The 57,671-nt window shown below is 45.3% G+C and carries 52 protein-coding genes (2 of these 52 only partly in view); 21 read left to right on the forward strand and 31 right to left on the reverse strand.

Translation table 11 applies throughout. The features are described 5' to 3' along the window. The 3 genes in view from VER99_RS16305 to VER99_RS16315 are tightly spaced (at most 11 nt apart) and all read right to left on the reverse strand, a layout consistent with a single transcriptional unit that may run on beyond the window. A protein-coding gene (locus VER99_RS16305; RefSeq protein ID WP_020334242.1) for a 4-oxalomesaconate tautomerase crosses the window boundary here: on the reverse strand, positions 1-530 show its 5' portion. Its footprint begins 529 nt before the window's first position; 530 of the gene's 1,059 nt are visible here — the first part of the coding sequence; the start codon lies at positions 528-530; the stop codon falls past the left edge of the window. Then, positions 523-1,200 (reverse strand): 4-carboxy-4-hydroxy-2-oxoadipate aldolase/oxaloacetate decarboxylase, encoded by a 678-nt coding sequence (locus VER99_RS16310; protein WP_014233884.1) that lies wholly within the window; start codon positions 1,198-1,200, stop codon positions 523-525. Before VER99_RS16310 ends, VER99_RS16305 begins: the two co-directional genes overlap by 8 nt. An 11-nt stretch (positions 1,201-1,211) precedes the next feature. Then, positions 1,212-2,222 carry an amidohydrolase family protein gene (locus VER99_RS16315; protein WP_024372799.1) on the reverse strand — a complete coding sequence of 337 codons (1,011 nt, stop codon included), beginning with the start codon at positions 2,220-2,222 and terminating at the stop codon, positions 1,212-1,214. A 349-nt stretch (positions 2,223-2,571) separates the two neighbouring features. Here VER99_RS16315 and VER99_RS16320 point away from each other — a divergent pair, with 349 nt between their 5' ends. Together VER99_RS16320 and aroQ are read left to right on the forward strand one after the other, a co-directional pair. Continuing rightward, a complete protein-coding gene (locus VER99_RS16320) occupies positions 2,572-3,408 on the forward strand; it encodes a shikimate dehydrogenase family protein (protein WP_020334240.1) in 837 nt (278 codons plus the stop codon). A 15-nt stretch (positions 3,409-3,423) separates the two neighbouring features. Then, complete coding sequence (gene aroQ, locus VER99_RS16325) at positions 3,424-3,867, forward strand: type II 3-dehydroquinate dehydratase (protein ID WP_020334239.1); 444 nt, start codon at positions 3,424-3,426, stop codon at positions 3,865-3,867. A 106-nt stretch (positions 3,868-3,973) separates the two neighbouring features. Here the strand turns inward: aroQ and VER99_RS16330 are convergent, their stop codons facing one another. The 5 genes from VER99_RS16330 to VER99_RS16350 form a co-directional block, all read right to left on the reverse strand. Further along, positions 3,974-5,797, reverse strand: coding sequence for a bifunctional sugar phosphate isomerase/epimerase/4-hydroxyphenylpyruvate dioxygenase family protein (locus VER99_RS16330; RefSeq protein WP_020334238.1), 1,824 nt, complete (start codon positions 5,795-5,797; stop codon positions 3,974-3,976). An 86-nt stretch (positions 5,798-5,883) separates the two neighbouring features. Beyond that, positions 5,884-6,810, reverse strand: a complete 927-nt coding sequence (locus VER99_RS16335; RefSeq protein ID WP_020334237.1) for an AEC family transporter — start codon at positions 6,808-6,810, stop codon at positions 5,884-5,886. Between the two features lie 12 nt (positions 6,811-6,822). Continuing rightward, a complete protein-coding gene (locus tag VER99_RS16340; RefSeq protein ID WP_014233878.1) occupies positions 6,823-8,088 on the reverse strand; it encodes a TRAP transporter large permease in 1,266 nt (421 codons plus the stop codon). A 9-nt stretch (positions 8,089-8,097) separates the two neighbouring features. Continuing rightward, a complete protein-coding gene (locus VER99_RS16345; protein ID WP_014233877.1) occupies positions 8,098-8,589 on the reverse strand; it encodes a TRAP transporter small permease in 492 nt (163 codons plus the stop codon). Between the two features lie 57 nt (positions 8,590-8,646). Next, the gene (locus VER99_RS16350) at positions 8,647-9,648 is read right to left on the reverse strand and encodes a DctP family TRAP transporter solute-binding subunit (protein WP_024372797.1); all 1,002 of its coding nucleotides are present in this window, start codon (positions 9,646-9,648) and stop codon (positions 8,647-8,649) included. Positions 9,649-10,059: 411 nt separating this feature from the next. On the opposite strand from VER99_RS16350, the gene VER99_RS16355 reads away from it, so the two are divergent. The 7 genes from VER99_RS16355 to VER99_RS16385 all read left to right on the forward strand — a co-directional run bounded on the left by VER99_RS16355 (position 10,060) and on the right by VER99_RS16385 (position 18,532). Next, complete coding sequence (locus VER99_RS16355) at positions 10,060-11,277, forward strand: LysR family transcriptional regulator (RefSeq protein WP_020334233.1); 1,218 nt, start codon at positions 10,060-10,062, stop codon at positions 11,275-11,277. Between the two features lie 112 nt (positions 11,278-11,389). Beyond that, a complete protein-coding gene (locus tag VER99_RS16360) occupies positions 11,390-12,307 on the forward strand; it encodes a DUF1932 domain-containing protein (protein WP_020334232.1) in 918 nt (305 codons plus the stop codon). A gap of 23 nt (positions 12,308-12,330) precedes the next feature. Further along, entirely contained in the window at positions 12,331-13,278 is a 948-nt protein-coding gene (locus VER99_RS16365) for a Gfo/Idh/MocA family oxidoreductase (protein ID WP_020334231.1), read from the forward strand. Positions 13,279-13,304: 26 nt separating this feature from the next. Next, complete coding sequence (locus VER99_RS16370; protein ID WP_020334230.1) at positions 13,305-14,336, forward strand: aldo/keto reductase; 1,032 nt, start codon at positions 13,305-13,307, stop codon at positions 14,334-14,336. A gap of 186 nt (positions 14,337-14,522) precedes the next feature. Beyond that, complete coding sequence (mrcB, locus tag VER99_RS16375) at positions 14,523-16,865, forward strand: penicillin-binding protein 1B (RefSeq protein ID WP_020334229.1); 2,343 nt, start codon at positions 14,523-14,525, stop codon at positions 16,863-16,865. A gap of 282 nt (positions 16,866-17,147) precedes the next feature. Continuing rightward, positions 17,148-17,468 (forward strand): DUF1840 domain-containing protein, encoded by a 321-nt coding sequence (locus tag VER99_RS16380; protein ID WP_020334228.1) that lies wholly within the window; start codon positions 17,148-17,150, stop codon positions 17,466-17,468. A 176-nt stretch (positions 17,469-17,644) separates the two neighbouring features. Next, positions 17,645-18,532: a LysR family transcriptional regulator gene (locus VER99_RS16385; RefSeq protein ID WP_020334227.1), complete on the forward strand. Its 888-nt coding sequence runs from the start codon at positions 17,645-17,647 to the stop codon at positions 18,530-18,532. Positions 18,533-18,596: 64 nt separating this feature from the next. On the opposite strand, the gene VER99_RS16390 is transcribed toward VER99_RS16385, so the two are convergent. Together VER99_RS16390 and VER99_RS16395 are read right to left on the reverse strand one after the other, a co-directional pair. Beyond that, entirely contained in the window at positions 18,597-20,501 is a 1,905-nt protein-coding gene (locus tag VER99_RS16390; RefSeq protein WP_020334226.1) for a TRAP transporter permease, read from the reverse strand. 13 nt (positions 20,502-20,514) lie between these two features. Beyond that, complete coding sequence (locus VER99_RS16395) at positions 20,515-21,456, reverse strand: TAXI family TRAP transporter solute-binding subunit (RefSeq protein WP_020334225.1); 942 nt, start codon at positions 21,454-21,456, stop codon at positions 20,515-20,517. A gap of 430 nt (positions 21,457-21,886) precedes the next feature. Here VER99_RS16395 and glaH point away from each other — a divergent pair, with 430 nt between their 5' ends. Both glaH and lhgO read left to right on the forward strand, forming a co-directional pair. Then, the gene (glaH, locus tag VER99_RS16400) at positions 21,887-22,843 is read left to right on the forward strand and encodes a glutarate dioxygenase GlaH (protein ID WP_014233866.1); all 957 of its coding nucleotides are present in this window, start codon (positions 21,887-21,889) and stop codon (positions 22,841-22,843) included. Positions 22,844-22,940: 97 nt separating this feature from the next. Further along, positions 22,941-24,176, forward strand: coding sequence for an L-2-hydroxyglutarate oxidase (gene lhgO / locus VER99_RS16405; protein WP_014233865.1), 1,236 nt, complete (start codon positions 22,941-22,943; stop codon positions 24,174-24,176). 105 nt (positions 24,177-24,281) lie between these two features. On the opposite strand, the gene VER99_RS16410 is transcribed toward lhgO, so the two are convergent. Then, entirely contained in the window at positions 24,282-25,211 is a 930-nt protein-coding gene (locus VER99_RS16410) for a LysR family transcriptional regulator (RefSeq protein WP_024372793.1), read from the reverse strand. Between the two features lie 96 nt (positions 25,212-25,307). Between VER99_RS16410 and VER99_RS16415 the strand changes: the two genes are divergently transcribed. Both VER99_RS16415 and VER99_RS16420 read left to right on the forward strand, forming a co-directional pair. After that, entirely contained in the window at positions 25,308-26,222 is a 915-nt protein-coding gene (locus tag VER99_RS16415) for a DMT family transporter (RefSeq protein ID WP_020334223.1), read from the forward strand. A 514-nt stretch (positions 26,223-26,736) separates the two neighbouring features. After that, a complete protein-coding gene (locus VER99_RS16420; RefSeq protein ID WP_020334222.1) occupies positions 26,737-27,615 on the forward strand; it encodes a helix-turn-helix transcriptional regulator in 879 nt (292 codons plus the stop codon). A 37-nt stretch (positions 27,616-27,652) separates the two neighbouring features. Here VER99_RS16420 and VER99_RS16425 read toward each other — a convergent pair whose 3' ends face one another. The 4 genes from VER99_RS16425 to VER99_RS16440 form a co-directional block, all read right to left on the reverse strand. Continuing rightward, positions 27,653-28,318, reverse strand: coding sequence for a gamma-glutamyl-gamma-aminobutyrate hydrolase family protein (locus VER99_RS16425; RefSeq protein ID WP_020334221.1), 666 nt, complete (start codon positions 28,316-28,318; stop codon positions 27,653-27,655). Beyond that, positions 28,291-29,265, reverse strand: a complete 975-nt coding sequence (locus tag VER99_RS16430) for an amidoligase family protein (RefSeq protein WP_020334219.1) — start codon at positions 29,263-29,265, stop codon at positions 28,291-28,293. The genes VER99_RS16425 and VER99_RS16430 overlap by 28 nt, the downstream gene beginning before the upstream one ends. 534 nt (positions 29,266-29,799) lie before the next feature. Then, on the reverse strand, positions 29,800-31,254 hold the full coding sequence (gene nhaC / locus VER99_RS16435; protein ID WP_020334217.1) for a Na+/H+ antiporter NhaC: 1,455 nt from the start codon (positions 31,252-31,254) through the stop codon (positions 29,800-29,802). A gap of 329 nt (positions 31,255-31,583) precedes the next feature. Next, positions 31,584-32,630, reverse strand: a complete 1,047-nt coding sequence (locus VER99_RS16440; protein WP_024372791.1) for an ornithine cyclodeaminase — start codon at positions 32,628-32,630, stop codon at positions 31,584-31,586. 155 nt (positions 32,631-32,785) lie between these two features. On the opposite strand from VER99_RS16440, the gene VER99_RS16445 reads away from it, so the two are divergent. Continuing rightward, positions 32,786-33,238 carry an Lrp/AsnC family transcriptional regulator gene (locus VER99_RS16445; protein WP_020334215.1) on the forward strand — a complete coding sequence of 151 codons (453 nt, stop codon included), beginning with the start codon at positions 32,786-32,788 and terminating at the stop codon, positions 33,236-33,238. A gap of 774 nt (positions 33,239-34,012) precedes the next feature. Here VER99_RS16445 and VER99_RS16450 read toward each other — a convergent pair. Together VER99_RS16450 and VER99_RS16455 are read right to left on the reverse strand one after the other, a co-directional pair. Next, positions 34,013-35,425 (reverse strand): YfcC family protein, encoded by a 1,413-nt coding sequence (locus VER99_RS16450; RefSeq protein WP_020334214.1) that lies wholly within the window; start codon positions 35,423-35,425, stop codon positions 34,013-34,015. A 42-nt stretch (positions 35,426-35,467) separates the two neighbouring features. Next, a complete protein-coding gene (locus VER99_RS16455) occupies positions 35,468-36,697 on the reverse strand; it encodes a M20 aminoacylase family protein (RefSeq protein WP_020334213.1) in 1,230 nt (409 codons plus the stop codon). A 114-nt stretch (positions 36,698-36,811) separates the two neighbouring features. Here VER99_RS16455 and VER99_RS16460 point away from each other — a divergent pair, with 114 nt between their 5' ends. Then, a complete protein-coding gene (locus tag VER99_RS16460) occupies positions 36,812-37,702 on the forward strand; it encodes a LysR substrate-binding domain-containing protein (RefSeq protein ID WP_020334212.1) in 891 nt (296 codons plus the stop codon). Between the two features lie 210 nt (positions 37,703-37,912). Here the strand turns inward: VER99_RS16460 and VER99_RS16465 are convergent, their stop codons facing one another. From VER99_RS16465 to VER99_RS16500, 8 genes are all read right to left on the reverse strand, one after another. After that, complete coding sequence (locus VER99_RS16465) at positions 37,913-39,235, reverse strand: MFS transporter (protein ID WP_020334211.1); 1,323 nt, start codon at positions 39,233-39,235, stop codon at positions 37,913-37,915. Positions 39,236-39,349: 114 nt separating this feature from the next. Further along, the gene (gene benD / locus VER99_RS16470; RefSeq protein ID WP_020334210.1) at positions 39,350-40,129 is read right to left on the reverse strand and encodes a benzoate diol dehydrogenase BenD; all 780 of its coding nucleotides are present in this window, start codon (positions 40,127-40,129) and stop codon (positions 39,350-39,352) included. Beyond that, complete coding sequence (gene benC, locus VER99_RS16475) at positions 40,126-41,157, reverse strand: benzoate 1,2-dioxygenase electron transfer component BenC (protein ID WP_020334209.1); 1,032 nt, start codon at positions 41,155-41,157, stop codon at positions 40,126-40,128. Before benC ends, benD begins: the two co-directional genes overlap by 4 nt. Positions 41,158-41,177: 20 nt before the next feature. Then, on the reverse strand, positions 41,178-41,669 hold the full coding sequence (benB, locus tag VER99_RS16480; RefSeq protein ID WP_020334208.1) for a benzoate 1,2-dioxygenase small subunit: 492 nt from the start codon (positions 41,667-41,669) through the stop codon (positions 41,178-41,180). Beyond that, complete coding sequence (locus VER99_RS16485) at positions 41,666-43,042, reverse strand: Rieske 2Fe-2S domain-containing protein (protein WP_020334207.1); 1,377 nt, start codon at positions 43,040-43,042, stop codon at positions 41,666-41,668. Before VER99_RS16485 ends, benB begins: the two co-directional genes overlap by 4 nt. A gap of 100 nt (positions 43,043-43,142) precedes the next feature. Beyond that, positions 43,143-44,084, reverse strand: coding sequence for a catechol 1,2-dioxygenase (gene catA / locus VER99_RS16490; RefSeq protein WP_020334206.1), 942 nt, complete (start codon positions 44,082-44,084; stop codon positions 43,143-43,145). A gap of 60 nt (positions 44,085-44,144) precedes the next feature. After that, complete coding sequence (gene catC, locus VER99_RS16495) at positions 44,145-44,435, reverse strand: muconolactone Delta-isomerase (protein WP_014233845.1); 291 nt, start codon at positions 44,433-44,435, stop codon at positions 44,145-44,147. An 18-nt stretch (positions 44,436-44,453) separates the two neighbouring features. Next, the gene (locus tag VER99_RS16500) at positions 44,454-45,572 is read right to left on the reverse strand and encodes a muconate/chloromuconate family cycloisomerase (protein WP_020334205.1); all 1,119 of its coding nucleotides are present in this window, start codon (positions 45,570-45,572) and stop codon (positions 44,454-44,456) included. A 125-nt stretch (positions 45,573-45,697) separates the two neighbouring features. Between VER99_RS16500 and VER99_RS16505 the strand changes: the two genes are divergently transcribed. From VER99_RS16505 to VER99_RS16530, 6 genes are all read left to right on the forward strand, one after another. Continuing rightward, complete coding sequence (locus tag VER99_RS16505) at positions 45,698-46,603, forward strand: LysR family transcriptional regulator (protein WP_236699358.1); 906 nt, start codon at positions 45,698-45,700, stop codon at positions 46,601-46,603. Between the two features lie 303 nt (positions 46,604-46,906). Next, a complete protein-coding gene (locus tag VER99_RS16510) occupies positions 46,907-47,722 on the forward strand; it encodes a CoA transferase subunit A (protein WP_020334204.1) in 816 nt (271 codons plus the stop codon). Further along, complete coding sequence (locus VER99_RS16515) at positions 47,722-48,498, forward strand: CoA-transferase subunit beta (RefSeq protein ID WP_020334203.1); 777 nt, start codon at positions 47,722-47,724, stop codon at positions 48,496-48,498. The genes VER99_RS16510 and VER99_RS16515 overlap by 1 nt, the downstream gene beginning before the upstream one ends. Before the next feature lie 8 nt (positions 48,499-48,506). Next, positions 48,507-49,709 carry a 3-oxoadipyl-CoA thiolase gene (gene pcaF / locus VER99_RS16520; RefSeq protein WP_020334202.1) on the forward strand — a complete coding sequence of 401 codons (1,203 nt, stop codon included), beginning with the start codon at positions 48,507-48,509 and terminating at the stop codon, positions 49,707-49,709. Between the two features lie 13 nt (positions 49,710-49,722). Then, on the forward strand, positions 49,723-50,511 hold the full coding sequence (locus VER99_RS16525) for an alpha/beta fold hydrolase (RefSeq protein WP_020334201.1): 789 nt from the start codon (positions 49,723-49,725) through the stop codon (positions 50,509-50,511). 144 nt (positions 50,512-50,655) lie between these two features. Continuing rightward, on the forward strand, positions 50,656-51,423 hold the full coding sequence (locus VER99_RS16530) for an IclR family transcriptional regulator domain-containing protein (RefSeq protein ID WP_024372789.1): 768 nt from the start codon (positions 50,656-50,658) through the stop codon (positions 51,421-51,423). Between the two features lie 58 nt (positions 51,424-51,481). Here VER99_RS16530 and VER99_RS16535 read toward each other — a convergent pair whose 3' ends face one another. The 6 genes from VER99_RS16535 to VER99_RS16560 form a co-directional block, all read right to left on the reverse strand. Continuing rightward, positions 51,482-52,381, reverse strand: coding sequence for an AraC family transcriptional regulator (locus VER99_RS16535; RefSeq protein ID WP_020334198.1), 900 nt, complete (start codon positions 52,379-52,381; stop codon positions 51,482-51,484). Positions 52,382-52,398: 17 nt separating this feature from the next. Further along, positions 52,399-53,016 carry a flavodoxin family protein gene (locus VER99_RS16540; RefSeq protein WP_020334196.1) on the reverse strand — a complete coding sequence of 206 codons (618 nt, stop codon included), beginning with the start codon at positions 53,014-53,016 and terminating at the stop codon, positions 52,399-52,401. Positions 53,017-53,122: 106 nt separating this feature from the next. After that, positions 53,123-54,061: an alpha/beta hydrolase gene (locus VER99_RS16545; protein ID WP_024372788.1), complete on the reverse strand. Its 939-nt coding sequence runs from the start codon at positions 54,059-54,061 to the stop codon at positions 53,123-53,125. Positions 54,062-54,137: 76 nt separating this feature from the next. Further along, positions 54,138-55,052: an alpha/beta hydrolase gene (locus VER99_RS16550; protein ID WP_014233834.1), complete on the reverse strand. Its 915-nt coding sequence runs from the start codon at positions 55,050-55,052 to the stop codon at positions 54,138-54,140. 265 nt (positions 55,053-55,317) lie between these two features. Next, the gene (locus VER99_RS16555; protein ID WP_020334194.1) at positions 55,318-56,445 is read right to left on the reverse strand and encodes a low temperature requirement protein A; all 1,128 of its coding nucleotides are present in this window, start codon (positions 56,443-56,445) and stop codon (positions 55,318-55,320) included. Between the two features lie 312 nt (positions 56,446-56,757). Beyond that, positions 56,758-57,671 carry the 3' portion of an NADH-dependent flavin oxidoreductase gene (locus VER99_RS16560; protein WP_020334193.1) on the reverse strand. The gene runs 220 nt beyond the window's last position, so the window shows 914 of its 1,134 coding nt (coding positions 221-1,134); its start codon lies beyond the right edge, outside the window — the gene reads right to left on this strand; it ends in the stop codon at positions 56,758-56,760.

Consider the following 57,671-nt stretch of genomic DNA (forward strand, 5'->3'; position numbering starts at 1 on the left):
GGCAGCAGTGCGCCACAAGTTGAACCGGCGGTATCTTCGAACGTAACCGCAATCGGCGCAGCGCTACCAGGAACGCCATCGATTTCACAGTCACCTTCGTAGGTCACTTGTCGATTGGGCGTATTCACGGTGACCGTCACGATTTGATCGGTGTTCTCCATGTAGATTCTTACTGTCGTTTGCTTTTCTTGGGCTTCCACGATGCCTCGCTCTATCGCAAATGGAGCTACACCCGCTAAGATATTGCCACAATTTTGCTTAGTGCTGATCAATGGTTGATCCACAAACACTTGTAAGAAAAGATAATCTACATCCACACCATCTCGTTCAGATGGCGCGACGATCGCAACTTTAGAAGTCAGGGGATCGGCACCGCCAATCCCATCAATTTGACGCTCGTCAGGTGAGCCCATTGCCGCGAGAAGAAAGCTTTCCAGACAAGACTGGTCTGAAGGCAGGTCACTTTTAACAAAGTATGCGCCTTTTGAAGTACCCGCTCTCATCCACATACAAGGGGCTTGGTTAGACATATTTGAGCCCTTTTTCTGCTAAACGCTCACGCATATTATAGATGTCCAGGCCAAGTTCGCCGTTTGCTAAGCGAACACGTTTCGCCTCTTCTCTCTCGATGCGGTCGAGTGCAGCAACAAGTACTTGTTTTGCTTCGTCGCGACGAACAACCACAACACCGTCTTCATCAGCGACCATCACATCACCCGGGTAGACGATTTCTTCTGCGCAGGTCATTGGAACGTTCACAGAACCCAATGTTTCTTTAATAGTACCTTCGCTGAAGATGGCTTTTGACCAAACCGGGAAGTTCATTTCACGCAAATCTCGCGTATCGCGAACGCCGCCTTCGATGATTAGGCCAACCACACCACGCGCTTGGGCTGAAGTAGCCAGTAAATCACCAAAGAAGCCGTGGTTTGATGGCGAAGTTGGCGCGAAGACTAAAAAGTCCCCATCCTGAGCTTGTTCGATAGCTACGTGCATCATCCAGTTGTCACCCGCTGCGCCAGAAATCGTAAGCGCAGAACCAGCAACCGCATCACATTGGAAGATAGGACGCATGTAGTGAGCAAGCAGGCCGCGACGACCTTGAGCTTCATGGATAGTAGCAACGCCACATTTACGCAGACCTTCAATCACGTCTTTGTCTGCACGTTGAATATTCTGAACTACAACATTGTTTTGCATAATATTAATCCTTATGCCTTCAGACGGCTGAATACACGACGAGCGTTGCCTTCAAAAATGAGTGCTTTCTCTTCGTCGTTGACCTTATCGCTTGCGTCGATGTAACGCTTGGTATCATCAAAGTAGTGACCAGTTTCTGGGTCGACACCACGTACTGCACCAATCATCTCAGACGCAAACAGAATGTTTTCCGCAGGAAGAATGTCTAGTAGCAGGTCAATGCCTTTCTGGTGGTATACACAAGTATCGAAGTAGATATTCTTCAAAACTGACTCTTCTAATGGTGGAAGACCCATGTCTTGTGCAATACCGCGGAAACGTCCCCAGTGATAAGGCACTGCGCCACCACCATGAGGAATAATGATTTTCAGCTCAGGGAAATCTTTAAATACATCCGACATCAGAAGCTGTTGGAATGCCGTGGTATCCGCACCCAGGTAATGTGAAGAGGTGGTGTGGAAGCAAGAGTTACACGCCGCAGATACGTGAATCATCGCCGGAACGTCTAGCTCAACCATTTTTTCGTAAAGTGGGTAGAACGCTCGATCACCCAAAGACGCATCTTTCCAGAAGCCGCCCGTAGTATCCGGGTTTAGGTTACAGCCGATGAAGTCCATTTCTTCGACACAACGAACCAATTCAGGTACCGATTTAGAAGGCGTCACACCCGGCGACTGAGGAAGTTGAGCAACAGGTGCGAAGTTGTTAGGAAATAGGTCACACACACGGCGAATCAGGTCATTCTGATGCTCGGTCCAGAAGCGGCTAGTATGCTCATTTCCAATGTGGTGTCCCATCCAACTTGCGCGAGGAGAGAAGATAGTCAAATCGGTTCCGCGCTCTTTTTGCAGACGAAGCTGGTTGTTTTCAATACTTTCGCGAATCTCATCGTCAGAAATACTGATAGTACCTTTGTCTCCAACGTATTTTGGATCTTTTGCTACCGCTGCTTTTTGGCTTTCTCGGTAATCACCGACTTGCGGTGGTGTAGTGGTATAGTGGCCGTGGCAATCGATTATCATCTCATCAATTCCTTCTGTTGTTTTGTTTTTATACTCAAATAACCTCGAGATGCTTAGTTCTGTAAAAATGTCTTGACCGATAAATTCAACCACGACTTGAATCCTGCATCTGGAATTCACTTGTGTATAACTACTATAACGACGGAGATAACAACTCGACTATTTCAATTTATTTTTACGGTATAAGTTTTTGAGATAGATACCTTACTTCTATTGTTAACAAATCGACTTAAAAGCCAATAAATACAAGCATTCAACAAAAATGAATAGGTGTTAGAAAAATATAATTATCAATGGAAAAATGACGTGTGGTAGCCTTATCCTGTCATTAATAGATGGAGTACTTACTATGCAATGCCGTTTATTTGGAAAAAATATAACTCGGTCGAAATCCCCATATTTTCACAACGAGCTTGCCAAGCATTTAAATATTAACTTTAGCTATCAATTAAATAGTATTGATAGCGGGGATATTGAAGAGTTCAAATCTCAAGCAACGGCGTTGTTCGCTTCTGAAATTCAGTCGGCAAATGTCACTTACCCATTTAAAGAAATCGCCATTGAAATAGCGAATAAACTCGACAAATCAGCGCAACGCGTTCAGGCAGCAAACACATTAGTGAAAAAAGGCGATGAAATTATCGCTTACAACACCGACTACTCAGGCTTCATTCAGGCTTACCGAAATTCACGTGAGCAGACACCTGGTCGAGTTGTGCTAGTTGGATGTGGAGGCGTTGGTAAAGCCGTTGCGATGTCACTGGTTGATCTAGGTGCATCAGAGCTGATTTTGTTTGATATGGATGAGAAAAAAGCCCAGGCACTTGCTAATCAACTGTCTGACGAAGACTTACAGGTGACAACGGCAAATAGCGAATCACTTGAGTCTTACGTCAAGCTGGCCAATGGTCTGGTAAACTGCACTCCAGTCGGTCACTACTCGATGCCAGGCACCCCTATTCCAGAAAGCTGGATTGGCTCTCAAGAGTGGGTTTTCGATGCCGTTTATACGCCTGTCGACACTCAATTCCTTCTAGCAGCAAAAGAGAAAAACGTCTCTATTATCAGCGGCTTTGAACTATTTTTCCATCAAGCAACTGACGCATTTTCTCTATTTACTAATACCAAACCAAGCCCTGCCGAGTTAGCAGAGTTCCGTGAATCGCATTTCACTCAGCTATGCTAAGCAAAGGTTCTCATTATGCCTAAGTTACTGTTATTAAACGGCCCAAACCTTAATCTGTTGGGCTCTCGTGAACCTGAGAAGTACGGTCATGAAACGCTAGCGGATGTAGAAGTCCGCTGTCAAAAACTCGCATCAGAATTCGGCTATGACGTCGAATGTCTGCAAAGCAATATTGAAGGTGAGTTAATTAATGCCATCCACAAAGCTGGGGCTGAATACAAAACTGGTGAACTCGCTGGCGTTGTTTTCAACCCAGGCGCTTACACGCATACCTCAATCGCCCTTCACGATGCGATCGCAGGTGTTGGCGTTCCTGTGGTTGAAGTACACATTACCAACGTACACGCGCGCGAATCGTTCCGTCATCACTCTTACATTTCTCCGGTGGCTGCTGGTACCATTATTGGTATGGGCACAAAGGGCTACCAATTGGCGATTAACTATTTGCTAGAAAAATAACATGATAGAAATAACTTCCCGACGTTATTTCAAAGATTAGACAAATAAAAAAAATAGGTGCTTCGATGAAGCACCTATTTTTTATTCTGATTTTTATTTCTAATGTTTAATCATGGTAAGACTGGGATGCCAAGCGAATAAACGCATTGGTTTCGCCATATTTTTTATAGTTTCCAACTCGCTGTAACACTTCAAAGAACAGTCCATTGACTTCTTTTGTGTAGAAATGCAAGAAGCTGCCTGTGTCATCTTCTGTGTATAGGATGTTGTTTTCTTTAAGTTTTGCAATAAACTCGTCACTTAAATCAAACTGAGCTTGAATGTCTAAATAGTAGTTGTTTGGTATCTTCAACTGATAAATTGGCGAAAGGTCTTTTACTGCTGCGAAAATATCATGACATTGAATAGCAATCTGGTTAATGCTCGCCCCATTTGACGCATTTAAAAAACGCTGAGCAGAGGTCTGCTTCGCACTCGTGCTGTTTAACGCAAACTTAATCTTGCCGTTTGGACTGGTAATCGTACGGCTGGTGATCAGACCGTTGATATCTGGCAAGTCGTAGCTCTCTTCCGGAACAAAACCAAAAATTGATTTGTAGAAGAACAAGTTAGACAACAAGGTTTCAGGTGACACCACCTGCCCCATATGGTCGATACGGATTAGGTTGTCATTATAGGCAGCACCATCCGTCAGCGGTTCAAAATCGACGTCATAGAACTTCTCTGCGTGGTTTTGATCAAGCAGATGGATAAGCAGATTACTTGAGCTTTTCAGCGTCGGGATATCCAGTTCATTCTCTTGGCGCGCCTGATAAATCGTCGGGCTATTGTAACGCTTTGCCAGTTCAACTAAGCGGTTTGCGTCCTTCGCTAATACACCCAACGCACAAACAGATTCACCATGCCCTTCTAAGTAACTACTCGCATTACTATTTTTCTCATAGTTGAATACGAAGTTGATATCACCAAGTTGGTAAAGGTCAACATTTTTGCTTTTATGACAATGGGTTTTCTTAAAGCCAAGTGATTCGATGATATCGGTAAACGGGTTGTTTTCACGTTCTTTTACCGCAAATTCCACAAAACTTATATCACTCACTTCAGGCGCTTCGAACGTGTCACTGCTCTGATCTTCAAGCCATTTCAAAGAGCGCACACCATCAATCGCTTTTTCAATTGGAGACGAAGAGCGGAACTCATCATTAAACACTTCATGCGACAAGTAATCGTCGTAACCTTTGTCTTTAAGTGCCTGAACAAACTCAATAATAGGGAAATCACCCTGACCAGGGAAGCAGCGATAATGGCGGCTGTACTGCAGAATGTCCATTTGCATCTTAGGCGCATCAGCCAATTGAACCAGGCCAATTTTTTCAACTGGAATGTCGTTCTTTAACGTGTCCAGCGTGTTACCACGGGCGAACATATGGAATGTATCAAGTACGATACCCAAGTTTGGGTGATCCACTCGCTTAACGATATCCCAGGCGTCATCGTAGTCTGCGATATGACGACCCCAGGCAAGCGCTTCATAGCTTAATTTCATGTCTTCACGTTTAGCCAGTTCTGCCAACGCATGCAGATCTGCAGCGCACTGATTTCTGTCTGGGGAAGCCAGCGGGTGAACGCTACTGCACATCATTAAACGATCAGTACCGAGCTGATGGGCGAGGTCGATCTTACGCTCCATCATCTTGTATTTTTTATCGCGTAACTCAGGTGGTAGCCCTTCCATATCGCGAAACGGTTGCAGCACTAAAATCTCTAACCCCAGACTATCAGCGATACGTTTTACATCGCGAGCGGTGCCTCGGTATTGGGTCAAATCATTCTCGAAAATTTCGATTGCGTGGAAACCCGCCTTAGCCGCTGCATGCATTTTTTGCTCAAGCGTACCGGATAAACAAACGGTGGCAATTGAATACTTCATAAATTAACTCCTAGCCAATCAAAGGCTGATATCTCGTATAGGGAGGCGTTAAGCATGGCGTTGACAGGTGCCAGACACTCACCTCACTATGAATTAAACATTGCAACAACAATGGACAGAGAAATTCCGGAAGCCAGCGTTGTTGTGACAAGCGTGTTTACACAAAATTTTTGTTGATGATAAATAGCACCCAATATTGGGTAGATGGTTAACATCGGCGCTGCAGCAAATATAATCAGTACTGGTTTAAGCGCTTCATCGACTGGAAATATGGTCAACAATCCAATCGCAACCATCGGAAAAATAATGAGTTTATTAACGGCAACCAAAGCGGTGCGTCTTTTTTCTTCAAGCTTGAATGACTGGCCTAATGCACCACCGATAGCAAACAATGCCAATGCGACAGCTGTATTAGAAAACCAATCGGCACTTTTCATAACAAACTCAGGCAAAGTTATATTTAATAAATTTATACCTAATGCAATAGCGATAGAAATTATTATTGGATTACTGCTAATACGTTTCGCGATTAATTTCATTTGATCGAACGTATTAGTTTTAACGCTATGGCTAATTTCCAGAAATAACAAACAAAGTGGAATAAATAAAAGATTCTCCACCAAAACGCACATTAAAAAGGCTTCAATAAATTGGCCATCAAATAGTGACAAAACAATTGGAAAGGCAACAAATGCACTATTTGGCATACCGCTACCTAATGCATTAATACATGCATCTTTCCAATCAGATTTTAATACTTGTTTACTTATGACCAACGCAAAGCCCATTGAGGCAATACCTGAAATTGCGTATACCAATAAAAAGTTAAGTTCTAATGCATTTTTAATATCCAGTTGCGACAAATTAATCAATATGACAGCAGGCAACGAGAAATATAAAACTAACTTACCTATATCCGCATGAAAACCTTGAGAGAAAAAGCGAATTTTTGTCGTATAAAAACCTGCCGCCACTATCATCGCGAGCGGCAGGAGAACGTCCATCACAGCCATATTGAGTACTTGTTAGTAGCCAAACATTTTTGGTAAGAACAGCACGCTTTGAGGCACGAAGGTAATAAAAAACAGCACGACAACTTCGAGCAAAAACAGCGGTGCTATTTGTTTTGATATAGCCGCAACACCCACTTTAGAAATGGTATTGGCAACGAACAGACAAATACCAAGTGGTGGCGTAATCAAGCCGATCATCAGGTTAAAAATAACCACAATCCCGAAGTGAACAGGGTCGATTCCGAAACTCATCGCGATTGGATGGAAGATTGGAATCAAGATAAGCATTGCCGCAATCCCTTCAAGGAATAGACCAACCACCAGCAATATCAGGTTAACCATAATCAGGAACATAACCGGGTCACTGATCGTGCTGATGATTTGCGCACTGATGTACTGAGGTACACGTGAGAAAGTCAGCAGCCAGTTAGCAACGGAAATGACCGCAATCAAAATCAAGACGATAGATGAGTCACGCATTGAACGAATAAACACTTCCGGTAAGTCACTAATTTTAAGTGTTTTATAGAAAAACATCCCAACGGTCAGTGCGTAAAATGCAGCAAAAGCAGCGGCTTCTGTCGGTGTGACAACACCTAATAGAATTGAACCCAGAATGAATACCGGCATGGTCAATGGAACAAACGCTTTTACCAATGCTTTACGGCGACTTTGACGGACAACGTTACTGCGAATCTTATGGCGCGTTGCGTAGAAATAAACAAATATCGACAGTGCAATCGCAGATAGAATACCCGGTACAATCCCTGCTAAGAATAGCGCAGGAACCGACACTCCACTTGCGATTAACGCGTAGATAATCACCGGGATACTTGGCGGAATCATTGGGCCGATAACAGATGACGCAGCAGTTAATGCGGACGAAAACTCTTTGCTGTATCCCTCTTTTTCCATTTGAGGAATAAACACACGACCAAGAGCAGAAGTGTCTGCAACCGCGGAGCCAGAAATACCCGCAAACATCACTGACGACCAGATGTTTACCTGAGCAAGTCCGCCTCGGAAGTGCCCGACTAACGCATTAGCAAAATCGATAATTCGCGTAGTGATACCACTTTTGTTCATCAGCTCACCAGCCAGAACAAACAGAGGCACTGCAAGAATTGAATAGGAATCCAATCCGCTAAAAATACGTTGAGCAACTAAGCTAATTGAAATTGGCGTACTGGTGACATAAAACGACATCGCCAGAATGATTGTGAATACGAGCGGAACACCGAATATCAGTAAGGTGCCCATCAAAGCTATAGATGGCATAGTAAATCCTTATACATCTCTACGTTTTAGACAGGGTGCGCGCCCGGTTAGAGCTGATAGATGAGCGGCTAATCGAAGTGATGCTGCGATAAGTAAGCACACACCACCAACCACTAGTGCTGATTGGAAGTAATACATACTGATCCCAATACCCGGTGATTCAATGGCACCGCGCTTCGCAACAAACAAATAACCTGACCAAATCAATATCAATGCACTCGCAAACACTGCTATGTCGGTAATGACTTCTAATCCTTTTTGGAACTTAGCTGACTTCACTGAGCTAAGAACTGAGAATTTAATGTGTAATTCATCGAGGTAACAGATTGCTGTAGCAAACATAACGCCGTAAATCATGGCGTATTTACACAGCTCTTCACCCCATAAAATCGAGGTATTGAAAAAATAACGACTGATGCTGCTAAACAACATCACTACAAAGACTGTTAGCAATGAAGTGCCAGCAAGGATAGCCAGCAGCTTTTTGTATCGCTCTATCATAGCCTTTCTCCACAAAATTCCGTAAAGCCCGTAATGGGCTTTACGGCTTACCTAAAATTATTTAGCAGCGTCTACTGCTTGAAGTGCCTCATCGATCCATTTTGAATCAATCGTCGTTTCTAGCCATTTGATCACAGCAGGCTGAGTTTTCTCGCTGAACTTCTGCTTCTGTTCCGCCGTAAGTGACGTGACTGTCATGCCTTTTTTCGCCAGTAATTCAAGGCCAGCAGCTGAGTTCACTTGTTGGATAGCGCGACTTACCGTACTTGCTACTTTTGCCGAACGGTCAATCAGTTCTCTATCCTCTGCTTTTAAGCCAGTGTAGAAATCGTCATTGATTAGCAGAAAGTCAGTGCCGTACACATGGCCATCTAGCGTGATGTATTTTTGCAGCTCGTAGAATTTGTTGTTCGCAATAACACCAACAGGGTTTTCCTGACCGTCTACTACGCCAGTCGTTAGTGCCGCCGGAACTTCAGGCCAAGCAATTGGCGTTGGTTCTGCGTCTACCGATTTCAACATTTCGATATAAAGAGGGGTGGTCATCACGCGGATTTTTAACCCATTCAGGTCTTCCGGGCTGCTGATGACTTTCTTAGAGTTGGTGAAATGACGGAAACCAGTTTCTCCGTACGCAAGGTTACGAAGCCCAGTCTGCTTGAGACAGTGTTCGCCCAGTTTTTTACCGAACTCACCATCCAGAACTTCCCATGCAACCGGAGCTGAAGGGAACAAGTAAGGGATCTCAAGCACACTCGCTTCTTTACACAGCTTGCTGTAAGCCCCAGAAACCATCGTCATTGTTAACATGCCTTCCTGAGCTGACTGTAGTAGTTCAGTTTCACCACCTAATTGGCTAGATGGGTAGACATTGACACTGATACGGCCACCAGATTCCGCTTCAACAAGATTCTTGAAGACCTGTGTAGCAGCACCTTTTTTAGATGTCGTCCAATCCTGAGAATCAACGTGACCAATAGTGATTTCAATTTCAGATGATGCGGCAGTTCCCGCGTAAGCAAGTGCGAGAGAAAGTGATAATGTTTTTATTGTTCTCATTCTGTGAACCTCCTGTTTCATGGCATTAACAATCTAGCACTCCCCCCAGATGACCTATAATTCATATAGTGAAAGTGCCATTCAATTTTTAGATAAAGGGGCAATTATCAATTAAGAACAATAGAAAATTAAATTCATTAAATTCAATGAATTAAACCAAATTTTATAGCGTTGAAATATTAAATAAAAAATAAACACCCTCCATTGTATACAATTACAAATAGGAGATTGGCGTCACAATTTATAAACAAGAAAGTAACCTAAACATTTAGCATTGTGCTTAAACATGTCTAAATAAGTGAAAAGTTAATGTGGGGTCGCCTTCTAGGGTCGTTGTCCCATCAGCGTTACCAGTTTTCCGAATTGCATATTCAACACTGAGAATTACATTGCTCATTTACAGGCGGTCTTATGTTTAACATCCCAAATATTCGGCACTTACGCGCCATTTCTGAAGTTGTCAAGACAGGCAGCATCAGTAAGGCATCTGAGACCGTATTTCTCTCCCAACCAGCCATCACTCAAGCGATTTCAAAATTCGAAAAGAGTATTCACAGTGAACTATTTGAACGTACCAGTGATGGCATGACGCCGACTCCGCAAGGTAAAGCTTTCGCGTTTCGTATTGATAGGGCGTTAGATCATATAGAGCATGGGATCTCTGAGACACTCAAGATCGCCAAAGGGCAACGCAAAAGCAACGTTCATCGATTCTTATACAATATGACGTCGACACACCTGAAGGCGTTAGTTGCCGTTTCGGATGGTCAGGGTTTTACCGAAGCCAGCCGCTTGTTGGAGGTGTCCCAATCTTCCGTTTACCGCGCGTCAAAAGATCTTGAAGAGATCTTGGATGTCACCTTATTCGAAAAAATCAGTAATGGTATCGTCGTAAGCAAAGCCGGTACCGCGCTCGTCAAAGCTTGTAAGCTCGCATTTGTTGAAATAAAGCAAGGAATCGAAGAGATCGACGCACTTAGCGACCGTCATAACAGTGTGATCACAGTGGGCTGTCTGCCGCTAGCTCGTACCTGTTTGCTACCTATTACTATTAATGAATTCAGCCAAAGCTATCCAGACTGCCGGATTCAGGTTATCGATGGCCCCTACTCCGATTTGCTCAACCACTTAAAGTACGGTGAGATCGATGTACTGATCGGCGCATTGCGATTTCCGATTCCGAGTACTGATATTCGTCAGGAAACCCTGTTTGAATCAGAAAACAAAGTCTTTGCACGCCACGATCACCCGCTATCCAAAAAAGCGAATGTCACTCTGCAGGATTTACATCAAGCCAGTTGGGTAGTCTCCAGTGCTAATACGCCAGGACGCAAGATGTTTGAAGACATCTTCATTAATGGTGGATTAGAGCCCCCTTCACGTTTGGTAGAAGCCAGTTCGCAGATGCTTGTAAAAGAACTGATACTGGGCAGCGATCGCCTGTCTGTCCTTTCTCAACATCAAATTCAACGTGAACTGGACGAAGGCCACTTTACGATTTTACCTTTTGATTGCAGCCAGCAGTCTAGACCGATTGGCCTTACCATGCGTAAGAACTGGTACGCGACTACCGTACAGACGCATTTCGTATCGCTTCTGCGTAAGAATGGCTTGAAGATGTCAGGCTAAATCGGGCAGCGCTTTCTCAAAATTGAATACCTAATATCATCTTTTGATTATTCGTGTTTTTACCCAAATGTTACAGTCGTTTTCGGTGAAGCAACATATTCGGGTATCAAAGGTGAAAACAACTCGTGCCGCATTTATTGGCTTCGGTGAAGCCGCTCAAGCACTTATCAGCATCGCTGGTGACAATGCACCGGACGTGATCAGTGCTTTTGATATCAAAACACGCGATGAGGCTACACGCGAAGCAAAACTGATGGATTACATCCAATTTCAGGTCAATGGCGCGTTTAACCCAGAGCAAGCCGTTTGTGGCGCTCAGGTTATTTTTTCTCTCGTTACACCTGATCAGGCAAACTTGGCTTTAGCACCGCTTAGTAGTGCGCTGACAGAGAAGCAGTTTGTCGTAGATTGTAACTCGTGTGCTCCTGCAGTGAAAAAACACAATGCGAAATTGGTAGAGTCGCAAGGTGCAGCCTATATTGACGCTGCAATAATGAGTCCGGTAAAAGCGAATTCAAAGCCAATCCCACTGTACATTTCTGGTAAAAAAGCCACTCTGGTTGCACCACAATTGCAGTATTTGGGGTTTGATGTAACCGTGATTTCAGAGCAGGTCGGCGATGCTTCACAAATAAAAATGTTGCGTTCAGCGATGGTGAAAGGTCTGGAAGCATTAACAACAGAATGTATGCTTGCGGCTCATCGTGCCGGGGTCGCGCCCTATGTGATTGAGTCACTGGAAAAGAGCTACCCACAACTTAATTTGTCGCAATTGGCGGTTTACCATATGGAAAGAATGCTCACTCATGGGAAACGCCGTAGCGAAGAACTTAAATCAGTAGTCGAGACACTTGCTTCACTTGATATCGATACCAGTATGTCGAGCGGCGCAATCAACTGGCATCAACGGATGTCAGATGTAAATGTAACTGTCGACAATCAAACGTTAGAACAGTTATCTAATCAAATTTTGAATACGATGGAGCACTCAGCGTCACCCATCCAATCAAACGATACCCTTACCTCTTAACCAAGTGTAATAAAGGATTATTTATGAAAGTATGTGTAGTTGGTGCAACTGGTGCCTTTGGCCGTAAGCACTTAGAAGCCATCCAAAATATCGACGACGTAACCGTATCAGTTATGGTTTCTCCAGAACAAGACAAGCTTGATGCTCTGATCAGTGAGTATGATTCACAGGCTGTTGGTGTAACGACACTTGAAGAAGCACTTGTTCGTGACGATGTTGATGCCGTTATCTTAGCAACGCCAACTCAGGTGCACGCATCTCAGGCTATCCAGTGTATGGAAGCTGGCAAGCACGTTTTGGTCGAAATTCCTATGGCTGATAACATCGAAGACAGCTACAAAGTAGTCGAGACTCAAAAGGCAACGGGTTTAGTTGCAATGGCTGGCCACACTCGCCGTTTCAACCCAAGCCACCAATGGATTCACAATAAAATCCAGGCTGGCGAGCTAAACATCCAACAAATGGATGTGCAGACATACTTCTTCCGCCGTACCAACACCAACGCGAAAGGCGAGCCAAGAAGCTGGACTGATCACCTGCTATGGCACCATGCATGTCACACAGTAGATTTGTTCCAATACCAAACTGGTGAAACCGCATCACAAGTTCAAGGCATGCAAGGCCCAATTCATCCGGATCTTGGCATCGCAATGGACATGAGCATCGGTATGAAGGTGCCATCAGGTGCAATTTGTACGCTTTCTCTGTCATTCAATAACGAAGGTCCATTTGGTACGTTCTTCCGTTACATCTGTGATGAGGGTACTTTCCTTGCTCGTTACGATGACTTGTATGACGGCTATGACAACCAAATTGATTTGACAGGTGTTACTGTGTCAAACAACGGTATTGAATTGATTGACCGTGAGTTCTTCGAAGCAATTAAGACCGGCAAAGAGCCGAACTCAAGTGTTGCTCAATGCCTGTCAGCAATGGAAACACTGCACCGCATCGAAGAGCAGCTCATTTAAGGACAACACAGCTAAGGAATCTTACTATGCAACAACGGAAAATTGGCCAATTTCTATGTAACCCTGTTGGTCTGGGATGTATGAACCTCTCTCATGCGTACGGAACACCACCGGATGAGAAACAGAGCATTCATTTACTCAACCATGCCTTGGACCTCGGTTACAACCATCTTGATACTGCGACATTATATGGTGGCGGTGCCAATGAAAAACTGGTGGCCAAAGCCGTTGGGCATAGAAGAGATGAATATGTGTTGGCCAGCAAATGTGGCATGTTCATTAACGAAGAAGGTAAGAAAGAGATCAATGGTAGTCCTGAAGCGCTGCGTAAAAACATTGAGAACAGCTTACAACGCCTAAACACAGACGTCATTGACCTCTATTACCTTCATCGCTGGGACAAAACCGTCCCTATCGAAGAAAGTGTCGGCGAACTAAGCAGACTGGTTGATGAAGGCAAAATTCGCGAAATCGGCTTGTCAGAGGTGTCCGCAGCGACAATAACAAAAGCTGCTCAAGTTCACCCAATTGCAGCGGTGCAATCTGAGTACTCACTTTGGACTCGCAACCCTGAAATCAAAGTGCTGGAAACATGTAAAGCACTGGGGACTGCCTTTGTTGCATTTAGTCCGTTAGGGCGTGGAATCTTGACGGGTAAAATCGATTCTCCGACGAATTTTACGCCGAAAGATATCCGTCGCAACATGCCTCGATTCGATAGTGAGCACTTTGCTCATAACCAGCACCTTGTGACACAACTGGCGCAATTGATCGAGCAAGAGTCTGACACTGAGCTAAGTAAAGCAAGTCTGGCTAGCATCGTTCTACGCTGGGTGCTGGATCAACACGATCATATTCATGTTATTCCAGGCACGACGAATATCGACCATCTCACCGAGAATGTTTCGGCAACGTCGGTGAGTTTGTCTAGCGACCTGTTAGAAAAAATGGGACAACTCATCAACAACAACAATGTCTCTGGAACTCGCTATAACGCTGCTCAACAAGTTGAGATAGATACTGAAGAGTTTTCTGCAAGCTCAGCAGTTACAGCCTAACTTTCATAGAATTCAAAAGCCCGCTTCGGTGGGCTTTTTTGCATATAACGCCTACATAACCACTCAGTAACCCCTTCCCTCTGCTCTTTGTGTTCCTTAATTGAGACTGTTAACGTTTTAATGACATAAGCGAACAAACATCAGGCTACGCTTCACGGCTAACCTTAACGCGTAATATAAACAAAGATGTCTGCTAACACTCCGTCTCCACTATCGAAAACACTCTGGTTCCGCCGTCTGATTCAAGTATTTTTCGCCGGCGCTGTATTACTCCTTATAGCGATTATTTACTTCGGAGTGCAGTTCAACAACCTGGTCGCGAGCAAGTTTGAAGGCCAAATGTGGCAACTACCTAATGTTGTTTATGCACGTCACTTGGTGTTAAGCCCTGCTATGCAGGTTAGCCAGAAAGATGTGCTCAGTGAGTTGGATCAGCTAAATTACCGTAAAGTCGCACAGCCAACAAAGAGTGGTGAATATAGTATTTCTGGCCAGACAATAAGGCTGATTCGTCGACCATTCGTTTTTCCTGAAGGTGAGCAACCTGCGCAGCAGGCAAGCATTCGATTTAATGGCAAACGCATTGTTAAGATCACCGATGAAACCTTAGGATATGATCTCGGCGTACTGCAGATCGAGCCACAAATTTTAGGGATGCTCGACGGTGACAACACCGAAAAACGAATTTACGTATCCAAAGATGACATGCCAGAGACATTAGTCGCTGCGTTACTTGCCACCGAAGACCGTGATTTTTATCAGCACGACGGTGTATCCCCTGTCGCTATTGCCCGCGCTTTTGCAGCCAACGTTACTGCGGGGCGTAACGTACAAGGCGGAAGTACCTTAACTCAGCAGCTCGCGAAGAACTTGTTCTTAACTCGCGAACGCAGCTTGGTTCGTAAGATTAAAGAGGCTTACTTAGCGGTGATTATGGATTATCGCTACAGCAAAGAGCAGTTGCTTGATGCTTATCTAAACCAAGTCTATTTGGGTCAAAACGGTCAAAATGCGATTCACGGTTTTGCTTTAGCATCACGACATTATTTTGGTCGACCGTTAGCAGAGCTGAGCCTTGATCAACAAGCGTTACTTGTCGGCTTAGTCAAAGGCCCGTCTTACTACAACCCTTGGCGTTACGCTGAACGAGCAAAAGCTCGCCGTGACTTAGTGCTAAAAATGATGGTCGACACTGGCGATCTCGAAGCGAGTGATTACGAACGCGCGGTTCAGAAACCATTGTCACTGGCTGTTCAGGGTAAAGGAAGTACCACTGAGCCTCCTTACTTCGACTACATAAAGCTATCACTGAAAGAAAATGGCATCGACTACAACAGTGGTCGCGGTTTGCGTCTTTTCACGACCTTCGAGCCTAAAGTGCAAGGTCAGGCAGAAGCAGCGGTCTACAACGTTATGCCCAACTTAGAAAAGAAAGCAGGCCAGTCTTTAGAAACTGCGATGGTCGTTGCCGATAAACGAAGCGGTGCAATCCGCGCGATGATTGGTAGCCGCCAGCCGAATTTCCATGGATTTAATCGTGCGATAAATGCCGAGCGTCAGATTGGCTCGCTGATAAAACCAGCAGTTTATGTCACGGCATTAGCACAGCCAGAACACTACGCGTTAGGTACGAACCTCGCGGATAAACCAATTACCATCCAAACACAAAATAATGAGAAGTGGTCGCCTAGAAACTACGACCGCCAATATCGCGGTCAGGTGAGCCTCTACCAAGCTCTAGCTCACTCTTACAATGTTCCGACCGTGAACCTAGGTATGGCGATAGGTTTAGATAAGGTAACCAACACCTTGGTGTCATTAGGCGTCAAAGAGACTCAAGTCCCACAAGTGCCATCGATGTTACTGGGTGCACTGGCACTTTCCCCTCTGAATGTCACTCAGATGTATCAGGCGTTGGGAAATCAGGGTGAAAAACAAAACTTGTTCGCACTTAGTGCGGTGCTAGATGAACATGGGCAAGAACTTTATCGTCATCAACCTCAGCAAGAAAAAGTATTGGAACCTGAGGCGGCTTGGCTAATTGAGTATGCAATGGAACAAGTCGTCGAGCAAGGGACCGCGCGTTACTTAAATCAGATCGTACCTCGCAGTGCTCACCTCGCGGGTAAAACTGGTACGTCAAACCAAGGGCGTGACAGTTGGTATGTCGGGCTTGATAACCAAGATGTCGTAACTATTTGGGTAGGTCGCGACGATAATAATCCAGTTGCTTTGACAGGATCGAGTGGCCCGTTACGAATCTATGGTGATTACCTTAAAAAGGCCGGCTACCAGTCAATCGATCAAACTAAGCCAGAGAAAATAGGGCTAGCAAACTACAGCACTGATAGTCAGGGTGGATTAAGAGAAAGCTGTTTTGGCGAAATCAGTTTACCTGTTTGGAGTGAAACAGGAGAAACGAGCCCTAACTGCCTGCAGCCTTTGGAAGATGGCCTCAAAGAAATCGGTCGTGGATTAGCAGAAGCACCGAAGCAAATCGGTGGATTCTTTAAAAGCTTGTTTGATTAAACTTAATTGATTAAGTAAGAGAGCGTTCGCGCTTTCCGCATCCCCAAAGAATTAACTCCACTATTTAGGTAAACTCCGGTTAAACTGGCGAATACCAATCACAGTGAGTAAGTGGTCAGAAATAGCGTAGGAAAAATGCTTGAGAACAATGCAACATTTTTCGATAAGTAGTTACTCTACAATCAAAAATGTTAACGCTGTTATCGAGTATTTTAACAAGCTAGAATGACCAGTTATTTACTACGATTGGTATAATATAATCAGGAAAAACCGGAGTGAGCCATGCTGATCACCTTTCGCTGTAAAAGCCATGCCAATATCACCATGTTCGGCGATATTGCCCTCAATATGATAAAAATGATGGGCCATAGCGGCACTGTGCCCGGTTCGATCTCATCTCAAGACCTGCCAGAAGCGCTCGCAAAATTAACCGCTTCGCTGACCAAAGCAGCAGAAGCAGAGAACAAATCTGTCCAAGAAGCAGACGATGATGACGAGCAATCAGAACCGGTCGTATCGATAGGTCATAGAGCAATGCCGCTTGTTGAACTGCTCAAATCTGCCATTGATGATCAATGTGACGTGATGTGGGACAGTCAGTAAACAAGCGCTAAATATTGCCATAAACCACGGCAGAAGCATTAAGACTGTGATCGTAATCTTCTCTTAATTGCTTTTCTCTTCATAATAACCAAAAGTGATTGTAGCCTATGTTTCAATCGCCAGAATGTATATTTCATTTTATTTTGTTCGCATCATAAACCTCATGGGAACGTCACGTGGACATCAAACGTCTTCAGTACTTTGTAGCTTTGGCTAAGAACGGCAACTTCACCAAAACTGCCGACCAACTGGATATTGCCCAGTCAGCACTCAGCGTTAGCATGCAAAAATTAGAGAAAGAAATCGGTCTGAAGTTGATCAATCGAAGCAGCAGACAGATTCAGCTCACCTCTGATGGCATGAGATTCCTGTTCCATGCGCGAAGGATTTTGGAAGATGTTGAACTCGCCCAGATTGAAATGGATGAGCTAAAAGGGCTCGAACGCGGCAAGATCGATTTTGGTGTTTCTGCGATGCTTGGGTCTTATTTTTTCCCTGAAGCACTGTCAGCCTTTAACCAAGCCTACCCTAATATTCGTATTCATGTTCAGGAACACGGCACGGCAACACTGGAAAAAATGCTTTTAGAAGGCGCTTTAGACTTGGCATTCGTCCGCACAGATAAACCCGTTGATCAACTGAGATACGTCTCGTTGTGCCCAGAAGAAATCGTTGCCTGCGTCAATGAGAGCCACCCTTTTGCCCAATTATCGAACGTAACGCTGGAACAATTCTGCGAGCAGCCGCTTATTCTGTTTCGGGAAGGATATTTGCTGCGTGAAGCCGTCAGTCGTTACAGCCGAAAGCACAACTTAAAACCAGATATACGCTTTGAGACCAACTTAATCGAACTCGTGAAAGCCTTAGTTAAGAAAGAAGCCGGTGTCAGCACATGCCTGAGACGAATAGTGCAAGAAAATGAGCCATTGGTTTGCGTACCATTTAATCCCGCACTTAAAGTCGAATTTGGTATTGGCTGGAAAAGCAGCCATTACCTGTCTAATGCATCGCGTGCGTTTTTGAAGTTTATGGAAGAGTGGTATCAACCCAAAAGAATCAAATAGCGAGCTATAAAAATGCCCCCAGCCGTCCGAGAACGACTGAGGGCAATACTATCCAGAAATGTCGCTAATCAGCTCTGGCTTTGAGTGGTGTTAATACTTTCAGTTGGTTCAAAACGGTAACCAGAAGAATACCCACTGTAGCCGCGATGTTAATCACATCACTATCGCCAAATGCCAACACAAGCGCACTGACGAACAGGATCCCCCTTGCCACCTTCGACAAAGGATTAAACAACCTACCTTCAATACTGCCCGCAAACGCAACGATCAATGCGAGTGTGTAGATGACTGAAAGAACAAATGGGAACAATGAGAATTCTTTAAACCAGATGAGGTTGCCGTGGGCCATCATAATAGGAATTAAGAAGAATCCTTGCGCCAACTTCATCGCCTGAATCGCAGATTTCATTGGTGACGCATTTGCAATACCAGCGCCCGCAAACGCGGCCAGAGCGATCGGCGGAGTGATATTAGAGGTCTGTGACAACCAAAAAACGATCATATGCGCGGCAAGCAGGCTAACACCTAAATCGGTCAATGCTGGTACCGCCATCACTGACAATACGATATACGCAGCAGTAACAGGTAGCCCCATTCCCAGAACCAACGCAGCTAACGCCACCAGACCGAGAACCGACCATAATTGACCGCCCGACATGGCAAGCAGGAACTGAGTGAATTGCAGACCAATACCAGTTTGTCCAATCACACCAACGATAATACCTGCGCAAGCACAAGCCACAGAGATAGGCAGAGCCATCAGTGCCCCTTCCTTCATTCCCTGTAAGATCAGCTTCAATGAAACTCGCGTCGATTTACGCACCATAGCCGCAGCAAGAATAGCGCCACACCCTGCAATTCCGACCAGAACAGGCGAGTAACTTAACATCAATAGCACCGTAATAAAGACTAATGGTGCTAAGAAGTGCCAGCCTCGGACCAGAACAATTTTGATGCTCTCTATTTGCGCCATACCTTTCAAGCCGAGCTTACACGCCATCAAATGGATATAAAGCAACGTTGAAAGAAAGTAGAGAATGGCAGGAACAATCGAAACCAGAAGGATCTCTGAGTAAGCGATGCCGGTAAACTGCGCCATAACAAAGGCTCCAGCCCCCATCACTGGCGGCATAATTTGCCCACCGGTTGACGCCGCCGCTTCAATGCCAGCCGCCTGCTCTGGTCGGTAACCTAGCTTTTTCATCATCGGAATGGTCAGCGAGCCCGTCGTAACCGTATTCGCAATGGCTGAACCAGAAATCGAACCCAGCGCAGCAGAAGCGATCACGCTTGCCTTCGCCGGACCACCGCGATACTTACCAGCCAAAGCGAAGGCACAGTCGATAAAAAATTGCCCCGCTCCGGTAACCTGAAGAAAGGCACCAAATAGCACGAAGGTAAACACCACGCCTGCGGCAATTCCCAATGGTGCTCCGTACACGCCGTTAGTCGAGAAAATATGGAAGCGAATCATCTCTTCAATAGAAAAACTCTTACTTGCGATGGCATCCGGTAAGTGTGAGCCAAACATTGCATAGAGAATAAAGACGATTGCCAACCAAGACATCACGGCACCAACAGTACGTCGCGTCGCTTCAAGCAACATCGCGATGACGACTACGCCTGCGAATATATCCGTCAGCTGAAGACCATCCATCAGAAAGCTCATATCATCGTAATCGAACACGCTAATACGCCAGGTTGCCCAGATGGTAAGTACCATGCAACACAGATCGATCATTCTCCCAAGCAGGTAGACTAACGTTGTTCTGTTTAAAGAGAATGTCGGCTTAACCAAAAATACCAATACCAGCACCCAACTAATATGAATTGGGCGAAATGTGGGCGCAGCTAACGACGCTGTAATGCCTTGCCAAATCTGAAATGCAGATAACGACACAGCAAAGATGGCAGCGACAGCAATCAGACGCTCGGTAACCAACAGGTTCCAGTTTCTATTGTCTTTCATTCACTGACCTGCCCTACTGCGCTTGCTTACTCTGCTGCTCTTGAAGATACTTTTGGGCACCCGGATGCAGAGACACAGCGCTTAGCTGGTTCATATTTTCCACCGTGGTGAATTTTGCAACACTGAGTGAGTTTTGTAATGCTGACGCGTTTTCAAAAATTAAGCGGGTCATGTTGTAAGCCAACTCTTCGTCAAGTCGCTGATTAACGACCAAAACGTTCCAAACAGCTGGTGCCGTAAAGCTTTCTACACCGTTATACACGCCCTGCTCTACCTGCACTGACTGATACGCAGGAAGCGCACCCATGATAGATTTCATGTCTTCAGCGGAGAAATTAAGCACGCGAATATCTCGTGTCAGAGCCAATTCAGTGATCGCGCCCAGCCCAGTACCACCGACAAAAACCCCGGCATCAATCTGACCATTCGCAAGAGCTTCAGCGGTCGCGGAGAAGTTAAGTGACTGAACATTCATACCGTCTTCATCAAGGTCCAGTGCAGAAAGAATACTTCTCGCACTCACTCTGGTGCCTGAACCTGGCGCGCCCAGAGAGACAGTTTTCCCTTTTAAATCTTTCAGTGAATAAATATCCGAATCTGCACGCACGACAAACTGCACAACGTTTGGATAAAGTGCCGTCAGTACCGCAACATCTAGTGCGCGTGAAAACGGCTTGCTTCCTTCTTGAGCCTGAATAACGACGTCACCCATCGCGAGACCTACCAATTGCTTATCCTGAACCACTTTGATGGTGTTCTCTACTGAAGCCGCCGTTACTTCAACTCGCATATTAAAATCAGGTAAGTTATCGCTCCAGATTTTTGCCAGAACGCCACCATATGGATAGTAAGTCCCACTCTGGCTTCCTGTACCTATGGTGTAATTTTCTGCCTGAGCACCACCCACAACACTTAACATGGAAAATAGCAGCAGCGTTTTAATTGTTTTTTTCATAATGTCCTCACGTTATTGATCTTATAAATACTCCATGTCGGCTTTTACACACCATTAACAACACTGACAAACCCGAATCCTGGCTTTTGAGATATTAATAAATAAAAGTTGCTGCAAAAAAGATGAAAAATGGCGTTTTCAATATCAATAAGTGATGAAAGGAATCTCTTTTATTAATAAAAGTGAACGAAAACGGCATTTTCGCCCGGCTAGATACGCAATCCATCTATTTTATAGATTGAAAGTATATTTTCGATATATTGAACATATAGGACCAACACTGTTAACCTTTTTGCAACAGTAAAGAACCACGGATAAACAAGATGCTCCCCATTAGGCCGCTCAACACCAAGTGGTAGACAAGCAATATCTACCACTAAGAATCAAAAGCTGAACTGGGACATCTTTTGCTGAAATAAAAGGAATAACCATGACACTAAGCATCAAAGACAGCGTAAATTCAGAACTACAAGGCATCACCGTTAACCCACATCCGGTAAATGGCCGTTTGCAGGTGATTACTCTTGGAAAGGACTTATTAGAGAAGTTTAATGATCTGACTTGTGAGTGGGATCTTCAAGCCATTGAGTACAAGCCATTTCTTCGCTTTGCTGTAGCGGAAGCACTGGATAAAGCATCCGACTATCAACTCGGTAAGCTGCTTGTTCAGATTATGGATGATCGTAATCAAGGCGCATTTCTTCTCGAAGCTTGTGATGAAGTACGAGCAGAATATGAAGACACCGAGATCCAACGTCGTTACTTCGTCAAACTCTCTACGGCAATTTCGCACATGATTGGTCTGCCAAACTTTGATGCCATGTACGGTAAATATTATGCCCGTTTTACTGTGCGTAATGTTGACGACAGTGACAGCTACCTACGTCAGGCTCACCGCCGTATGGAAATGCACAACGACGGTACCTACGTCGATGAACGCACGGATTTCGTATTGATGATGAAAATGGAAGAGAGCAACATGCAAGGCGGCGATTCGCTGTTACTGCATCTTGATGACTGGCAGGACCTAGACAAATTCTATAATCATCCAATGGCGAAGCAAGACATTACTTGGGGCGCGCCACCAAGCAAAAATACCGGTTATGACATTGAGCACCCTGTATTTTTTGAAGAAGATGCAGAAGGTAAACCACACTTCCTGTTCATTGACCAATTTGCGAAACCTAAAAATCGACGTGAAGGTTTGTACCTGTATGAAATTGGTGAGTCTCTTGAAAATGATCCGAACTGTTTCAATGTACGTGTCAACGTCGGTTCTATGCTGGTTGTTCACAACCATCGTTGGCTACACGGACGAGATAAATTTGTCCCGCACCCAGATCTAAGTCGTGAACTACTTCGCCAGAGAGGTTCATTTTCACGCTAAATGTTACTGAGCCAGGGAACGGTCTGGCACCACCAAACTAAATAACAATAATTAGCCCGTGTGCAATAACACGGGCACTACTATTTTGGAGATTTCAATGGAAAAGCCGTACGACTATGTGATTCTCGGAGGCGGAATTGTCGGAATATCAACAGCATGGCAACTGAAGCAGCGCTACCCAACCGCACGTGTTTTGGTATTAGAAAAAGAATCAGAAGTATCCATGCATCAGACCGGACATAACAGTGGTGTTATTCACGCTGGTGTTTACTACCAACCTGGCAGCCTGAAGGCCCAGTTCTGTCGAGAAGGGGTTGAAAAGACGATCAGTTTTTGTGAAAAGCATGACATACCTTACGATCAATGCGGCAAATTGTTGGTTTCAACAAACCAGACAGAATATGAGCGAATGCAAGCCCTGTATGAACGCTGTGCGCAAAATGGAATTGAAGCAGAGCTGCTTGATGAAGCTGAACTGCGAAAACGAGAGCCGAATATTACCGGCAACGGCGCTATTTACGTCAAATCGACTGCCATTGTTAACTATCGTCTGGTCACGAAGAAAATGGCGGAAGAGTTTAAAGCCTGTGGGGGCGAACTGAAACTGGGAACGGAAGTTCAGGATATTGAAGAAACCGCCGACAGTATTATTCTGCACTGTCGAAATGGTAACACTTCCCACACTTACCATGCCCAATTTCTAATCACTTGCGCTGGACTGATGGCCGATCGCATCACGCGCATGCTCAATATAGACACCGATTTTCAAATCGTCCCTTATCGCGGAGAGTACTATCGCTTGCCAGCGAAATACAACCAGATCGTCAACCACCTCATCTATCCAATTCCAGATCCAGACTTACCTTTCCTTGGTGTGCATCTGACGCGGATGATTGATGGCAGCGTAACTGTTGGTCCTAATGCCGTACAAGGATGGAAAAGAGAAGGATATGGAAAGTTCAATGTATCCCTGCGTGATATCAGAGATATGGTGACCTTTGCTGGTTTCTGGAAAGTGAGCTTTAAGCACTTAAAAACGGGGTTAGCAGAAACCTGGAACTCTTGGTGGAAACCTGGTTACCTGAAAATGGTGCAGAAATATTGTCCGATGCTAGAAGTCAGCGATCTCCAGCCTTATCCCGCAGGTATCCGTGCTCAGGCCGTTCTTAAAGATGGTTCTTTAGTGCACGACTTCCTATTTGCTGAAAGCCCGCGCTCACTGCATGTCTGTAATGCGCCTTCTCCAGCCGCGACTTCCGCAATTCCTATCGGCAACTACATCTGCGATAAAGTGGCTGAAAAAACGGCCACGACTCTCTCGGACGCGGCTTAAAATTCATCACGCCCGTTACCGATTGGTAGCGGGTCGATCTTCAACAACTGACACTTATGACTAATCACAATGCATTTGTCGATGCCCGCAATCGAGCAATAAAAATCAGTCAGAACTCACTGCTGTTTCACTCAACCTACTGTGAAGGTACTCCACCAGCACTTTTAACTGACGAGGAATGAATCTGGATTGAGGATACTGAGCGACTATCTTTCCCTGATAACTTCCCTTTACTTCCCATTCTGGAAATAGCGCCTCAACGTCCCCGGACTGTATCAACGCATCAATGGAAAACTCAGGGAAAATCGAAATACCCATCCCTCGTAAAACAGCTTCTTTACGGATTTCGGTATGATTGACCGCAAGTCGCCCATCGATATTAACGGTACGAATCACGCCTTGTTGACCAAAGACCCATTTCCTGTCGACAGGACTTTCACCCAAACGAATACATTGATGGGCAGACAACTCTTCAGGGCTCCTAGGGTAGCCAAATTTTTCCAGATAGCTCTTGCTAGCACAAATGAGTAATCGATTCGTCCCTAATTCTTTGGCAACTAAGCCTTCGACTGGTTTATCGGTAATATGTATCACCATATCGACTTCATGCCCAATAGGATCAATAAAGTGGTCTTCAACAACAAAATGTACCGAGACGTTGGGATATTCTTGTAAGAAGTCCAGAATTAACGGCGAAAGTACTTGGCTGGCCAAGGCTCTGGGGGCGGCAATTCTAATTTCACCAGCAACCTCGCTTTGAGAGGAAAAAGCAGCATCTGTCGCTAATCTCGCAGATTTAAGCATATCCATACATAATCCGTGAACTTCTTCTCCCGCAATGCTTAACCGCATATTTCGGGTAGTACGCTCAAGGAGCTTTTGGCACAAAGCATTCTCCAGCTTAGAGATGGAACGGCTCACAGATGAAGGCGCAACACCGAGCTTTTCCGCTGCTTTAGAAAAACTCCCTTCTTCAATAACGACAACAAAAACGGCCATTTCCGGCAGTAAAGCGATGAGCTTATTTGTGTCCACAGCGCAACAGTCCTTTCCAAATCTATCCATTGTTTCACATAACGTACTAGTGGATATTGTTCGAGTCAATTCATACAAGGTTTATAAGGAAAAGATGTGTCTAGCTTAGCGATAAGAGAAAGGCTTTCATTGTTCAATATCCCCGAACTACTGCTTCTGTTAGTCGCCATTGTTTGGGGGACAAGTTATGGCCTAACAAAAAGTGCCATTACCTATACAACGGTGTCCATTTTTATTGCGATTCGCTTTGGGTGGACGTTTTTACTGCTACTCCCAATGATGATCGGGGACTTTGTTCATAGCAAAAACAGAGATTGGCCAGTCGCCCTACCGACTGGAGCCATCCTTGCGGCGATCTTCTTCTTTGAAGTCTATGGAGTTAGTCAGACAACCGCTTCTAACGCAGCATTTCTAATCAGCCTGAATGTCATATTTACCCTGCTTCTGGAAACCTTAACAGGAAGAAGAAAACCAAATCGAACACTGATGTGGCTGTGCTTATTCAGTACAGCAGGTGTACTCATGTTAACCAATAACCACGGTTTCAAAATTACATTCAATCAGGGGGATATCTATATTCTGTGTGCGGCGGCATTGAGGGCAGTTATGGTCATCATGACAAAGAAACTGACTCATGGAAAACAGATAACCAATACCACTCTAACGTGTATTCAGTCATTCATTGTTGCATTTAATGCCTACTTAATCAGTATTGTATCTCATGAGCCCACCACTCAAGCCCTCCTCCCACAGGCTCCGGAATTTTGGCTTACGACTTCTTTTCTGGTTCTGTTTTGTACATTGTTTGCCTTCTATGCACAAAATTATGCGGTACGGAAAATATCTCCGACCAAAGCGTCACTGCTTATGGGAAGTGAACCTCTGTTTGGCGCTATTTTCTCCCTACTATGGCTGAATGAAGTGTTAACCAGCGTTCAATGGTTAGGTGCAGCGATTCTCCTTATTACGGTACTGAGCGCTTCGTTGAGTAAACTAGGCTCGGAGCATTAGGTCACAGGGTTCGTATCAACTAAAGTGACGAATGTTTGGAAGCCATCATTTAAAATTAAGTGGATGTTAAGAGAAAGGGTATTCCATATGGCCTAAATAAGCTCTAAAAATAACTATGTAAAATACCCTTTAATCTGCATATGTTGTTGAGGATTTTAGTCACTCCGATTATCAAGCTTAGTTTTGATATTCAGATAGGTTTTGGAAAGAGTACATCAAATCCTTTTCCAGTTCCCATTGGGATTGATAACCATAATGCCTCCAGAGAAAATCTCGAGGAATACGATATCCGTATACCATTTCTTTTATCCATAATTTGCGGTTGGCCGCAATCATTTTTTTAATTTTGTTTGAAATTACCATAATGAAGTACCCTTACGTTGATTGGATAACGACATTTTAGTAGTCAGAGATTTTTAGTAGGAGTGCGATTCGTTCAACTATAAGTACTTTCCGCTTAGATTTTGTTATTGTTCTTGAAGTAAGTGATTAATAAATATTTTTTGAATATATTATGAAACGTAAATTAGAGCGTGTTCCACAGCGAATAGGTGCTTCTTGGCGCTACTTAAAAATTGTCGAGCCTCAAAAGAGTTACGACTGGCATTGCCATGAGGAATATGAAATTGCAATTCACCGCAATTTTTTAGGTAGTTGTTTTGTAGGAAATTATAATAGTGCAATACAGAATAACCACACGATTCTTATCGGCCCTGGGTTACCTCACGCCATCTATTCAGACTCAGTGATTAACGATGGTCAGTGTGAAACTCATGTTATTTGGTTTCAAAAATCCTGGATCGAACAACTGATTCACCATTGCCAAGAGTTAACCCCACTAAAAGAAATACTGGAAAAGGCTAACCAAGGTTTACAATTTTCCACACAAACGGGAGACAAAGTTGTCAAATTGCTTTCGAATGTACTTGAACTTCCTCCCCCAAACCAATTTGCAATTTTAATTGAAATTTTTTGCCTATTAATCGCGGATAATAATACCGTGCGATTAATAAACCCTATCATCAATGCAACAAACGATGAGAAAAAACGAGTCGATGATAAGATTGAAAGAGCAGAATCTTACTTATTAACTCATTTTAACGAGAATATTTCACTTCAAGATCTGGCCAACCATTTATTTTTAAGCGAAAGCAGTGTGCGAAGACTGTTTGCACAACACTTTAACGAAAGCTTTAGCCAAAGATTAAAGAAAATTCGCTTAAATATAGCTTGTGATATGCTCGCTTACACCGACTATCCAATACGAGTAATCCTAGAAAAAGTAGGATACATCAATCAAGCGAACTTCAATCGTCAGTTTAAAAACTATAAAAACGTTACGCCAAAAGAATATCGATTAGCTATGAAACGCTATCAAAAATCCAGTAAATAATATTTAAAGACATTATTTATAGCTTTGGTGGTTATAATTAGCGGCTTAATCTGACTAACCAGCGAAACAACTTAAACTGACTAGGTAGGTAAAACATATACTCGGGATGCCACTGAACACCCCTGATAGGCCGGGAATGCGTGCTCTCGATCGCTTGAATAAAACCGTCCAGATCTCGCCCCGCAACACGTAAGCCATCCCCAACATCTTTTACAGCTTGATGGTGCAAGCTATTTACCCTCAACTTAGGCTTGCCACACAAAGAAAACAGATCTGACTCTCTATCGACGAACACTTGCTTAGTAGGTAGCAAGCCCGGACGATTATAGGTCCGCTTACGTAGCGTCGAGATATCCGCATACAGGTTGCCACCATGCACAACATTCACCAGTTGTGCGCCGCGACATATCCCCAAAATGGGAACCTCGTTTTCTAGCGCCCATTTTATCCACTCTATCTCTAGCTTATCGCGTTCAGGATCAAATTCATCCCGCTCACTGGCTTCGCCACCATAGTGTTCAGGGTCAATGTCATCACCGCCGCCAATGATCAGACCATCGAGTGGTTTCCCTGATCTCTGGTGCTTAACGCTGATTCTCTCAGGTTTTGCGCCTGCTAGTATGAGCGCGAGTTTTGTACACCACCACGATGGAGACCAACTACGATGGTTACCTGTTACCCCAATTCTCGGCTTTTTATCCACTGACTGACTTCCTTAACCCAATCACTACGTTTTACACCGATAAGCGGCAGAGACATTTCTTTAAAACGACGAGATAAAAAGTCCAGTGCCTTCGTATCGGCAGCTAAAGCCTCGACCAGATACCATATATTCCAGGACATCGCGAAGCTCCAATTTGTATTTTCAATCAAACAATCGGGTAAGCGGTAATGAAATGTAGGCCTTTGATTTACTTTGCTATCCTTCACAGCATTATTCACTTTTTCTTCATCAATAAAGGCAAATAGTGGAAGCATATCTAATGCACGGTTCCGGCTCGGATTATGAAGAAGATAATCATCGATCAACGCATCCATATCCGTATAGGTCTTGTCGAGAAGTAGTTCAACATAATCTTCAGAATATAACTGGATGTAAGGGCTGATTTTTCGCGCCAAATTAACGTCGTGCGCTTCATTTAGCCACCATTGAAGTAACCCATATGCTTGCAAATAGGAGTGGACCGTCTGAACATCTAGCGATGGTAGTTCTGGGTTAATATGGACGCCAAAAGCCGCAACAACTGAATCATCGGTTCCTTTAGCACCAGCATCACGCAATGCTGGAATAAGCGCATCCAATTTTTCCAGCTCATCAAGTGGGAATGGAGGAGATACGATTTCCAATGGAACCACGGATAACGCCAGTTGATGTAAAAAATCCACCCACTCGTGTCCATCATCTTTGACTTTCGCCTCCAGCGCCGTGTTTTTAAGAAACTCCCAGTCTAATTCAACTTTAAACTTACCGTATTCAGGCGTATGTAAAACGTATTCTACCGCGGACTTTTGCTCTAGCTCACCACCAAAAACCTTTTGCAGTATTTGGGTGGCGTCCCCTATGGTTAAACCGGTAAATTCGATCTCAAACCCAACACGGCGAACTTCTTTAGCTTCTGTCGTCGTTAAAGGCGGAGTTTTAAATGCCATAATTGCCTCCACTTATGATGATTACAGATTCGAAAATCGTTTATTCAACAGTACTATTCGTAACATAAAATGCCACTGCAAAAAACCTCAGATCTTTTTTCACCTAGAACAATCAAACAGAATGGCAAGGCTTCTTACCTTTCTACCCCTTCGTTTAACCAACTGAAATTAAGTTATTTTTATGTTAGACAGTGACAGCGCTGACATCACTCTACTCTTGGATCCTGTGCATATCATTTAACATTTTTATGTCTTCGCTGATATCACAAAATCAATGTCGGTATTGTTTTCCATGTGCGCACGATTGGTTGTTTTAGATAATGGTAATCCTAAAATCGGTCTTCAATACCGACATGAGGCAATGGTTGAAGGCTATGAATGATCATAAGATTAAGATAGTCCAGATCCGTGATATTTAGAGATACGTTAAAAACTTCAAACACTTCTTTATAAGATGAACAATCCATTCCATGAATTGCTCATCAATTGTATGACCTAAAGTAAGCCATTATTTATCTGACGTAACTATCAATGTCAGATATTAGTTTGCTGCCTTTGTGTATCAACACCATCACGTATTTCACTGTGACTGTGTGTTTCGTCATTGGTATTTTGCAACTGAGCAATGGAAAAACCGGTCAACGCAAAGATGATGGATATTATGGGAACCACAAAATTAAGTATTGCATAGGGAGCGTATTCAAAGGCACCAACCCCAAGAGTGGCAAGGATAAAGACGCCACAGGTATTCCAGGGAATAAACACGGAGGTCAGGGTACCGCCATCTTCCAGTGCCCTGGACAGATTCTTAGAGTGCAGCCCCTTTTCCTGATAGGTACTGGCAAACATTCTTGCAGGCACAACGACAGAGATATACTGCTCTGAACAGGTTGCGTTGGTCAGAAAACAGGAAGAAATAGTGGTTGGGATCAGGCTTTTTGCCGACTTAGATGAGCTGATTATTTTTTCAACAATAGATTTCAGCATTCCTGTGTTTTCAAGTATCCCTCCCAGAGTCATGGCGACAATGGTCATGGAGACCGTATACATCATAGATTCCAAGCCGCCCCGATTGAACAGGCCGTCGACCATGTCGTTACCAGTTTCAATGCTGAAGCCGACTTGTAGTGCTTTCACTGCTTCCGCCACAGAGCCACCCTGAATGAAGATCTGGCTCAGAAAACCTAACAAAATACCCGCGAATAAGGCTGGCAGGGCTGGAACCTTCCGAGTGACGAGAAAAATCACGAAGACTGGGATTAACAATAGCCAAGGAGAAATAACAAAGTTGTCCTGCAATATGGCCATTGTCGTGCTGATTTGTTCAAACTCGGCGTCGCCAGCAGATAAGCTCTGGCCCAGATACCAGTATACGGTTAGGGCAATCAACAGGCCGGGTACGGTAGTGTAGAACATATGTTTAATATGCTCAAAAAGATCGGTGCCGGTTAGTCCCGCGGCCAGGTTGGTGGTATCGGACAAGGGAGACATCTTGTCCCCAAAATAGGCACCGGATATCACGGCTCCTGCAACCATAGGGGAGGGAATACCCATACTGACACCAATGCCCATACCAGCAACACCAATGGTGCCCATGGTGGACCACGAACTACCGATGGCAATAGACACTATGGCACAGATAAGAGTAATGGAAACAAGAAACAGAGATGGAGACAGTATTTGCAACCCGTAGTAAATCATGCTTGCTACAACGCCACCACCAATCCAAGCACCTATGGCCATACCAACCAGCAGAATGATTACGACGGCGGGGAGAGCCAGTTTGATGCCACTGTAGATGCTATCTTCTATATGCTGCCACTTATAACCATGCATCCAGGCGACCAGCGCTGCGGTCATGGTGCCAAATACAAGAGGTATATGTGGACTACCTTCAAATATGACAATAGTTACTAACATGGCACCAACCATCAGGATGATCGGAAAAATTGCCATGGTGAAGGGTATTTTTGGAGTATCGTTATTCATAATCCCTCTTACTCTTAATTATTGAGTATAAATTTCACAAAGAATTGAATTGTGAAATTAGTAAAATCCATGTAAAAATTAAATTATCAAACAACATTTAGTAACTATCTTATTGTCCGATAAAAAATAGCATCGATATTATTTTTCTTGAAGTTTCACTGGTCTTCCATTTATTAATTATACGAATACTTCCTATCTAGCTCGTTAATTAATAACAATTTACAATGGACCCAAGAAATAACTCCCCGGGCCCACTTGTATTCAATATCCAATAAGAGCGAAGCTAAGTTGGGTTTTGGTGTCCAGCTAAATATGTCTTAATATTTTCATTAAACAGCCTGCATTAATTCAACATTCTCATCCTGATATAACAATGCATAAAGATCTTTTGAGTTGTCAGGTTTCGGAACCAAATCGATTAACTCACCCAAATTGTTTTGTTGGGAAATATCAAGTAGCAAGCGCAGCGCTGAGTAATCTTCTAATGCAAAACCAACCGAATCAAAGATTGTAATTTCCTCATCGGACGTTCTTCCTGGCTTAGTGCCACTAAGTACTTCCCAAAACTCGGTCACCTGGTGCTCTGCCGGCAGTTGCTGAATATCGCCCTCAATACGGCTTTGAGGCTCAAACTCAACAAATATTCTACCTTGTGTAAGAACGTCCATGTGTAGCTCGGTTTTTCCGGGGCAGTCTCCCCCCACGGCGTTGATATGCACACCGGGCGCCACCATGTCCGGGGTCAAAATGGTAGCTAGACGTTTATCTGCGGTAACAGTAGTGATGATATCGACATTTTTGACCGCTTCTTTCGCCGAATTACAGATGGTGATGGTTAGACCTTCCACTTTGCGAAGGTTACGCTTGAGTTTTTCACTTGCCAGCGGATCAACGTCAAAACAGCGTATTTCACTGATCCCTAGCAGCTTATGGAAGGCCAGAGCCTGAAACTCGCTTTGAGAGCCATTGCCAATCAGGGCCATGGTACGGGAGTTTTTTCTGGCCAGTTTTTTTGCGACCATCACCGAGGTGGCAGCCGTGCGTAGGGCTGTGGTCAACGTCAGTTCAGAAAGCAGAACCGGATAACCGGTGTCTACATCAGCCAGCACACCAAATGCCATGACCGTCAACATACCTTTCTCGGTGTTGGCAGGATGACCGTTCACATATTTGAAAGAATATTGCTGAGCATCGGCAACTGGCATTAGTTCTATTACACCGATGTCGCTGTGAGCTGCTAGTCTGGCCGATTTGTCAAAATCTTTCCAGCGAAGGAAATCCTGCTCGATAAACGCCACTAGTTTTTCCATGAATCTATCGGCACCTACAGCACCTACATGCCGGCTAAGGCAATCAACATCAATAAATCGGGTCATATTTTCCTCACAACAAGTACGCTTTTGATGACGTCATTATCGTGGGTCGCAACGCTAAATAATAGACACAAAATACATATAAATTGATAACTTAGTTATCAATATGATAACATTTGCTACCAGTTTGATATATTCAGGTAGGAAAAAGGATATACATGGATTCTATCGACCACATAGATCGCCAGCTGATAGGCCACCTGAGAATGAATGCTCGCTTGCCCGTCGCCTGGCTGGCAAAAACCGTTGGCGTTTCCCGTGCCACTATTCAAAACCGTATGACTCGGCTGGAAAAACGGGGAATCATCAATGGCTATACCACTCTGGTTTCAAGTGGTGTCAATGAGCAACTCGCGATGGTCAGGGCGTTGATGAGCATTGTGCTGGAAAGAGATACCTCCAGAAAGGTACGAGCAGAGCTGATGAGTGAGCCCTGCGTGTGCGCTATTCACTCAACGAACGGGCGTTGGGATATGGTATTGGAGTTGCAAGCACGCTCGCTGGAAGAGTTTGACAGTGTGCTGTGCCGGATCAGAGAGATTAACGGTATTTCTACCTCAGAAACCAGTATATTGCTGTCTTCTCACCGCATCGGCAATCAGCACATATGATATTTGGCACGCTTAGTCTCTCGATCAATCAGCAGAGATTAAGTGTGCCATCACTACTCTAGCCACGGTATATATTCCAACACCGGCAACGCTTTGAACTTTTTCAGCAAACTGTTTGACTGCTTCACCTTTGAATTCTTCTGAGTATGGTGGTCAATCCTCATACTCAATTTACCTATCTCCAAAATGAAAAAAGCCCAGTCTGACGACGAGACTTTCGAACGTGGAGGATAGATAGGGACTTGAAGCCAGGTATTTACTAAAAACCCAATACAAGTCATTGATTAAAAACGACTTTAACACGTAAACATGCAAATAAAGTACAAATATCAAAGCCAATTGTCTTAGACACAATACTACAGACCACGTACAAAAAGTCAGCATAGTGATAATCAACTCTGCATTTCAACTCACACGGACCGATTTGACGCTATTGCACTCTTTGGGGCAGAAACAATTTAGAAATATAGATCTAAGCCGTTTCCACCAGATTAGAGAAAGTAAAATGACATCTTATTTGCTTAAAATAGGCGAAAATGTCAGCTAGAGTCTCAGCAGTCCTCATCACAACAAGTTTTATTTCTGCTCTTGTTCTGACACTTAAGGACAAAATTTTTCAGTGTATCGCACCTTTGGTCTTTGCCGCTAATAAAAACACACCTTTCTTAACTCCTCTACTGGTACAACTCTAGTGTGGGCAGACCGCCAAAACGTTTGCTGAAGCCCGCCCCTCCGGACGCTTTTACTCTTTCGGAGGGGCGAGTACTTATTCGATCAATAACCCATATAGGAGGCCGCCACCATCATCACCCAGCATATGACGTACATGGGAACTATGATCGGCAGAATGACAGGTAGCCAGCGAGCGTAGGATACACGCCCCAGAGCCAACATAGCCAAGATACCGCCAGCCGTAGGGATGAACAGATTGGTTAGGCCGTCGCCAATTTGGAACGCGGTGACCATCAACTGGCGACTCATGCCGATCAAATCAGCCACCGGAATAAGGATCGGCATAGTAACCAGTGCTTGGGCAGAGCCACTAGGAATGAATAGGTTGATCACCCCCTGAATGACGCTGGTCATAACGGCAGCCAGAGCCACAGGTGTCCCTTCAAGAATAGAGCTCAGGGAGCTTACGATAGTATCGACAATATAAGCATCGTTAAGAATGACCTGTATCGATGCCGCTAGGCCAATCACTAGTGCTCCCGAGGTCACAGATGCCGCACCATCCATCATTTGACGGACCAGTTGATTGGCGTTCAGGCCTGAAGCGAGACCGATGACAATCGCCATCATCAAGAAAATTGCAGTGATTTCCTTAATATACCAGCCAAGCGAGAATACCCCGGTTAGCATGATCGCCAGCCCGGCCAAGAAAATTACCAGAATGATCACATCCTGACGTGATATTCGGTACTCATGCAGTGCCTTGCTCATTTCTACCGGTTGATCATCATCGAACTCCATCTTGACCACACGGAAACAAATATAGGCCGATAGGATTGCCAGACAGGTCACGACCATCAACAAACGTAGTTCCCAGCCTGAGAAAAGCGGCAATTCACCTATGCTCTGGGCTACACCCACGGTATAAGGACTGATTGGCGACAGGGCAAATCCCACTCCGATCCCACCAACTGCCATGGTGACCCCAACCAGTCGTGAACAGCCAATGGCGGAAGCAATCAGCGCTCCTATAGGTACGAGAGCGATATTATTTTCACCGCCTACCGCAACACCGAAAAAACCGTAAATGAAGGTCCCCAGTGTGAGAATTAAGTTACGGCTTTTGATACTGTCGTTTGCCCCAAGATTATTGGCGATAACACCAATCATATTTTCCAGTGCACCGGTACCCTTGAGAACATGGAACATACCGCCGGCGATAAACACGATGAACAGAAACTGGGCTGCATTAATCATCCCTTGAGGAATAGCCAGGAACAATTGGAAAAAACTCAGCGTTGCAACACCCTCCAAATACTCAAAAGAACCGGGAACTACACGGTTGTAGCCATCCACTAGCTCCCGTGTGAATTGACCCGCCGGAATGATAAAAGTCAGTAGGTACACGCCGACCAACACAAGAAAGATAAGCACCATGGGGTCAGGAAACTCGCTGAACCAACGGCGTTTTTTTACGTATCCACCGTTGAGCGGCTGGGGTGATTTTGGATTCATGGTGACCTCCTGATTGTCGGGTATAATCTTCATATTATTAATTTACGCTTCAGCGTGGGGGCTTTCGCTAAAATAGCGAGATACAAGGCCGACCAAGAAATTGGCCGCGGCTGGCATGCAGTCGTCGTTGAAATCATAATGCGGATTGTGCACGCAGCATGGTCCCGTCCTGACGCCGGCGTTGTGACCGTTGTCGCCGTTACCGACCAGGAAATAACAACCGGGCACCCGCTCCAGTAGATAGGCGCAGTCCTCGCTACCGGTTAGGGGTTGTATGGATGCATCGACGCAGTCGTCACCGAATAACTTCCTGGCTGTATCGATGGCCAACCGGGTCATCTCTGGATCATTTTTCAACACAGGGTAGCCACGGTCATATTCAACCTCACATTGGCAATCGAAGGCTTCAGCCTGTGACTGGGCTAGAGTATGAATTCGGCGTTCGAGGGCATCGCGAACCTCAGGGGCCAAGGTACGGATACTGAGCTCCAGCTCAGCCGTGTTGGGAATTACATTGGCCGAGGTCCCGGCTTGAATTCGACCCACACTAATCAGCGCCATCTGATTGGGATCTACATTGCGCCCAACAATACTCTGAAGCGCCAAAAGCGTAGCTGCAGCTGGCAAGGTTGGATCCTGCGCTAGATGCGGCAGAGCAGCGTGGCCCCCTTTTCCGGTAAAGGTCAATTTAGCCGTGTCTGATGAAGCCATAAAGGCTCCTTCACGAAAACAGAGTTTGCCCGTGGGGATACCAGGGAAGTTGTGCAGTGCAAAGAGTCCATCACAGGGGAAACGTTCGAACAGGCCGTCCTCTATCATTCGCTCAGCCCCACCATTAAACCCCATCTCCTCAGCAGGTTGGAAGATTAAATGGAGGGTGCCACTGCCAGGCAACTGCTTGGTACGGTGTAAGCGTGCGATCGTCTCGGCAACCCCCAACAAGATGGCGGTGTGGCCATCATGACCGCAAGCATGCATTTTGCCCGCGACTTGGCTGGCCCAAGGCAGTCCGGTGGCTTCCTGAATAGGCAGCGCATCCATGTCGGCACGCAGTCCCAAGCTTAGTCCCGGCTCCTCTCCCCAGCGCAATACACCAACGACTCCAGTACCCGCTATACGGGTATGGACCTCATAACCCCAGTCCTTAAGCAGCTCAGCCACCAGCTGACTGGTTGCGAACTCTTCAAACCCCAGCTCCGGATACTGATGAATTTGGCGGCGCCAATCCCTCATCTGCTCATTATCTGGTGTAATCTTTGAGTGAATTATCATAATAACCACCTGTAAATATAGACTTTCATGATCATGGCGTAATAGTATCCGTCTATAGTGATAGTAAAAAGGCAGAAAATTTTGCCTGGTGACAACCTATGGTGTTCACATAAAATGAAAGATCATCAGCTCAAAGCTTTATTGAAAGTCGCTGAAGAGGGCTCGATTCGCGCAGCTGCAAAAGCGCTTCATCTCAGCCAGAGCGCGCTAACTAAGGCCTTACGTGAATTAGAAGCCGATCTGGGTGCACAGTTGCTGATTCGCAGTTATCGCGGTGTCGACTTCACCCCAGCGGGAAAAACCTTATTGACTCGGGCGCGCCTAGCGATATCAACCCTAGATAAAGCACGAGATGAGATACGCTGGTTACAGGGCGGGATTGGAATGCGGGTAAACGTAGCTGTGACCTCTTCCGTTGCCACAACCGCACTGGCAACGGTGCTTAATGAGTTTGAGAAAGAGTTACCCGATGTCAGCCTTAGATTTGTCGAGGGTATGCTGCCTACAGTGCTACCCGGCTTGATGGAAGGCGACCTTGACTTTGCCATTGCCGTCGCCGAGCCGGAGCAGTTACCATACGAGATCGTCTTCGAACCCTTGACCCAAATTTTATCTGAACCTGTGGCGCGGGAGGGGCACCCTCTACTAGGAGCCTCTGACTGGTCGCAGATGTTATCTGCCCGGTGGGTACTCAGCCTCGCAACAGGCAGCTCGGCCCAGCAGTTAGTGAGCTGGCTTGAATCTGCAGGTGTGCCTTTATCACAGCGTATTGTCCACTGTGACTCTCCTTTCCTGATGACTGAACTTATCCGCCGCACAGATCTGGTGGGTTTTGGTCCCCGTATCTTCTTTACCGACCCCCTCTCCGGTTGTGGTTTAGCGGGTTTTGACGGATTGCCTACCTTTCCGTCACATGCTTTGGGCTTGCTCAAGCTCAAGGGGACACCCCTGAGTCCGGGGGCACAGAAACTTGCCAACTTGTTCCGGCGTCATATTAGCCAGTAGGCACTGAAAATTTGAATGTCATTTATTCTAAAGGACATATTAAATTGGAAGTCCAATTTATAACCTGAGTCCCTAAATGTATATCGCCGCTCCGTACTATCACGTCAGTATCTGATTCAGGTAGCTCCACTGAACTGAATTCCAAGTGGATAATCACCATTATCCAACTAAAAATCCCGGCACATGCGTGCCGGGTTAATGTATTTCTAATTAAGCCTCTACGGAAAGTGGCTTACTACTAAAGTTACGATCGACTAAAATCATAGAAATAGTAGCGATGATCCCAGGAACAGCAAGGACCAGGAAGTTCACTTGGTGAGGAAGAGCCATAGCTAAAAGTGTGCCGCCCACCATAGGACCAAAAATAGCACCATTACGACCAACTCCAGATGCCCAACCTAAGCCTGTAGAGCGGATGTTTGTTGGGTAGTATTGAGCGACATACGCATACAACAAAATCTGCGAACCGATGGTCGCGGCTCCAGCGATACCTACGAGAGTATAAAGCACCCAAGTTGGGTTATTGTAGCCAAGCATGACCAGCGAAATAGAGCCAAGAATAAAGAAACATACCAGTACAGAACGTAAAGAGAACCTATCCGCAAGCCATCCACCACCGACAGCCCCGATAATCGCACCAACATTGAGGATCATTAAGAACATCAGGCTTGAACTTAATCCATAGCCAGCCACGGACATAAGTTTTGGCAGCCAAGAACCTAGTGCGTAAACCATCAGTAAACAACAGAAAAATGCCGTCCAAAACATCAGGGTGCTAAACATTCGTCCGTCACGAAATAGTTCTAATACCGGTGCTTGTGCCTTTTCAGCTGATGAGACAACGAGTACTGAGTCCTGATTAATATCGCAGCTAGGCTCTACCTTAGCGAGTAGCTCTCGGGCTTCTTGCTCACGATTCTGCGTAATTAGGAATGTCAGCGATTCCGGTAAATATTTAATCATCAGAGGAAGCAGTGCTAGAGGGACCGCTGCAAGGAAGAACATTATTTCCCAGCCGAAGCGAGGTACAATCCAAATCCCCAACCCTGCTGACATCATCCCGCCGACAGCATAACCAGAAAACATCAACGCCACTAATGTACTTCGGCTTTTTTTCGGTGAGTATTCTGTCATGAGTGAAACGACGTTAGGCATCACGCCACCTATACCCAACCCAGCAATAAAACGCAGAATACCGAACTGCCATGGTGTGCTAGCTAAGCCATTAATCGCGCTAACGGCACTAAACAGTACCACACACATCAGTATGGTCTTTTTCCTGCCAAGCTTGTCCGATAACATGCCGAAACCCATTGCGCCGAACATCATACCAAACAATGCGGCGCTTCCCAGCATGCCTGCAACATAAGGGTCGAGGTTCCACTGGCTCATTAATTTAGGCAAAACAACGCCATAGATAACAAGATCATAACCATCAAAAATGATAATCAAAGTACACCAAAAGAGTACTTTCCAATGAAATTGGTTAAATTTCGCGTTGTCGACAGCTTCATTGACATTAATGTTACTCATACGCAGCTACCCCTTTTGAGTTGGTAAGATGCTGTAATTCGTTGTTCATTGTGCTCTCCTTGCATGTTCTTTATTTTGTGTTTTTACGTTATTAAAACCTGTTCCTTTTATTTACTAACCTAAATCTCCTCCTGCCACAGGAAGCACTGTTCCAGTGATGTAACCAGCTGCATCAGATGCCAAAAACAGGATTGGTTCAGCCTGCTCATCGAGCGTTCCATAACGATGCATAAAGCTGGTGTCATTCGTCTGGTCGATAAGGGTTTGATACCACCCTTTTTCCCTTTCCTGCTGGGGTTCACGGTTGCGTGGAGTTAACCTTGCTGGCGCTTCTGTGCCTCCGGGTGCTGTGGCGTTTATTCGGATCCCGCGCTCGGCGTATTCGAATGCCATATTCACTGTCAGAGCATTGACGCCTCCCTTAGAAGCGCCATAGGGAACACGCATCAATCCTCGGGTAGCGACGGATGAGACATTGACGATAGCCCCACCCTTTTGCTCCAACATGTAAGGAATCACAGCCCGGCAACACCAAAGCGTAGGAAACAGTGACCGTTGCACTTCCTTCTCTATTTGCTCTGGTTGGTAATATTCGAATGGCTGAGCCCAAATGGTTCCGCCCACATTGTTGATGAGAATATCGATACGACCATATTGTGCGTACGCTTTCTCCATAACGGATTGTGCTCCTTGCCATGTTTCCAAGTCAGCTTGAAGCGCCAGTACTTCCGTTCCTTGCTCTTGCAGTTGAGAAGCCACGCCATGCACATAGTCGGCGATATCGACCAGAACCAGCGTTGCACCTTCGCTCGCGGCCAGTTCGGCTACTCGTTTACCAATACCTTGCGCAGCCCCGGTGACAATCATGACCTTATTAATAAAACGGGCACTCATGCAGCCTCCTCAGAAGCGGGAGTGACGCTCGCAGTGAATTTCTCGTAATGGAAAGAATTCGGTTTGATTCCCTGAGATTCGAAGTGTCCTAATACCGCATTCACCATTGGTGGTGGCCCGCAAAGGTAGACGTCAACATCACCATCATTGAAAGGCGCGTCTTCCATATGATTGGTCACGTATCCTTTGCGCGGGTGATCGCTTTCTTCACTCGCGACAACCGTTTTAAAACTGAAGTTAGGGATACTGGCGGCAAAGGATTCCAAAGCGGATAAGCACACCAGATCATCGTCGTTTGTTACGCCGTAGATCAAATGTACCGGTTGGTCGCACCCTTTCTCCTTTAGATATTCCAGCATAGAAAGGAATGGAGCTAATCCCGTACCACCAGCGAGCATAACAACGGGACGCTCAACCGGACGTAAATAGAACACGCCCATTGGACCAGTTAACGTGACTGTATCGTTGGACTTGGCTTTGCCGACCAACCAAGAGCTCATCAGACCGCCTGGGACATTTCGGATTAAGAAACTCAATTCTCGACTTCCAGGTAGTGAGCTGAATGAATAGGCTCTGGTTTCATTACTGCCCGGGACCTGTATATTCACGTATTGCCCAGGAAGGAAGCCGATATCACTTTGAGCGGATATTTTTAGCTCGATGGCAGTCGGCGAAATGAGATTGACCACATCGACGGTTCCCGCAACTGTGCTGTTTGCAGCCTTGCTACACATTGAAGAAACCGCTGGGATTTCAACGACACAATCGCTGGACGGCACCATTTGACAGGTTAGGATAAGCCCTTTTTCAGCTTCTTCATCCGTTAGCGCTTCGTCGATATACTCTTCGCCTAAATCGTATTGTCCTTGACGGCAAGTGCCCTTACACGTACCGCAAACTCCGTCTGAACAGTCCATAGGTAAGTTCAATTGTGCGCGGTATGCCGCATCGAGAACCGTCTCGCCGTCGTTACAGTTAATGACACGGGTGACGCCATCTTCGAAATTGAGTGCAATGTTATAAGTCATATTGATACTCCCGCAATCCATTACAAGTGGTAAACATCAACTGCCTGATTGATGCAGTCGTTAGTCAGCACGATTTTTTTGAATGTGATCAGAGGGGTATCGGTGCTGATATCTAAGGTGTAAAAAGAAGTACCGTAGTATTCCTGTGTCTTCTTATAGCGATAAGACTTAGTCAGCCAGTTGAAACGCAGCTGCAACTCATTCCCTTCATGTGACAAGATCTCCAACCCGCTGATGAAGTGTTTAGTGCGAGGTTCTGGCAATGAGCTTGCACCAGAACGTTCCGTTTTCAATCGGTAAACTCGGTCTTCTAAACCATCTCGGTTCGGGTAATAAATCAGTGATATTTCGGTCTGAGGATCCTCAGTCAACTGATCGTCGTCATCCCATGCTGGCATCCAGTAAGTCACATCTTTGTGATAACACTCTAGCCAGTTATCCCACTCTTTATCATCGAGGTAGCGGGCTTCACGGTTGATAAACTGCTCTATATCTTGGAAATTCAAGCTCATGCGTCAGCCTCCTTGTTAAGTACCGGAATAATTTGGTCAGATTCAGCTTCAATAGCCCTTAGCATTTCGTCCTGCCAGTGGCGGTGATGATTAACATACAAACCTTCGTCTTCTGGTTTAGTCCCGCTCATTAAAGGCTTCATATCTAACTGGTTAGCATGGTCATCAGGCCCATTCATCCAATGAGAGGCACCACGGCTCATGTCATTCCAACGTGCTCCTCTTGCCTCATATCCGTCCTGGCATGCGCGGAATTCTTCCAGATCATCAGGGGTCCCCATGCCAGATACATTGAAGAAATCTTCGTACTGGCGGATACGCTTGGCACGTAATTCTGCTGGTTCATTCTTTGGTGCGAAGGCATAAATAGTGACTTCAGTTTTGTTCACATCAATAGGACGACTCACCCGGATTTGGGTCGAGAACTGATCCATCAGGTAAACATTCGGATATAGACAGAGGTTTTTGGTTGTGCGGACGATAGAGTCGGCTCTTGCCTCACCAAAGGTCTTTTCCAATCTCTCTAGTTGGCTGAACACCGGACGGACCTCAGGATTTAATAAGCGGGTCCAGAGCATCATGTGGCCGTTTTCAAATGAGTAGAAACCGCCTTCAGCTGACCAGCTTTTCGCATCTACTGCCTCAGTGCCGCCTTTTTCATAGTTTCTCTGACCCATGGTCGATAAGTAGTTCCAGTGCACTGAACTCACGTGGTAGCCATCAGCGCCATTCTCTGCCGTTAACTTCCAGTTGCCTTCGTAGGTGTAAGTTGAACTGCCGCGCAGTATTTCCAACCCATCTTCTGCCTGATCAACAATGTTATCGATGATTTTGGTCGTTTCACCCAGGTGCTCTTCTAACGGGAGTACATCGGCGCTCAAACTACCGAATAGAAATCCGCGATAGTTGCCGAACTTCGCCATCTGCTTCAAATCGTGGGAACCGTCAGTATTGAACTGCTCCGGATAACCACCCTTTTTCTGGTCTTTGGCCTTGAGAAGTTTTCCGTCATTGCGGAACGTCCAGCCGTGAAACGGACAAGTAAAAGAAGCCTTGTTACCGCGCTTCTTACGGCACAGAGTGGCACCACGGTGGGAACAGGTGTTTAGGATGGCTTTTAATTCACCGTCTTTGGTGCGAGTGATGATAACAGGCTGTCTGCCGACAGTGACAGAGTAGTAGTCACCTGGATTTGGAATTTGGCTTTCGTGAGCAAGATAAACCCAGTTGCCTTCAAAGATGTACTTCATCTCCAGATCAAACAGTTCGCGGTCGGTAAAAATGCCACGGTCACACTGGTAACGTCCGGTGTCTGGGTCGGCAACAACGGCGTTTCGTACGTTGTCTGCTAGTTGCTTAAGTTTGCTATTCATTATATTTATTCCTTTTGCATCCTGGGTTTCGGGTACAGGGGTGCTGTAACCACCTCCACATCAAGGTGGTTAGCACAGGGCAATAAGTAGGGGAAATTTGTTAAGCCTGTTGACCCTCAAGAGCGCGAAGGCGGGAGTGGCGAACTTGAAGCTCTGACTTTTCTGTACTGACCAGCTGGATATCAAATTCAACCTGAGTGAATGGACCTTCCAAGCCTAGTGCGTCAGCCTTAGCTGGATCTTCGATGCGTTGCGCTTCAACAACCAACTCTTCCAGGGTTGCAAAAGCGAAATCATCGTATGTGTATTCATCGCCAGCAAGGTTTATCTGAGTCGTTAGGTGCTTGTAACCCGGCTTAGAAATAAAGAAATGAATATGTGCAGGTCGGTTACCATGACGTCCTAACTGGTTAAGCAGTTGCTGAGTTGAGCCTTCAGGAGGGCAACCGTAACCTGCCGGAATAATTGAGCGAGCGGTGTAGCGGCCATTTTCATCCGTCTCGATTCGGCGGCGCAGATTGTAGTCACTTTGGGATTGATCAAAGTAAGAGTACGCTCCCATACTATTTGCATGCCAAATATCGACTACTGCATTGCGAATCGGGTTGCCTTCTTGATCCGTAACCTGTCCGGTCAGTAGCATCACTTCTGAATCTGTGTCGGTGCCATCATCCATGCGAGCAAAACCTTCACTCTTCGGCGCACCTGCTACATATAGCGGGCCTTCAATCGTTCTTGGTGTTCCGCCGTAGAGACCAGCTTGCTTATCTGCCTCGTCCAAACGAATATCTAAGTACTTGTCGATACCAAGACCCGGAGCTAACAAAGCTGCCTCGCCATTCGCACCAAGTTGGTTGATGTAATACACCGCTGACCATAATTCATCCGGTGTAATATCCAGATCTTCTATAATCTGGTAAACATCGTGCATTAGGCGATGCAGGATGGTTTTAACCCTTTCATTACCGTCAGAGTTATTGAAACCCGCCACTTTTTCTAGTAGCTCCTGGACTTCTGGTGTGTGCATAGTCTTAACGTTCATGATTGCTTCTCCTTGCTTTATTTTCTTTTTTCTTCAGTGAGTTAACATTGCTTGATTAACTTATCGGTCATCTTCGTGAATGGACGAAGGGTGACGGCATAATGGGGAAACACTGATATCCATGTAGGGGAACAGTGGTAACTGGCTTATTAGGTCCTGCAGTTCAGCGTTATCTTTTACGTCAAAAATGCTGACGTTGGCGTAGCTGCCTGCCACGCGCCACAAGTGTCGCCACTTGCCAGATTGCTGAAGTTGTTGTGCGTAAGCCTTCTCTTTTGCTTTGATTTCAGCGACCGTATCTTCCGGCAGTGAGTGTGGAATTTTCACGATCATTTCTACTTTGAATAACATGAGGGGTTCTCCGTAAAATTAGCTTCGGCGGTAATAGGCAAATTTATCTTCGTCAATCTCGATACCGAGGCCCGGGCCTGTAGGTAAATCGACGCCGTTATGATGGAAGTTGAGTGGATTCGTCACGATGTCATCCTTCATCAGTAACGGGCCAAACATCTCCGTTCCCCAATGCAAGGTTTCTAGTGTTGACCAAGCGTGCAAAGAAGCAGCTGTGCCAATCGTGCCTTCTAGAAGTGTGCCACCGTATAATCCGATGCCTGCAGCTTGAGCAACATGTGCTTGTTGTAGGGCTTGGATTGGGCCACCGGCTTTCGCGATTTTTAAAGCAACTGCACCTGCGAATCCGCCTTTCGCTAGGTGATACATATCCTTAGCGTCTGCGACTGATTCATCGGCTAGAATCGGTAGGGAAAATTTCTGAGACAAGCGAATCAAAGCATCAAAGTCTTTCATTGGTGTTGGCTGTTCGACCAAATCAACCCCCGCTTCAGTGAATTTCGCCATAGCAATAGCTGCGCTGGATTCATCCCAAGCCTGATTGACATCGACACGAATACTCGCCGAATCGCCCACGGCCTGTTTAATAGCAATGACGTGGTTAACGTCATCTTTTAATGCTCCAGAACCAATTTTGAGTTTGAAATCACAATGGCGCTGAGCGTCTATTAAACTCAGTGCTTCATCGATATCTTGGTTGGTATTACCACTGGCTAACGTCCACAGAACTGGGAGATGTTGATGGACTGCCCCGCCAAGTAATTCAGATACCGAGAGGTTTAAGCGCTTCCCTTGTAAATCCAACAAAGCGGTTTCTATCGCCGACTTCGCAAGGTTGTTACCCCGGATGGCAGAATTGAGCCTTACCTTTAAGGTATTGATGTTGTGAGACGGCTGCCCAATGAGGTGAGGTGCAAAGTAAGTATCAATGGTCAGTTTGACACTCTCAGGGCTTTCAGGGCCATAAGCTAAGCCGCCAATGGTAGTCGCTTCGCCGATCCCCTCGAATCCGTCAGAATCTTTAATCCGCACAATCACCATCGTTTGTACGCCCATGGTTGTAACTGAAAGCTTGTGCGGACGTATTGTTGGGATATCAATCAGACTCGCCTCAATAGAATGAATGGTTGCTGACATATAGGCTCCAAGTAACTTTGTTAAACAATATGTAAATGAGATGTGAATCGTTTGTTTGATGAAGGTTATGTGTAATAGTGGGCTGATACAAATATCAAATAAGTAGTGAGCAATACCCAGGAGGTATGATGGAGTTAAGACACCTGCGATACTTTGTCGCTGTCGCTGAGGAAGGTAATCTCACCAGAGCCGCAGAAAAGCTATGTATTGCCCAGCCGCCGCTAACTAGGCAGATAAAGCAACTTGAGGAAATAGTTGGTGTTCAGTTGTTTATTCGTAAGCCCCGGGGGCTGGAGTTGACGGACGGCGGCGCGTACTTTTTAGTTCATGCAAAACAAATTCTCGACAAAGTGATGGTGACGATTGAAGGAACGCAGCAGATAACGAAAAAACGCAAAACATTATTTTCTATCGGCTTTGTTCCTTCGGTTTTTTACGGCCAGCTACCACTGATGGTAAGACGACTAAGGAAAAACAAAAATTTAGAAATCGTGTTACATGAATTAACAACTCGTGACCAAATTGAAGCGTTGAAAACAGGAAAAATTGATATCGGCTTCGGCCGAGTCCATATCGATGACCCTGAAATAGAACAGGAACTGCTGTTTGAGGAACCGTTAATAGCTGCAATTCCTAGTGGTCATGAGTTAGGGAAAAGTAACCCTTCCTTACAAGAATTGGCCGAAATTCCAATGATCACGTTCCCCACTGGTCCCGGCGCACAATTTGCTCATTTTACTCAGGGACTATTTTATAACCGTGGTTTAAGAAGCAATGTCAGCCAACAAGTCAATGACTTACAAACCGCACTTTCCTTGGTTGCTTCTGAGATGGGTTTTACATTGGTTCCGGAACAGGTACGTAAACTAAACCGAGAAGGTATTGAGTACGTCCGGCTCCAAGATACCAGTATCAAAACACAAGTCATCGCCTCTCGCCGACGAGGAGAAAACATCAACGCGGTAATGCGACTAGTGAACACAATCTTGGAAGAGCTAGTTGAAAACCGCAGAACGGGCCGATACTCCTAACCCTTAAATGGGTTAGGTACCTTTTGCCCGATTCATCAAACGTTTATGTGGCTTAAATGCCACTTTCTACACACTTCACCTCACAAATACTTCTGTTTTTAAACCACTCTATACCCCTAGTTTTCTGGGTGAATTCACTCACCAAAAGTTCGATATACGCACAATATAAACTATATTCGAACTTTTTATTCTTTTCGCTTGACGACGGCTGATATTTTGAGCAAACATTGCGTACGAATAGTGAATATTAGTGCGTATATCGCACAACAACGTGAAGCACATAATCAGTAAGGAGACATTGTTATGGCTGAGTTCCTTTCTCTCAAAGAAGCGATAAGCAAGCATATTTTCCACGGCGACACTGTCGCGATGGAAGGTTTTACCCACCTCATCCCGTTCGCAGCTGGGCATGAAATCATCCGTCAGGAAAAAAGGGATTTAACGTTAATTCGTATGACGCCTGATTTGGTCTATGACCAGTTAATTGGCGCAGGATGTGTGAAAAAGTTGATCTTTTCTTGGGGAGGAAACCCTGGAGTAGGATCTTTGCACCGACTACGAGACGCTGTAGAAAAAGGCTGGCCACATCAATTGGAACTCTTTGAGCATAGCCATGCGGCAATGGCATGCGCTTATGAAGCTGGTGCAGCTGGATTGCCCCTCGCAGTTCTACGTGGATATGTCGGCAGTGATCTGCCAAAAGTTAATGAACAGATCAAATTCATTACCTGCCCTTTTAGCAACGAACAGTTGGCTGCCGTGCCTTCGATTAGACCTGACGTGACGGTCATTCACGCTCAAAAAGCCGATAAAAAAGGCAATGTACTGATCGAAGGCATACTCGGTGTGCAAAAAGAAGCGGCCCTGGCTGCTAAACGTAGCATCGTCACGGTCGAAGAAATTGTTGATGATCTTGAGGCTTCAGTGAACGCGTGCGTTCTTCCCTCTTGGGCAATCACGGCTATTTCACACGTTCCTTTAGGTGCGAAGCCTTCCTATGCCTTGGGCTACTATGAACGCGACAACAGCTTCTACAAACAATGGGATGGCATATCACGCGATCGAGCAAGCTTCCAAGCTTGGGTACAGGAAAACATTTTCGAACAGGGAGAAGCATAATGAGTTTTGAATACACGTCTTCAGAGATGATGAGCATCACCGCAGCTCGTGCACTAACGGATAACATGACTTGTTTTGTCGGCATCGGCCTGCCAAGTGAAGCTGCGAATCTAGCCCGACTGACTCATGCGCCGAATATTACCCTTATTTATGAATCGGGTACGTTGCAGACCAAGCCAAACGTTTTGCCATTGTCGATAGGTGACGGCGAATTGTGTCACTCGGCATTGAGCACCGTATCTGTTCCTGAAATGTTTCGTTATTGGTTACAAGGTGGTCATGTCAGCGTAGGATTTTTAGGTACGGCACAAATCGATCGTTTTGCAAACCTGAATACGACTCTGGTTGGTGATTACCGCGAACCAAAAGTGCGTTTACCAGGCGGTGGTGGTGCCCCAGAAATTGCCACCAATGCAAAAGAAGTCTTTATCACAGTGAAGCATTCAAAACGTACCTTTGTAAAAGATGTTGATTTCATCACCACTGTAGGCTTCGGTCGCGATGGAAAGGCAAGAGACAACGTCCCTAATCTCGGCAAAGGCCCGACGGTTGTCATCACAGACTTATGTATCCTTCGCCCTGACCCTGCAACCAAGGAATTGATAGTAGTGTCGCTGCACCCTGGAGTGACTCAAGAAGATGTCATAGAAGCGACTGGCTGGGAAATTCAGTTTTCCGATAACCTGGAAACAACACCAGCGCCAAATAGCTTAGAACTAAAAGTATTACGTGAGCTAAAAGAAAGAACTCAGCGCCAACATGCCAACCAAGAGTGAGTACCGCTATGACTAATGTTTACCTTTGTAACCCTCGACGTTCAGCTATCGGTCGCTTCGGTGGTACCCTTGCAAGTGTTCGCCCAGATGATCTTGCAGCCCAAATTTTTAAAGCAGTCTTAGAACAAGTACCCAATATGGATCCTGCAGCAATTGACGAAGTCATCATGGGTTCGGCTAACCAAGCAGGCGAAGACAACCGAAATGTGGCACGTATGTCAGCTCTGCTTGCAGGCTTACCGACATCCGTTCCAGGTACCACGATTAATCGCTTATGTGGCTCAGGGATGGATGCGGTCGGAACGGCTTTCCGGGCTATCAAAGCGGGAGAAATGGATTTGGTACTGGCTGGTGGTGTGGAATCGATGTCACGTGCGCCTTATGTGATGGGTAAAGCCGACAGCGCATTCACCCGAACCCAACAAATTGAAGACACAACGATTGGCTGGCGCTTCGTTAACCCATTAATGAAACAATTATACGGTGTCGACTCCATGCCAGAGACAGCGGAAAATGTTGCTGAAACCTATCATGTTTCACGTGAAGATCAGGATCTTTTTGCTTTTCGATCACAGAAAAAAGCGCAACAAGCTATTACGGACCAAATTTTTGCACAAGAAATCGTCCCGATTGAAATTCAGCGCAAACGCCAAGAACCGTTAATATTCGATACCGATGAACACCCACGACCAAGCACGTTGGAAAAGCTCGCCTCGCTGCCGACCCCATTCCGCAACGGTGGCAGTGTAACAGCAGGCAATGCCTCGGGTGTAAATGACGGTGCAGCGGCCATGCTCGTTGCCAGTGAGGATGCGGTCAGTCAACATAGCCTAACGCCAGTAGCCAAAATATTGGGTATGGCAACAGCAGGCGTGGAGCCTCGAGTAATGGGTATTGGCCCTGTGCCAGCGGTGAAAAAACTGCTGGAGAAACACAGAATAAGCATTCAAGATATCGATGTTATCGAGCTTAATGAAGCGTTTGCAGCGCAAGGGCTCGCGGTGTTAAGGGAATTAGGAATCGAAGACGATGATCCTAGGGTTAACCCGAATGGTGGCGCTATTGCATTAGGACATCCTTTAGGTATGTCAGGTGCCCGTTTACTGATGACAGCCGCACTCCAATTACAACGAACAGGTGGACGTTATGCCCTATGTACGATGTGCGTTGGAGTTGGACAAGGTATCGCGACACTTATCGAAAGAGCTTAAACAAGGAGATCGCATGGGTTTTATGAGCTATCAAGGTCGCACTATCTGCTACCATAGCCATGGAGAAGAAGGGAATCCGCTGCTGATATTGGCGCACCCTCTTGGCATGAATCAAAGTGTCTGGGACGGAGTTCTTCCCTACCTCATCCAGAACTTTAAAGTTGTGACCTGGGATCTTCCCGGTCATGGGAAAAGTGAGGCGTTGGCAGAAGATGCTACAGAAATCTTGCCTGATGACTTGGCAGGAGAAGTGCTCGCGCTCGCCGACCAAGTCGGAGAAGAGCGTTTTCATTTTGTGGGTACATCCATTGGTGGAGTTATTGGACAGCAACTGCTGATCAACCATAGTGAGAGAGTAATTTCTGCCGTGCTAACCAACACAGGCGCGGTGATTGGTACACCGGAAAACTGGCAGGCCCGCTCCATAGATGTACGCGACAAAGGGCTAGGCTTGATGGCGGAACAAATAGTACCGCGCTGGTTTGGCCAACTGGCTTGTCAACAACAACCAGATCTGATTGAGGTCTGGAAACATCAACTCACTGAGTGCGAGAACCGCAGTTATGCGCTGCTATGTGAAATGCTTGGAAAAACCGATTTTCGTCAGAAATCGTTGAACAAAGCTGTTCATTTAGTCTTGGTTGGAGGCGCTGATGATGTCGCGACTCCTCCTCAGGTACTTCAGCAACTGGCAGACCTGAGTGAAGCAAATGCACCTATTATTCTCGATGAGATCGGTCACGTCCCATCGGTAGAAAATCCTGCATTGTTTAGCAAAATACTCCTATCGAACATGTGTTGATTTGAAATATTCAGGCACGCCACGATCATGGCGAGGCCTGATTTTTTCATTGATACGACAACCATTCTTCCTTCTTTACAGACATTGATTGTCTTTTTCTATAGTGCGATAATCGCACAATTATTCGGTTTTGGATCTATTACGATGGAACATAGTACTTCTGATAAAGATTTTCTGACTACGTTTGCTAAAGGACTCAATGTAATCCGTTCATTCGAGCCTAATTCGATGAGTATGACCCTCACAGAGGTCGCCAAAAAAAACGATCTGTCCAGAGCATCAGCAAGACGCTTCTTACTGACCATGCTAAAACTCGGCTACGTTGAAACCGACGGCAATCGATTCTCCCTGACAGCGAAGGTGCTTGAACTTGGGTATTCCTACCTGTCGACATTGGATGTCGGAGGCACAGTCTCAACCCAATTAGAATTGGTCACTCAACAGCTTGGTGAGTCTAGCTCGGCAGCTGTACTTGAAGGAGAAAATATCGTTTATATCGCCCGAATCCCCGTCCGTCCTCTGATGGCTTTTAACTTACAGATCGGTGCCAGACTTCCGGCGTATGCAACGTCGATGGGACGAGTACTGCTTTCTGGACTTCCAGAAGAAGAGTTAGATCATCTGTTAACGCAATCCAATCTTATCCAGTTGACACCAAACACGCTGACATCGCCTAGTGAACTAAAGGCAGAGATTGCCAAGGTACGCGTACAAGGGTATGCCATCAATGACCAGGAACTAGAGCTGGGACTACGTTCCGTGGCAGTTCCCGTATTCAACCGCAACGGAAAGCTTCGATTAACCCTGAATGTAAGCTGTCACTCCAGTAAGACCACCGTAGATAGGATGATCAGTGAGTTTGTTCCAGTCCTGAAAGATACAGCTCAGCGCATCTCTATGTCCCTGCCATAGTAAGCTTAGCCACCAACCCACAGTCACAACTATAACAAAGTAGCACCAAATCCTAGTATTACACTTGACGTAAACGTTGAATATCTTTCTGAGGAGGCAGCCCAAACAATCGACTGTATTCGCGACTGAACTGCGAAGCACTCTCATATCCTACAAAACCACTAGCTTGGCTTGCATCTAAACCGTTTAATAACATTTGGTCTCTAGCTTCTTGCAAGCGTAAGTTTTTCAAATATTGAAGAGGGCTTGTTCCTGTTAAAGCTTTAAAGTGTTGTCGAAACGAAGAAGCACTCATATGTGCTCGTTGAGCTAGCTCGTTAATTTCCATACTATTCGTTAAATTTGTCTTCATCCAAGTGACAACATTTAGTATTTGCGAACTAGGCGTACCCGCTGAAGCTAAGTGTCGCAGGTGTGTACCATGAGGCCCTAACAAAAGACGTGTTAGTATTTCCTTCTTAATCAGGGGAGTTAAGCTATCAAGATAAATGGGTTCTTTCTGCAAATCTATAAGACGAGTCATTGCATTGCTAAGTCCCGCGTCAATATCATGGATTGATATTGATTTATACTTCACATCACGTGCAGGTTTATCAAGATCAAGTTCAACACAGGTATGCATGATCAATTCATAATCGAGTTTTAGTACAACAGCAACAAATGGATTATATCTGGTTGCTTCAGTTACATGTGAAACGACAGGCAAATCAAACGTTGTTAACATTGATTGTCCCGCAACACATGGTAATACTTCTTTTTCAATCGCTAATTGTTTCGCCCCTTGTAAGATCATGGACAAGCTCAAAGTGTAAATGCAGTGCAAAGGTGTCGTTGGATTGTTTCTGATATGCACTGTTAAACCTTGGATACTAGTGTTGTGATCGCCTTCGATTTTTCCGTAAGCGAACGCTTTGTCAGCCAAGCTTTGGATATTGTCATTCCCGCGAGTCGTTAGCATAACCTTTCCCTATACCATCACTGTTTCTGATCAAAAATCTTAAGCATTTGCTCAGTAGAAATCTGGCTACCCATCCTTCCACGCTTAACATATTGATGAGAGAAACTCACTGCACCGTTAGACCGAACTAACGCCTCAAATTCATCAATGAAATGCTGCTCGAATTTGCTGTTGAAAGTATTAAACAACACGACGTGTTTATTCGTGAAATCGTTATCTTTTGCAAATTGCCAAATAGGTGGTGCCGGACTGTATAACCAAATAGGTGAGCCTAAATAAACAGTATCATACGATGAAAGGTCGATACGCGTAGGCATAATATCTGCCACGTTGCTCCGCGCGTCCTTTAATGCACTGATCAATCCAGGGACGCCAAGTTCATAGTTGTTCGCAGTGATTTCATAAATATTAGCGTTAGTTTTATTTGCAATATGGTTGGCAAGGATTCCAGTGTTGCCAGACCGGGAAAACACCACAACCGCTGTTGTAGCCTGTTTATCGCTAGCTGTTGCCTGGCGCTCTTGTAGTTGCTGGTTTGCAGAATGTTGTGCATTTTCGACACGAGTGACCACGAACGCAACCAAAAATACCACTACTACAGCTATTAACAGTACAATGCCTATCCATCGGATCATAGTCACTCACCTATATACTTAAACAGAGATAACTTTCTGAAAGAGAATGATTAAAACAGAAACAGAAGCGCTCACCTGTTGTGGAAAAACGCTTCTTAATTTCAATTTACTTGAGATGTGTAGCAAGGAAAGGAGCAACCTTATCCATTGCCATTCCGACCGCTTCTGGATGGTCGTACAGCTCGTAGTGTGACCAGTTTTTCAAATCCACTAGTTGGCGATCTTTCGATGCAACCGCTCGACCAAAGATTTCCTGTCCATCTCGAAATGCACCGAATGCACCGACTTTTTGACCAACAACAGCCATCATTGGTTGAGTCATCAACGCTTCCGCAAAGGCAAACGCATCCCAACTCAAAGTTTTTTGTGCGTGAGAGAACAACATACGTGTTGCCCCACCCTCAGATTGTCCACGTGGCGTTTTGTAATAATCCGTCGCTTCGAATACGTCACGTTCTGTTAGTCCGTTCTCTTTCGCAAACTCAGGACTTGGTGGAAGAAGTTCATTGACTTGCAACTCTGCGCCGCGAGCTTCGGCCGTACGCTGAGCGGCCATCGCTTCAAGCGCACCAATTGGGTTATACAAGCTGAATCCTTCGCGGAACAAGCGCCCTACGTTCACCGGTGTTATACCAACAACCGCTTTCAAGCGTTTTTCAGTCAGCGCTGAGCTTAAGATGTAGCCGCCTCCACCACAGATACCAAGGCCACCAATGCGCTCATCGTCGACATAAGGTAAGGTTACTGCATAATCGATAACACGACTGATATCTTCAACACGTTGGCTTGGGTCTTCAACATAGCGAGGAAGTCCACCAGATTCCCCCTGGAAACTCGCATCAAAAGCGATCACTACGTAACCTAATTCAGCCAACGCTTTGCCATATACCGCACTGGATGTTTGCTCTTTACAGCTACCAAAAGGATGGACACTGATCATCGTTGGGTAACGTTTTGATTCATCGAACCCTTCAGGTAACAGAATTAACGCTGACATATCCCACGCCATATCGGCATTTTTAAAGGTGATTTTTTTAGTATTCATAATCATCAATTTCCATTTAATCTAAACATAGGCTCAAGCTAGTTGAGCCTAATATCGAGAATTAACTTAGATTTGTTTACAGTGTGCGTTGGAAGAAAGGCGCTAACACACCGATAGCTTCCGCAATTGGAGATTCACCATCATAAAGATCCATGTGATTTGCCCCGTTAACGACATGCATTTGTTTGTCAGCACTTGCTGCTCGCGCCATCAGGTCATCACTCATCCATTTACTACCCGCATCGCTGCCCACAACAGTTAAAAGTGGCTGCGTTAAAAATGCCTCCGCTTTGAAGAACGCATCGTAGGTAATGATTTGGGTCAAGCTGCGTGCTGTTGCAAAGCCTGGTGCGGTGCAATAAGCCGCGCGGTCAGTGTGGTAGTATTCCCACGCTTGACGCAGTTCTTCGTTTGGTGCGTCTTCTTCTTTCATTGGTGCCATTGGAATGGTCGCGATTTCTGCACCACTTGCATCTGATGTTCTGGCACCTGAACCGGCTTCGATATAAGGAAGCGCATCACTATCCTTAACATTGTTATCCCAACCATTGCGGAACATCTGACCAATGTTCACCATGCTCACCGTACCCACCGCTTTGATTCGGCGGTCGTTTATCGCTGCATTCGCTGTGTAACCAGCACCAGCACAAATACCCATCGCACCAATACGATCGTTGTCGACGTAATCCAGTGTGGTTAGGTAATCGATCACAGCGCTTACATCTTCAGTTCGGACGTGTGGGTTTTCTAGTTGACGAGGCTCACCAGTACTTTCACCTTGATAAGAGGCATCGTAGGCGATAGCTATAAAACCGTGTTCAGCCAGTTTTTTAGCGTAGGTACCAGCGGTCTGTTCTTTAACACCGCCGCCCGGATGAGAAACCACAACCGCTGGATAGCGTTGACTCTTGTCGAAGTCAGCAGGAAAGTTAATCAAACCGGCTAGCGTAATATCCAGGCCATTGGTGTTTGGGAAGTTGACTTTGTTCATGTGCATTGCTCCTAACTAGAGTTCATTGTTATCAAGAGAAGCTGGGTATCCAGCGGTTGTCTGTGCTCTTGACTTACGAATGAGTATAGGAAGCAACGCAATTGATTGTTTGCACAAAATGAGACGATGATTGCCTAAAATGACAAAACATCATTAGCACTCACATCAAACTCTAAACTACTCCGACTTAACTTGATGAAAATTAAGATAAAAAACTTACCATCATGAAGATTTAACATTGTTTATTTTGCTATTGCATTGATAGTTACACTGTTTCTTTGTGTCTGTAGTGCCAATCTAAAAGTGCAAGACAGGTTAGTACCAACCCAACAATAAAAATGACAGCATATGGTGGCAACCACAGAATCAAAAAACCAGATAACCCTGTAATAATCCCACCAACCCAGTGTAAGAGCGACTTTATGTTCAACATGGTTTTTAAAAACAATCCTTGCATCATCAGAAAGACTCCAGGCGCTAGTGAAATCATAAGCCCTGTTGATAAAGAAGCATGCTCGATTGGATGATGGATGGTTTTTTCGTTACCTACCGCTAAAACAATGAGACTCGCGACCATAACCATTAAGGCGTTCATCGCATAGTGGCTTATCCCAACCGGATTTATTGTGACTTTGGCGTACTCTTCTGTATGTTTTTGTATCGACCCAAAGGCGAGCGCCCATAAAGACATTGTGATCATCAACGCTGAGCTTCCTGTAAAGAGAGTCATGAAATCAGTCGGATGCTCCGCGATAGATGTTCCAGCCATCAAGATCGTTTCACCAAGAGCAATGATCACAAACAAATTGTATCTTTCCAGCATATGCTCCGCATCAAAAGGAAGTTGTTCAAAATTGATACGATGCCCTGGAATAGGGTGAGCAAGATAGGAACCAATTAGGTCTACAAGGACAGCCGCCCCCCACCAAAGCAGTCGCGTCTCTGGTTCTGTTAAAGCACCTATAATCCATAGTGGCGACACTAATACTAACCAAATCAAAACCGCCTTAAAGTGTTGCTTGTATTCTGTTGTGGGTGAATTGTTGATAGTCCAAATTGTTCGGCCAACCTGAATGACAAGCATTGGTATCACAAAGCTCCAGGCCGAATCACCAAACGCTGACCCTATGGAAGCATTCATCATCAATCCCAGCAGTGTCACAACCAGCAACATAATAGTACTGGTTCCGCGATGTACTGGGATCATCGTTGCTGCCCAACTGGTGTATGACCAGACTGAAAGCACACCTATGAGTAGCGTTGCAGTTTCAGCTGCACCTCTCCAAGTTAAATGCTCTGCGAGATGGTGTGATAATTGAATTAGTGCGAAAACAAAAATCAGATCAAAAAATAACTCCAATGGCGCGACTTCATATTCTTCTTTTTTTTGCATTGATGAGTACCTAAATAATATGCGGCATTACTTTAGTCTCTTAGGGTATCGATACAGTTTTTCCCTAAGTTTCTAAGGGGTTCACGTAATTGGGTGAATTTAAAGGATAGGTGCTACCTCGGCTATTTTCCAAGGCATCAGATTATTGAACTAGCCTAAATTCCTTTCGAATCAGACATAATTCATATACTTACTCTTTCAAGTGTTTGGGAACACAATTTCAACTGAATACATACAAAAACGACCCTAAATTAGGATCGTTTAATGATGGGATTAAATGCATGCGTGAACAATTCAACACCTAACGGTGAGCTATGCGTTTACAGGAAACCACCCTGGCGTAGCGTTAATTACCTCCCATAATTTAGTTGGGATCTGTAACGCTTTAGCACTACTGGATGAATCTAACTGCATCTTGATTTCTGATTCCTGTCCAGTCTGAGCCATTTCAACCCAGTTAGGGTTCATCACCAGACTACGGCCAACCACTACCATCGGCAAATCCATTTTCACAACCTCACGAGCTTCATCTGGCGTACGAATTTCTCCCGCTGCCATCAAAGGGATTCGTCCAGCAATCACTTCGACAAAACGCTCTGCGGTAGTTTTACCCGTGGTGTCTTCTTGAGATCTCCCTGAAAGGATATTGTATAAAGACGTGTGGAGGTAATCGATGTGACCTTCATTCGCTAACTGATCTGCAAGGGCTAATGCATCGTCAATGCGAAGCGCGCCTTCTCCAGGTTCTTCTGGCGAGATACGATAGCCGAGCAGGAAAGGACGATCAGCATATTCCGAAATAACACGACGAACCTCACGAACCACCTCCAGAGGAAAACGCATTCGATTTTCGAGTGTACCACCCCATTTGTCCGTTCGTTGGTTGAATAATGGTGACAGGAAGTTCTGGATCAAAAAGCCGTGCGCACCGTGCAGCTCGATACCATCAAAACCTGCCTCAATAGCACGGCGCGTGGCTTCACCAAAGTCACGAATTACATCAAGTATTTCTTGCTCCGTTAATGCACGACTCGCCAGCTTCCCATCATTAAATGGCCCTTTCGGTGCAGCAACGGCACTCGCACTAACGAGCTCACCGTTTGGGATCAACTCTGGGACTGCTTTATTACCTGCGTGGAACAGTTGCAATACCGCTGTTGCACCACCACTTTTTGCAGCGTGAGCGAGTTTACGCAAGCTTGGAATAAAGCGATCATCATACGCGG

This window comes from Vibrio natriegens NBRC 15636 = ATCC 14048 = DSM 759 (assembly GCF_035621455.1).
Taxonomy (GTDB): Bacteria; Pseudomonadota; Gammaproteobacteria; order Enterobacterales; family Vibrionaceae; genus Vibrio; species Vibrio natriegens.

Excerpts from the sequence above, each read along its gene's own strand:
- VER99_RS16310 (WP_014233884.1), bottom strand. The coding sequence starts at position 1,200 with ATGCAAAACAATGTTGTAGTTCAGAATATTCAACGTGCAGACAAAGAC.
- VER99_RS16315 (WP_024372799.1), bottom strand. The coding sequence starts at position 2,222 with ATGATAATCGATTGCCACGGCCACTATACCACTACACCACCGCAAGTC.
- VER99_RS16320 (WP_020334240.1), top strand. The coding sequence starts at position 2,572 with ATGCAATGCCGTTTATTTGGAAAAAATATAACTCGGTCGAAATCCCCA.
- aroQ (WP_020334239.1), top strand. The coding sequence starts at position 3,424 with ATGCCTAAGTTACTGTTATTAAACGGCCCAAACCTTAATCTGTTGGGC.
- VER99_RS16330 (WP_020334238.1), bottom strand. The coding sequence starts at position 5,797 with ATGAAGTATTCAATTGCCACCGTTTGTTTATCCGGTACGCTTGAGCAA.
- VER99_RS16335 (WP_020334237.1), bottom strand. The coding sequence starts at position 6,810 with ATGGCTGTGATGGACGTTCTCCTGCCGCTCGCGATGATAGTGGCGGCA.
- VER99_RS16340 (WP_014233878.1), bottom strand. The coding sequence starts at position 8,088 with ATGCCATCTATAGCTTTGATGGGCACCTTACTGATATTCGGTGTTCCG.
- VER99_RS16345 (WP_014233877.1), bottom strand. The coding sequence starts at position 8,589 with ATGATAGAGCGATACAAAAAGCTGCTGGCTATCCTTGCTGGCACTTCA.
- VER99_RS16350 (WP_024372797.1), bottom strand. The coding sequence starts at position 9,648 with ATGAGAACAATAAAAACATTATCACTTTCTCTCGCACTTGCTTACGCG.
- VER99_RS16355 (WP_020334233.1), top strand. The coding sequence starts at position 10,060 with ATGTTTAACATCCCAAATATTCGGCACTTACGCGCCATTTCTGAAGTT.
- VER99_RS16365 (WP_020334231.1), top strand. The coding sequence starts at position 12,331 with ATGAAAGTATGTGTAGTTGGTGCAACTGGTGCCTTTGGCCGTAAGCAC.
- VER99_RS16370 (WP_020334230.1), top strand. The coding sequence starts at position 13,305 with ATGCAACAACGGAAAATTGGCCAATTTCTATGTAACCCTGTTGGTCTG.
- mrcB (WP_020334229.1), top strand. The coding sequence starts at position 14,523 with ATGTCTGCTAACACTCCGTCTCCACTATCGAAAACACTCTGGTTCCGC.
- VER99_RS16380 (WP_020334228.1), top strand. The coding sequence starts at position 17,148 with ATGCTGATCACCTTTCGCTGTAAAAGCCATGCCAATATCACCATGTTC.
- VER99_RS16390 (WP_020334226.1), bottom strand. The coding sequence starts at position 20,501 with ATGAAAGACAATAGAAACTGGAACCTGTTGGTTACCGAGCGTCTGATT.
- VER99_RS16395 (WP_020334225.1), bottom strand. The coding sequence starts at position 21,456 with ATGAAAAAAACAATTAAAACGCTGCTGCTATTTTCCATGTTAAGTGTT.
- glaH (WP_014233866.1), top strand. The coding sequence starts at position 21,887 with ATGACACTAAGCATCAAAGACAGCGTAAATTCAGAACTACAAGGCATC.
- lhgO (WP_014233865.1), top strand. The coding sequence starts at position 22,941 with ATGGAAAAGCCGTACGACTATGTGATTCTCGGAGGCGGAATTGTCGGA.
- VER99_RS16420 (WP_020334222.1), top strand. The coding sequence starts at position 26,737 with ATGAAACGTAAATTAGAGCGTGTTCCACAGCGAATAGGTGCTTCTTGG.
- VER99_RS16430 (WP_020334219.1), bottom strand. The coding sequence starts at position 29,265 with ATGGCATTTAAAACTCCGCCTTTAACGACGACAGAAGCTAAAGAAGTT.
- nhaC (WP_020334217.1), bottom strand. The coding sequence starts at position 31,254 with ATGAATAACGATACTCCAAAAATACCCTTCACCATGGCAATTTTTCCG.
- VER99_RS16440 (WP_024372791.1), bottom strand. The coding sequence starts at position 32,630 with ATGACCCGATTTATTGATGTTGATTGCCTTAGCCGGCATGTAGGTGCT.
- VER99_RS16445 (WP_020334215.1), top strand. The coding sequence starts at position 32,786 with ATGGATTCTATCGACCACATAGATCGCCAGCTGATAGGCCACCTGAGA.
- VER99_RS16450 (WP_020334214.1), bottom strand. The coding sequence starts at position 35,425 with ATGAATCCAAAATCACCCCAGCCGCTCAACGGTGGATACGTAAAAAAA.
- VER99_RS16455 (WP_020334213.1), bottom strand. The coding sequence starts at position 36,697 with ATGATAATTCACTCAAAGATTACACCAGATAATGAGCAGATGAGGGAT.
- VER99_RS16460 (WP_020334212.1), top strand. The coding sequence starts at position 36,812 with ATGAAAGATCATCAGCTCAAAGCTTTATTGAAAGTCGCTGAAGAGGGC.
- VER99_RS16465 (WP_020334211.1), bottom strand. The coding sequence starts at position 39,235 with ATGAGTAACATTAATGTCAATGAAGCTGTCGACAACGCGAAATTTAAC.
- benD (WP_020334210.1), bottom strand. The coding sequence starts at position 40,129 with ATGAGTGCCCGTTTTATTAATAAGGTCATGATTGTCACCGGGGCTGCG.
- benC (WP_020334209.1), bottom strand. The coding sequence starts at position 41,157 with ATGACTTATAACATTGCACTCAATTTCGAAGATGGCGTCACCCGTGTC.
- benB (WP_020334208.1), bottom strand. The coding sequence starts at position 41,669 with ATGAGCTTGAATTTCCAAGATATAGAGCAGTTTATCAACCGTGAAGCC.
- VER99_RS16485 (WP_020334207.1), bottom strand. The coding sequence starts at position 43,042 with ATGAATAGCAAACTTAAGCAACTAGCAGACAACGTACGAAACGCCGTT.
- catA (WP_020334206.1), bottom strand. The coding sequence starts at position 44,084 with ATGAACGTTAAGACTATGCACACACCAGAAGTCCAGGAGCTACTAGAA.
- catC (WP_014233845.1), bottom strand. The coding sequence starts at position 44,435 with ATGTTATTCAAAGTAGAAATGATCGTGAAAATTCCACACTCACTGCCG.
- VER99_RS16500 (WP_020334205.1), bottom strand. The coding sequence starts at position 45,572 with ATGTCAGCAACCATTCATTCTATTGAGGCGAGTCTGATTGATATCCCA.
- VER99_RS16505 (WP_236699358.1), top strand. The coding sequence starts at position 45,698 with ATGATGGAGTTAAGACACCTGCGATACTTTGTCGCTGTCGCTGAGGAA.
- VER99_RS16510 (WP_020334204.1), top strand. The coding sequence starts at position 46,907 with ATGGCTGAGTTCCTTTCTCTCAAAGAAGCGATAAGCAAGCATATTTTC.
- VER99_RS16515 (WP_020334203.1), top strand. The coding sequence starts at position 47,722 with ATGAGTTTTGAATACACGTCTTCAGAGATGATGAGCATCACCGCAGCT.
- pcaF (WP_020334202.1), top strand. The coding sequence starts at position 48,507 with ATGACTAATGTTTACCTTTGTAACCCTCGACGTTCAGCTATCGGTCGC.
- VER99_RS16525 (WP_020334201.1), top strand. The coding sequence starts at position 49,723 with ATGGGTTTTATGAGCTATCAAGGTCGCACTATCTGCTACCATAGCCAT.
- VER99_RS16530 (WP_024372789.1), top strand. The coding sequence starts at position 50,656 with ATGGAACATAGTACTTCTGATAAAGATTTTCTGACTACGTTTGCTAAA.
- VER99_RS16535 (WP_020334198.1), bottom strand. The coding sequence starts at position 52,381 with ATGCTAACGACTCGCGGGAATGACAATATCCAAAGCTTGGCTGACAAA.
- VER99_RS16540 (WP_020334196.1), bottom strand. The coding sequence starts at position 53,016 with ATGATCCGATGGATAGGCATTGTACTGTTAATAGCTGTAGTAGTGGTA.
- VER99_RS16545 (WP_024372788.1), bottom strand. The coding sequence starts at position 54,061 with ATGAATACTAAAAAAATCACCTTTAAAAATGCCGATATGGCGTGGGAT.
- VER99_RS16550 (WP_014233834.1), bottom strand. The coding sequence starts at position 55,052 with ATGAACAAAGTCAACTTCCCAAACACCAATGGCCTGGATATTACGCTA.
- VER99_RS16555 (WP_020334194.1), bottom strand. The coding sequence starts at position 56,445 with ATGCAAAAAAAAGAAGAATATGAAGTCGCGCCATTGGAGTTATTTTTT.